Consider the following 57,671-nt stretch of genomic DNA (forward strand, 5'->3'; position numbering starts at 1 on the left):
TGACGAAATCTAGGTTTCAACGTATAACATAACCTTACTCTACGCTTTTTTCTTTCTGATTTATATTACTAAATTTAAACAATTGCTAACTTAAGACGTATAACAACAATTGCGGCTTCGTGTCCTGCGGACACAACCGCGCAAGCACAAAAGTCGGTAATTTTAGCTATCTTAGTTTCAAACCAATCCGCAACTGATTGTTATACAAACCCGTTAATGCAAAATCTTAAACAGTAATTCTTTTAAAATATTAGCATGGGTTTGGTTGGCTCCTACTCCTTTGCTCTTTACATCAGCATCACGTAGTAAAGCAATAATTTGTGATACTTTTCGCATCGGGTAATTACGGGCAGCGTTTACATAGTCGTCTACAAAATAAGGGTTTACCCCTAAGTTTTTAGCTACCGAAGCTTTCGATTTGTCTTTTAATCCATGGTACATTAATAACTGTGTAAAAAAGCTATTTAGTAAGGAAATGGTCATTACCAACGGATTGTTCTTTGGGTTCTGGGCAAAATAATTGATGATTCTGTTCGCTTTCACCACATCTCGCTGTCCTACAGCTTTACGCAACTCAAAATTGTTAAAGTCTTTAGAAATCCCTATGTTCTCTTCAATATGCTTATCGGTAATAATGGTTTCCGCAGGCAATACTGAGGTTAGTTTATCTAATTCGTTGCTAATCTTGCTCAGGTCAGTTCCTAAAAACTCCACCAACATTTGTGCAGCTTTCGGTTCTATGTTAAACTTTTTTCCGCCCAACACCTGACGTATCCAATCGGCTACTTGGTTATCATACAGCTTTTTACTTTCGTAAATAAGTCCACTTTTTGCTATGGCTTTGTACGCCTTTTTACGTTTATCGAGCTTTTTGTATTTGTAGTTAAACACCAATACGGTACTCGGTTGCGGATTGGCAGCATACGACTCTATTTTATCAATCGTACGGCTTAAATCTTGAGCTTCTTTAACAATAATCACCTGCTTTTCTGCCATCATCGGAAAACGTTTTGCCGACGATACAATTTCCTCTATCGACACATCTCGACCGTACATAACTACTTGATTGAACCCTTTTTCAGATTCATCTAACACATTATCTTCAATGTAATCTGAGATTTTATCGATGTAATACGGTTCTTCTCCCATTAAAAAATAAATGGGTTTAATGTTGCCTCCTTTTATATCGGATATGATAGATTTAATTTCGTTCATGTGTCTTTCTTCTACCTTCTTCTTGGTGTTGTTATTTTAAATGTTGTAGCGAGGAGTGGCTTTGTTTCTTCGAGAAAAAGATTGCTTCGCTTTCACTCGCAATGACGATTACTATAATGTCATAGCGAGGAGTGATATCGACGTGGCTATCTCACTCTCGACAAACAGATTGCTTCGCTTTCACTCGCAATGACGATTACTATAACGTCATAGCGAGGAGTGATATCGACGTGGCTATCTCATTCAACGGAGTAGCTCCGTGTTTAAGATCTCTCACATTCCGCGCTGCTTCAGTTCGAGATGACAATAATGTTTTGTCACAGTAAACAACGAAAAAATAACTTATAATTTTCTTACTTTTGGGTTATGCAAAAGCTCAACCTTCCTAGCTATACATTCAAGCTCAAAAGTAACGAAAATAAGACGCTTATTTTTGATAATTTGAGAAAAAAATATATGGTATTAACTCCTGAGGAATGGGTACGTCAGCATTTTGTTCAGTGGTTAATTCAAGAAAAAAACTATCCTGTTTCGCTTATTGCTATTGAAAAACAATTGGTTATCAACAACCTTAAAAAGCGTACCGATATTGTGATTTTTGCTTCAGACGGACATCCGAATATTATTGTAGAATGTAAGGCTCCGCATATAAAAATAACGCAAGATACCTTTGATCAAATTGCACGTTATAACTTAAAGCTCAATGCCGATTACCTCATCGTTACCAACGGACTACAACACTTTTTTTGTATGCTCGATAAAGAGAAGGAAACCTATGTGTTTTTAAGAGATATTCCTGAGTACCAATAAGCTTTATGAAAACAGATTTTACTACTGAACTGGTAACTATTATTAAGAGCGATACTTGGATGCTTAGTATTCTTGAAGCTGTTCGTAGCCTACACCTTCACGATTGTTGGATTGGTGCTGGTTTTGTTAGAAATAAAATTTGGGATTATAAACACAATAGTAAAAGAACTTCTTTAAACGATATTGATGTTATTTATTTTGATGAAAGCGACATTACTAAGATTCGTGAATTAGCTTTTAAAGAACAGCTCAAAACAATGAATCCCACTGTGAATTGGTCGGTAAAAAATCAAGCTAGGATGCATCTTCGAAATGGTCATTCACCTTATAAAAATTGTTACAAAGCTATTTCTTACTGGCCCGAAACAGCTACTGCCATTGCTGTTCATTTAAACACAAATAATCAAATAGAATTTATTGCTCCGCATGGCTTAGACGATTTATTTAACCTTGTGGTTAAACCTACTCCTAATTTTGATTTGACAACGTATCGTAACAGAATTACATACAAAGGATGGAAAGATGCTTGGGAGAAGTTAGTTATTGAAAAGTAAGGAATACTCTCCTCGTGAGATTTCTCACATTCGTTCGAAATGACAAGAACAAATATTATTTTGAAGGAGATAACGACTGAGAAATCTTAAACATAAAAATTACTCTCCTTATGGGATTCCTCCTCGTACCTCGTTCGGAATAACGGAAACGCGAAACGTCATAGCGAAGAATGATAATGACGTGGTTATCTTACTCTCTATAAAAAGATTGCTTCGTTCCTCTCGCAATGACGAAACACAGAATGACTTGTTCTTTTTTAACATGGATTTCATTTTTAAACTGTAAATTTGTCGTCTTGAAAACAGCTATCGTCATATTAAACTGGAATGGAAAAAAATTGCTTGAGCAGTTTTTACCTTCTGTCGTGAATTTTAGTTCTGAAGAAGCGGAAGTATATGTCGCTGACAATGCTTCTACGGATGATTCTATTGAATTTATTAAGCTGCATTTTCCTACTGTTAAGATTGTAAAAAATACCGAAAACGGTGGTTATGCAAAAGGTTACAACGACGCATTACAACATATTGATGCTGATGTATATTGTTTGGTAAATTCTGATATTGAAGTTACCAAGAATTGGTTAACTCCTATTATTGATACTTTTAAGAAAGAAGCTAACACTGCGATTATTCAACCAAAGATTTTAGATTTTAAAGATAAATCGAAGTTTGAATATGCTGGTGCTGGTGGTGGCTTTATTGATGCTTTTGGATACCCGTATTGTCGTGGTCGTTTGTTTAGCGATTTAGAAACTGATAACGGACAGTTTAACGATACTTCTGAAATTTTTTGGGCATCGGGAGCTTGCTTTTTTATTCGTTCAGAAGTTTTTCATCAACTCAACGGTTTTGATGAAGACTTTTTTGCACATCAAGAAGAAATTGATTTGTGCTGGCGTGCTAAAAACAGTGGACATACTATAAAGTACGTTGGAGCTTCAACTGTATATCATGTAGGTGGTGCTACATTGGATACTTTAAACCCTAGAAAAACGTTTTTAAATTTCAGGAATAGTTTACTCAACTTGGTTAAAAACTTACCTTCTACAAAATTGTTTCCAATCATTTTTTCTCGTTTGATCTTAGACGGTTTGGCAAGCCTTAAATTTTTATTAGAAGGAAAACCTAATCATTTGTTTGCTATTTTAAAAGCTCATTTTAGTTTTTATATGCATCTTCCTAAGTTCATAAAAAAGAGAAATGAATCTCCTAAAAAATCAAACTACTACGAACACAAGTCTATAGTTTGGCAGTATTACGCTAAAGGAAGGAAGGAATTTACTGAACTACGTTAATTCTTGTTCATCTTTATAGATATAATATAATAGGAAGAAGACTGCAATTCCGCCGAAAGTATGCCATAACCAGTGCGTTCCCATAGGTAGTAACTCTACTTTATTATCCATAGTTCTAAATAGTAACGCTATTCCAAACACCATTCCTCCATACATTATATACTTTACGTTTTTCCAATGTGTTTTGTAAGCATACCAAATTAACGGAGTTATTACTGCAAATGCTGTTACTGCATATCCAAACGATGTTCTATATCCTGAAGGTATTGATAAAAATCTTGGTAAAACGGATACTAAAAGTATAGCTACAATTATTGCTAATCGTTGCCACCATTTCTTTTTAACTTTTCCTATGAAATAAATAATAGCTCCTAAACATACAATCATAATAGGAACCCAATCTAACAACAACCAAAACTCATGACTTCGTGTTCCGTGAAACATGGTACCTCCTATCCAACTGATAAATATTACTGGAATGGCAAACAGAAAAAATGGGTATTGTTTAGGGTTTTGATAAACTCTTCTTCCGAAGTAAATCAATAACATTATAAAAACAAGGTTGCTAAATGTATTGAAAGGTTCAACAGGTAACCTACCTGCTATGGTTTCTTGATATATTGGTCCGCTGTCGTTAGGGAATCTATCCAGTAAAAACATATATCCTTTTTTCTATCTTTACTAAGATAAGAATTGTGTTTTTAAATGGAAAGTGATTTTTTTAAAATCTAAACTAAGCCTTACTATTACAAAATATCTAAACTTCCTTTTCCTTCACGAAGTACTTCTGGCTCATCTGTTGTTAAATCGATTACCGTAGACGCATGATTATCTCCGTACCCACCATCAATAACAACATCAACAATATTTTGCCATTTCTCGAAGATTAATTCAGGATCTGTAGTATACTCTAACACTTCGTCTTCATCATAAATAGAAGTAGATACTATTGGGTTACCTAAAGCGGCCACAATAGCCCTAGCAATATTATTATCAGGCACACGTATACCTACCGTTTTACGTTTTTTATATGCTTTTGGCAAGGTATTACTACCAGGCAATACAAAAGTATACGGTCCTGGTAATGCCCTTTTTAATATTTTATACGTAGCCGTATCTATCTGTTTTACATAGTCTGACAAATGACTTAAGTCATTACATACAAACGAAAAGTCTGCTTTTTCAGGTTTTATTCCCTTAATTTTTGCAACTTTTGCTAAAGCTTTGGCATTTGTAATATCACAACCTAACCCGTAAACCGTATCTGTTGGATAAATTATTACCCCTCCATTTTGTAAAATTTTTACAATTTTTTCTATCTCTTTAGGGTTCGGGTTGTCGTTATATAACTTTATAAATTGTGCCATGGCTTAGTAATTGTCAAAATCAAAATCGTCTAAACTTTCAAAATCATTAAACTCATCGTCAAACTCATCATCTAAATCTGTAGAAAGATCCTCTGCTTTAAACTCCTTTTCTGGAGCTTCTTCTGGAATTTGTCCGATTGATAATATCATTTTTGTTTCGGTAACAGCTTCATCAGACTGCTCTATTACCTCTACATAGAAGGTCCACATTTGTAAGAAATCATACACGTAAATTAATTTATCATTCATATTCGGCAAAGTTTCATTCAACATACAAGTTGCCATTGACACTCCTTCACCTGCTTCTGACATATTAAATAGTGGAATTTCTTCTCCTTGATTCCAATCTTCATCGGTACGGTAAAAAGAAGCCATTTCTTGTCCGTTAAAACCAAACGCTTTTGCAATATCAAAGTGTAGGTTTTCTAACGATGTTTTTTCATTTACCAATAGGGTTCTTATTACATCTTCTTTCGTATCTAAAATTACGCGTACTTTATACATTCTATCATTTTTATTCAATGCAAAAATACGTATTTTTGGGTGATAATTTTTAGTAACAATGCACAAGCAAGAATCTCTTATAATCTTAAACAACTACAATAAAAACACCTTAATGGAAACTTTAGAAATAGAGTTTGTTGATTTAGGAGATGATTTTATTACAGCAAAGATGCCTGTAACTCCTAAAGTACATCAGCCTTATGGAATATTACACGGCGGAGCAACAGCTGCCCTAGCTGAATCGGTAGGTAGTTGTGCTTCTGCTTTTTTCTTAAGAGATTCTTCTAAAATTGTAAAAGGAATTGAATTAAGCATCAATCATATCAAAAGTAAGCGAGAAGGACATGTTTTTGCTACTGCTAAAGCTATTCATAAAGGTAGAACTACACATTTATGGGAAGTCAGAATTGTTGATGAGGATGATAATTTGATTTCACTTTGTAAGATTACCAATATTGTTTTAGATAAACAGTAGCATGAAATTGCTAAAGAAAATCTTAAAAATTGTTGGAGTTACTCTCTTTGTGCTCTTTCTTATTTTGTATTATTTATTCTGGAATTTTTCTGCTCCAAAATCTGATACAAAAGTACTTGAAAAGTTTTCGGATAGTTCTCACACTCCTATACTCACCTATGAAAACTTTAAAGGATTTGAATATAGAAAACTTTCCATCATAAAAGACACGACTTTACCTACACTCGTTTTTGTTCATGGAACCATCGGATCTTCTACTGATTTCGTAAAATATATGAAAGACAGTGTATTGCTTAGTAAAGCAAATATGATTTCATACGACAGGATTGGTTATAATTATCAAGATAAAAACCCTGCTCAAGAAAGTATTGCTTTTGAACGTGATATGTTAAAGAGTATCTTACAAGATTATAACCCCAACAAAACAATACTAGTAGGCTACTCTTATGGCGGCCCTATTGCTTTGGCTATACAACAAAAAATTCGAAAAGTGATTTTATTGGCTCCAGCAGTGTATAGCGAAATAGAACCTATGCCATGGTCTTTAAATCTATATAAGTGGAAGCTTACTCGATGGTTGGTTCCACCTATTTGGCAAGAAGCTAGCAGAGAAAAGTTATCTCATAAACAAGATTTACAACATTTTGAAAACAACTGGAATTCTACTCCTAACAACATAGTAAGCATTCATGGAACCAATGATTGGATTGTTCCTTTTGAAAACTCTTTATTTTTAAAAGAACGGTTTCCTAAAAATCAGTTTGAGTTAATTAGCATTCCTGATGCTGGCCATGGATTTATTTGGAGTAAATTTGACACGATTAAACAACACTTAATACAACAACTAGATTGAGTATTTTTTCAAACATAAAAGAAACTTTAGACAAACAATTACCTTTTGTTACGTATAGAAAACCTAACTGTTCTACAATTAAGGGATGGTTTCAACAGAATAATAACTTAATTACCTCGAAAGATTATAGTGAAAGTGGATTTATTTTTGCTCCGTTTGATAGTAGAGAAAAAGCTATTCTAATTCCTGAAAATCAATCTACTTATTTTGAAGAGAAAGTAAATATTGATCATATTTCTTCTAATAATACAAATTACAGTTCTGATACAGCTTCCGAAGAAAATCACATTCAACTAGTTAAAAAAGGGATAGCTGCTATTAAAAACCAGAAGTTTAAAAAAGTGGTGCTTTCTAGAAAAGAAAAAGTTGAATTACTAGATTTCAACCTTATTGAAACTTTTCAAAAACTATTAAATAGTTATCCTACAGCTTTTGTATATGTTTGGTACCACCCAAAAGTTGGCTTATGGTTAGGAGCTACTCCTGAAACTTTGGTTAGCATCAAAGACACAAACTTTACGACTATGTCTTTGGCAGGAACACAAGTTTATAATGACACTACCAATGTTATTTGGCAAACTAAAGAAATAGAAGAACAACAATTTGTTACCGATTATATTACAGACAAGCTTATAAATTATTGCTCAGAAATTACCACCTCTAATACCGAAACTATTAGAGCAGGAAATTTACTTCATTTAAGAACCCTTATTAATGGTACATTAAAAACAGATAATGCTACTTTAATAAACAGTTTACATCCTACTCCTGCTGTTTGTGGAATGCCTTTAGAAGCATCCAAACAGTTTATATTGGATAATGAAAACTACCATAGAAGCTTTTATACAGGCTTTTTAGGAGAACTAAACATAAACGACAAAGAAAGTAATTTGTTTGTAAATCTTCGTTGTATGGAAGTTTCTAATAAAGTTGTATACATTTATGTTGGTGGTGGAATTACACGCGACAGTAATCCTGTAAAAGAATGGCAAGAAACGGTTGCAAAAACAACTACCATGAAAAAAGTTTTATAAGAAAAACAACTATCTGATAAAATACTTTAGCTCAAACACAACATAACCCATTGAAATTCAGTTTTTTTTATTATATTTAGGAGAACTCAAAAACTAGCTTTCCTATGAAACAAAAATTACTTAGGATTAGCCAGCGTGAAGATAAACTTAATAGTAGAGTAGGTAGAACTTTAACTTATAAGCAGCTGGTTGAATTCGCATCAAAACTACCAAACAAAATAAAATCACTTATGTAAAAAGTAAAAAACCACCAATTGCTGTGCAACAACTGGCGGTTTTTCTAGTGTAAATTGAATTTGAATTGATTTTTTTCATGCACAAACCAAACTCTAAACACAAATTATAATTTGTGTTTAGGGTTTATACAAACAGTTATCTTCTGTTTTTAAATATCATCAAAAGAAACATCAGTAAAACTTTCTGTAGAAGTAGCCTCTGTAGCTATACCTTCTTCTTTCTTATAGTCTTTTTGGTGACGCTCACTAATTACTTCAGAACCTTTTTCGTTTACTATAAAGTCTGTTGCTTTGTTCAACATTTCTGCAAAATCAGTAAAGTCTTCTTTATATAAGTAAATTTTATGTTTCTGATAATGGAAAGATCCATCATCGTGAGTGAATTTTTTACTCTCAGTTACTGTTAAATAATAATCATCTGCCTTTGTAGATCTAACGTCAAAAAAATACGTTCTTCTTCCTGCTCTTAAAACTTGTGAAAAAATTTCTTCTTGTTCTACTCTCTCGCTCATAATTCGCTTTAAATAATAGTTGTTTACTTAAAATTTCTCAACAAATCTAACAAAATATTTGACTTGGCAATACGAATTGCTATATTTCTTTTTCTAAAAGTTGTTGTTCATAAAGGTCTTTATAGTATCCTTTTTCCTTTATTAATTGATTATGAACACCTTGTTGAATTATCTTTCCGCTATCTAATACGATAATTTTATCGGCATTTTTTGCTGAAGATACCCTGTGGCTAATAATTATTGTGGTTTTATCGCTAGAAACTCGCTCTAAATTAGATAAAATTCGTTCTTCTGTCTCGGTATCAACAGCTGATAAACAATCATCAAAGATTAAAATTTTTGGATCTTTAATAATCGCTCTTGCTATAGAGGTTCGTTGCTTCTGACCTCCTGATAATGTTACTCCTCTCTCTCCTAAAATAGTTTTATAACCTTCTTTAAAATCTATAATATTCTCGTGAATTACAGCATTTTTGGCTGCTTCAATAATTTCTTCTTCAGTAGCATCTTCTTTACCAAATTTGATGTTATTTTCTATGGTATCTGAAAATAAAAATGGTTCTTGTGGCACAAATCCTATTTGGTTTCTTACATCGTATAAATTACAAGTTGTAATATCTTCCCCATCTATAAACACTGTTCCCTCAGTAGTATCGTACAATCGCGATATCAAATTAATAATAGTAGATTTTCCACTTCCTGTTTTACCCAATATTGCTAAAGTTTCTCCTTTATCAACCTTAAAACTCACATCTTTTAATGCTGTAATATTAGTATCTTCATAAGTTAAAGAAACATGTTTAAACTCTATCTCTCCTTCTATCTCCGTCGTTCCTTCATTTGTATTTTGTATTTCAGGAACATGCTGTAAAAACTCATTAATTCTTTCTTGAGAAGCTTCTGCTTGCTGAATCATAGAAGTAACCCAACCTACAACGGCAACTGGCCAGGTTAAAATATTTACATACATAACAAATGCTCCTATGGCTCCTACTTGTATCTCTCCATTGATATACAATGTTCCTCCAACATATAATACAATAATATTACTAATCCCGATTAACAAAATCATTAAAGGAAAAAATAGTGCTTGTACTTTATATAAATCAATATTCTTTTCTTTGTTAGCATCAGCTAAATCATCAAAGTTTTTGATTACTGCATTTTCAATAGCATACGATTTTACTACGTTAATACCTGAAAAAAACTCTTGATTAAATGTTGTTAACTTCGATAAATATTGTTGAACAATGGTACTTCTTTTATTTATCTGCTTACTCAACACAAAAATAGATACCGATAAAACTGGAAACGGTATCATGGTGTATAAAGTTAGTTTTGGAGAAATTGCATACATCTGGGTAAAACCAATTACGAAAGATACTAGCATGTTTAAAGAATACATGATAGAAGGACCAACATACATACGCACCTTAGACACATCTTCGCTAATACGGTTCATTAAATCCCCCGTTCTATTTTGCTTGTAAAAATTAAGAGATAATCGCTGATATTGCTGATAAATCTCATTCTTTAGGTCAAATTCAATCATTCGTGACATTACAATGATAGTTTGACGCATTAAAAAAGTAAAGAAACCACCCAATAAAGTTACTCCAATTATCAGTAAAATGTTGTTTAGTAAAATACTTTTCACTTCCGACAACTCTGTTATTTTTCCTAACTGATAGTCTTCTACCACATTAAGCGAATCACCAACAAAATCGGGGATTCTTAGTGTAAATATTTTTGCTAGAACTGTTATAAAAATCCCTAACAATAACCTCCACTTATACTTTATGAAATACTTATTTAAATGCTGTAATGCTTTCAACCTTACTTTTTTATAAAAATTTAACTTAAAAAAGGGCTCTTGTTAAAGATACCATAATTGAGCTCTCTTTTTTTGCTTTTGTTTTAACGATTTCTTACTTTTGTGCTCGAATTTTTGAGATTGCTTAAATTATCTCAAATTAAAAAACTAAAACAAATGACATCAGAAATCATTGATACTAAAGATCTTAAGAACGACCCTGTGTTTGGTCAATTATCTTTTGACAATCACGAGCAGATCGTTTTTTGCAACGACGAAGATACAGGTTTAAAAGCAATTATTGGTATTCACAACACAACTTTAGGACCTGCTTTAGGAGGTACAAGAATGTGGCAATATAAAAGTGAATGGGAAGCTTTAAATGATGTATTACGTTTGTCTCGTGGTATGACTTATAAGTCTGCTGTTACTGGTTTAAACCTTGGTGGTGGTAAAGCAGTTATTATTGGTGATGCTAAAACTCAAAAAAATGACGCGTTAATGCGTAAATTTGGTGAGTTTGTTAACTCTTTAAGCGGAAAATATATTACTGCTGAAGATGTTGGGATGGAAACTCGTGATATGGACGTTATTCGTGAAGTAACTCCACACGTTACTGGTGTTTCTGAAGCAATTGGCGGATCTGGAAATCCTTCTCCTGTAACTGCTTACGGAGTATATATGGGTATGAAAGCTGCTGCTAAATATAAATTCGGTACCGATAACTTAGACGGTAAAAAAGTATTAGTACAGGGTGTTGGTCACGTAGGCGAAACTTTAGTTAAGCATATTACTGACGAAGGTGCTCAAGTTATCTTAAACGATATTAACGAAGCTCGTTTAGAAGAATTAAGCAAGAAATATGGTGCTAAAGTAGTTTTAGGAAACGATATTTTTGGTTTAGACCTTGATATATATGCTCCTTGTGCTTTAGGTGCTACTCTTAACGATGAAAGCATTGCTCAATTAAAAGCTAAAGTAATTGCTGGTGCTGCCAACAACCAATTAGCTAACGAATTAAAGCATGGTATGATGTTAAAAGAAAGAGGAATAGCTTATGCTCCTGATTTCTTAATCAATGCAGGTGGTATTATCAATGTATATGCAGAAGTTGAAGGTTACGACAAAGCTGAAAGCTTAAAGAGAACAGAAAACATCTACAACACTACATTAGAAATTTTCAATTTATCAGAAAAAGAAAATATCACTACACATCAAGCTGCTTTCAATATTGCACAAGCAAGAATTGATGCTCGCAAAAAAGAGCAAAATAGCTAGATAAAAAATAAAAAAGTTTTACTTTTGCAGAGCGTTAGAAATAGTTTCTATCGCTCTTTTTTTTAAAGTTCTTTAGAATGATTAACAGAAGACATATTCGTGTTAAAGTAATGCAGTCGGTATATGCGATGCAACAATCGCACAGCGATGATTTAGTTAAGGAAGAAAAATTCTTAAAACACAGCATTCAAAAAATGTACGACCTGTACGTTTTAAATCTTCAATTATTAGTTGAAGTCCAAAAACTAGCTCAAAAAAGGATAGAGCTTTCAAAAAAGAAAATTCTTGCTACTAAAGAAGAACTTAATCCAAATACAAAATTTATTGACAACAAACTTTTAAACCAACTTAACGAAAGTGTAAGTTTAGAAGGGTATGTAGAGCTTAATAAATTAAACTATTGGGATCTTGACGATGAGTATGTAAAAATTTTGTTAGACGAATTACAAAAAAGTGACATCTACAAAAAGTACATGGATACAGTTGAAGATTCTTTTAATGTAGATCGTGCTTTTGTTATTGACTTTTTTAGAGAAATTGTAGCTCCTAACGAAAAAATAGCTGACTATTTTGAGGACAAAATGATTTCTTGGGTTGATGATATACCGTTTGTAAACACTTGGGTATTAAAAACTCTAAACAAACAAAAAGCCAATAAACCTTTTATTTTAGGTAGTTTATATAAAGATAGCGAAGATCAAGCCTTTGTATCCAACTTATTTAACAAAACTGTGTTAAATCAGCATAAGTACGAAGACGATATCAAAGAAAAAACACCTAACTGGGAAGCCGATAGAATAGCCGATATTGATATGATTATTATTAAAATGGCTATTACAGAATTTTTACACTTCCCTTCTATTCCTAGTAGAGTTTCTATTAACGAATATATTGAGTTAGCTAAAGACTATTCTACTAATAAAAGTGGTTACTTTATCAATGGTGTTTTAGACAAATTAGCTAAAGACTACCTTAGCTCAAATAAGATGGTAAAAATAGGTAGAGGATTATTATAAAAATTAGTATTTTTACAACAAACAAAAATATTTTACAATGAAGAAAATAGCAGTAGCATTAGCATTTGTTGTTTCAGCAGGAATGTTAGTTTCTTGTGGACAAAGTAATGCTTCATCAAAAGTAAAAAAAGAAAACGTTGAAAACGCAGAAAAAAGAGACAACACTATTAACCAAGGTGCTCCAGTAATTTCTTTTGACAAAGAAGAATTTGATTTCGGCACAGTTAAAGAAGGTGAGGTTGTTGAAACTACTTTCATCGTAACTAATACAGGTAAAAGCGATTTAATTATAACACATGCTCAACCATCATGTGGTTGTACCGTTCCTGAGTGGACAAAGGATCCAATTGCTCCGGGTGAAGCAGGTGAAATTAAAATCAGTTTCAATACTAGCGGAAGAACTAACAAACAATCAAAATCTGTTACGTTAACTACCAATACTGAGAAAGGTAGAGAAATAATTAAGATTTCTGGTATGGTAACTCCTAAAAACAAAGACGCATAATGTTTACTACCATTTTTTTACAAGCTAGTTCTCAAGAAAGCTTAATGAACATGCTTCCTTTTGTAGCTATGATTGCTGTTTTTTATTTTTTAATTATTCGCCCTCAAATGCGTCGTCAAAAAAAAGAAAAACAGTTTCAAACAGAAATTAAAAAAGGAGCTAAAATTGTTACCACAAGTGGTATTCATGGAAAAATAGTTGAAATTAATGATACTGACAATACGGTTTCTATCGAAACAGGCGCTGGTAAAATTAAGTTTGAGCGTTCAGCTATTTCTATGGAACTAAGCAAAAAATATAGTGCTGAAAGTAAAAACTAACAGTAATACACTTATATAAAAAAGTGAGCTAATTAGCTCACTTTTTTGTTTTTTATGTAGATTGCGTCAATATTTATTTATTTGAAAAAAAACTTCAACATACCTAAAACCTTTTTTGGCTTTTTAATTGCCTCCGTATTTTTTTGGCTACTTATAAACCTATCAAAAGAGTACAACGCAGAGGTAGAATATGACATTGAATATACTCAACTACCTCAACAAAAAACATTAATTGAAGCTCCTTTTAACAAACTAACTTTAAATGTAAAAAGCAGTGGCTATAATTTATTAATGTCAAGCATTAACCATAAACCAATCATACTACAATTAGATAAAGCAACTAAAGAAAAAGGAAATAACTATTATTTTTTATCCAAAAATCTTCTTCCTGAAATACAACATCAATTAAAATCCGGTATTGAGTTGAATAGTATTATAGTAGATACTATCCCTTTAAAAATAGGGTTGTTAAGCTCTAAAAAAGTTCCGTTAAAACCTAACGTAAACATTTCTTTTCAGTTAGGATATGGCCTTTCAAAACCCTTAACCCTTACCCCAGATAGTATTTTAATTTCTGGTAATGAAACTGATGTAAAAAAAGTAGAGTTTCTAAATCTTGATAGTGCTACTTTAGAAAACATATCTAAAAACACAAATATTACTTCTTCTATTATATTTCCTGAAGGTGTTCAAATCAAAACAAACTATAAGTCAGCAAACATTGAATTATTAGTAGACAAATTCACTGAAGGTGAAATAGAAGTGCCTGTACTTGTTAAAAATGCTCCAAAAGGAATTAATATTTTCCCTAAAAAAGTAAAAATAATTTATAAAGTGGGCCTAAAAAATTTCAACGAAATTACTCCTGATTTATTTAAAATAGAATGTGATTATTTAGAAACTGAAAATAAAGAGCTAAACTACTTAACTCCTAAACTTAAGAGTTCTCCTAATTTAGCTACGGTGCTAAGAATAGTACCTGATAAAATTGACTTTTTAATTTACGAATGATATGGTAGTAGGTTTAACAGGTGGAATTGGTAGCGGAAAATCTACCATTTTAAAAATGTTTTCTGAGTTTAAAAACATCGCTATTTACATGGCTGATGATGAAGCTAAGAAGCTTATGCATACTTCACCCGAAATCAAAACTCGATTAGTTTCTGAATTTGGAAAAGACACCTATATCAATAATGAATTAAACAGACCTTATTTGGCTTCTATTGTTTTTAAAAACAAAGAAAAATTAGCCTTACTAAACTCTATTGTTCATCCCGTTGTAAATGAGCATCTACAAAATTTTATCAAGCAAAATTCTGATAAAGCTTATATTTTATATGAAAATGCAATACTTTTTGAAAACGAAAGCGACGCTTTTTGCGATAAAATTATTACTGTTACTGCTCCTGAAGAAGTTAGAATTAACCGAGTTGTAAAAAGAGACAACTCTACTATTGAAGAAGTAAAAAACAGAATGAAAAACCAATGGAGTGTTATTAAAAAAACACTTCAATCAAACTATATTATTGATAATAAAACACTTAAACATTCTAAAGAACAAGTGTTAAAAATCCATAATTCTTTAACAAAAAGAACTGTATAATTTACGCTTTGCTAACTTTAAATGTTAAAATTTCCTTAATTTTACAATAACTTTGTTAATCTAAGTTAAAACATTATATCTCTAACTTTTATTAATTTATTTTTGAATAATGGGTAAGAAAATCTTTATTCTCATTGTTGTTTTAATGAGTATTTCTTTAATAGGAATTATCTCTATTCAAGTGTATTGGATAAAAGATGCTATAAAGAACAAACAACAGCAATTTAAAAATAATGTAACAATTGCTTTAGCTCGTACCTCTGAAAATATTAAAGAGAGAGAATACCAAGAGTTTGAGCAAAATTATAAAGATTATTTCGATAGTAACAAATTTAGAACTGATGCCGAAATAAAAACATTTCTTTTTCAACAGGTTGATACTGTTAGTAAGAAGAAATTTTCTTTTGGTAGTACCATTTTAGAAGAAAGCACTAAAATTCCAGGAGAATTTGTTGATAATGATTCTATTATTATCAAACGTTACTCTGGTAAAGAAGACATCTTCTTTTCTCAGGTAATAAAATCAGAAAACAAAGATTTTAAACCCTATTTAAACGAAAGCCGTTATTCTGTTTTTAGAAACTATCCTAATTGGAATGATAAAGAGATAGCTTATGCTTTTCGTCAAAGTAAAAATATTTTTATTCCTATTCATCAACGAATAAGTAATAAAGAGTTAAGCAACAGATTAAAAGAGGAGTTCGCTAAAATGAACATTACTCAAGATTTTAAGTATGTTGTTTATGAAGATGGATTAGCAACACAATTAAGATCAGGATATTTTAACATACAACCAGAAGATATTAATTATCCTCTGTTAGAAGATGAAGAAGGAAATAGTAAATATAAATTATACGTAAAGTTTCCTGACAAGCGAAAAAACTTGTTATCAGGAATGATAAAGGTATTAATACTATCTCTATTTTTTATAGGTATAATTATTGCAGCTTTTTCAACATCGTTATACCAATTAATACGTCAAAAGAAGATTTCTGAAATAAAAACAGATTTCATCAACAATATGACACACGAGTTTAAAACACCTATTGCAACCATCAATCTTGCTTTAGATGCTATTAAAAACCCAAAAATCATATCTGACGAAGAAAAAGTAAAACGATACGTGCAAATGATTCGCGATGAAAACAAACGTATGCACGGGCAAGTTGAAAATGTATTACGAATTTCAAGACTTGAAAAAAACCAACTTGAAATTAACAAAGACGCAGTTGACATGCATGATATTATTGAAGAAGCTATTGAGCACATTCAATTATTGATTGATGATAAAAAAGGAAGTGTTTCTACACATTTTCAAGCTATTTCAACAGAGGTTTTAGGAAACCAATTCCACTTAACCAATGTTATTGTCAACATGTTAGAAAACGCTATAAAATACTCAGAAAACGCACCAAAAATTGATGTGTTTACTGAGAGTACAAATAAATACTTTATCATTAAAATAAAAGATGAGGGTATTGGAATGAGCAAAAATGCTCAAAAATACGTGTTTGATAAATTTTATAGAGAACACAAAGGAAACATACACAACGTAAAAGGTCATGGTTTGGGGCTAGCCTATGTAAAAGAAATCATAGACAGCCACCAAGGTACCGTTCACGTTGAGAGTGAAAAAGGCAAAGGAAGCACGTTTACAGTTAAATTACCATTAATATAAAAGATTAAGGAATGGGGAGTAAAAAAATATTATTAGTAGAAGACGATCCAAATTTTGGAACAGTTCTTAAAGATTATTTAGCGCTTAACGATTATAATGTTACACATGCTAAAGATGGAATCGATGGTTTAATCATGTTTAAAAATGCAGAATACGATTTGTGTATTTTAGATGTTATGATGCCTCGTAAAGATGGTTTTTCTTTAGCTGAAGACATTCGTGCTACAAACAAAGAAATTCCAATTATATTTTTAACTGCTAAAACATTAAAAGAAGATGTTTTAAAAGGATACCAAGTTGGAGCTGATGATTATTTAAATAAACCTTTCGATTCAGAAGTTTTATTACACAAAATCAAAGCTATTTTACAACGTAAAGAAACTGAAAAAACAAATGATAGTGATGAGTTCGAATTCAAAATTGGCGGATTTGACTTTAACTCTAAGTTACGTCACTTATCTTACAAAGGTGGAGAACCTCAAAAATTATCACCTAAAGAGAGTAAATTATTACGCATGTTAGCCATTCATAAAAATGACTTAATGCCACGTGAATTAGCGTTGACAAAAATTTGGCGAGATGATAACTATTTTACTTCTCGTAGTATGGATGTATACATTGCAAAACTTCGTAAGTATTTGAAGAATGATGAAAATGTAGAAATTTTAAATATACATGGTGAAGGATTTAGATTGATTGACAACAAATAATATCATTTTAAATAAATAAAAAAAGCTTAGGATTTACCTAAGCTTTTTTCTTATCTAATCTATTTATTTTTCTATCTAGGCTCTAATGATTCTTCAATAGTACTGTACTTTCCTTTATAACTTCCTGTCGCTACACTACCGTTAATTCTTTTCACTTTAAAGTCTAATGAAATGTTAGTTTCATTAATTGAATTTATAGTTAAAGTAACTTCATCTCCAGTTTCATACTCCATTAACAATTGCTCATTATTGTATTCTCCTAAAAATTCTCCATTAGTCATAAACTCATACCATAAACTGTTTGTTGTATAAGTTTTTGAAGTTAAACTTTCATCACGAACAGCAATTGAAAAGAAATCTACCTCAGTTAAAGCTACACCTGAGTTTCGAGCAGCTTCTATATCTTGTTCAGTAATATTCATTAAATGTAAAAATACAGAAGGTGTATCTCCTTTAATAAATTTTTCTACCATAATTGATTCAATCGGATAATTTTTTCCTTCAATTATAAATTGATTTGGTGTTTCTTGAACATCATCAGATGAACAACTTACATAAAAAACAGTTGTTAAGATAATTGCTAATAAGTAGTTTATTTTTTTCATAATAATATAATTTGACATGCAAAACTACCTTTATTTTAAACCATCTAGTTAAGTTTACTTCTGAACAACCTTTAATTCTTTCTAAAAAGCCATGTTTTACTTTTGAATCATTTTCTGTTACTTTTTTTATACATTGTAACAATAATTTGAATGAGTCGTCAAATACATATAATCAACAAAAATCAAAAAAGCTTGGAAACAATTTTATCTATACAAAACCTCGATAAAAAATACGGAAAAGTTCATGCGGTAAACAACCTCTCTTTTGATATTCAAAAAGGAAATGTTTACGGAATATTAGGTCCTAACGGAAGTGGAAAATCAACCACTTTAGGTATAATTTTAAATGTAGTTAACAAAACCTCAGGAAATTTTAGCTGGTTTGACGGTAAATTATCTACTCATGAAGCTTTAAAAAAGGTAGGTGCCATTATTGAACGCCCTAATTTTTATCCTTACATGACAGCTGTTCAAAACTTACAACTTATCTGTAAAATAAAAGGCGTTTCGTATGATAAAATTGAAGAAAAACTAAAAATTGTAAATCTTTACGAACGTAGAAACAGTAAGTTTAGAACATATTCTTTAGGAATGAAGCAGCGCTTAGCAATTGCTTCTGCCCTATTAAACGATCCTGAAATATTAATTTTAGACGAACCTACAAACGGATTAGATCCACAAGGAATTCACGAAATCCGTCAAATTATCAAAGAAATTGCCCAAAATGGTACAACTATTTTACTTGCTTCGCATTTACTAGATGAAGTAGAAAAAGTATGCTCTCATGTGGTGGTTATAAGAAATGGAGTAAAACTATACAGCGGTAGAGTTGATGAAATGACCGCTTCGAATGGATTTTTCGAGCTACAAGCTGATGACCAAAACAAGCTTAAACAACTTTTAGAAAGTCACTCTTCAATAGGTACTATTAACAGTGAAAATGGAGTTTTAATTGCGAATTTATCTTCTGAATTGTCTGCTTCTGAAATTAATAAATTTCTATTTGACAACGGAATTTCACTTTCGCATTTAGTAAAACGCAAACCTAGTTTAGAGCAACAATTCTTAGACCTTACCAACAACCAATAAACTTACAACATGCTACGACTTTTAACTATAGAATTACATAAATTAAAATATAACAGAGCTAGTAAAGTTCTTTCAATTATTTATTTCGCCCTATTAACATCTATTGCTTTAATCGCTGCAATAAAATTTGATATAGGTCCAATTAAATTCCACTTAGCAGAACAAGGTATTTTCAACTTCCCATACATCTGGCATTTTAACACATACATAGCTGCTATTTTTAAATTTTTCTTACTGTTAGTTATTGTTTCTATGATGGCTAATGAGTACAGCTATAAAACTTTAAAACAAAACTTAATTGATGGTTTAAGCAAAAAAGAATTTATTCTTTCTAAGTTTTACACTGTTATTGCTTTCGCTTTTGTTTCTACACTTTTTGTATTTATTGTTTCATTGATTCTTGGCGCTGTTTATTCAGATTTTAATGAAATTTCTATTATTTTTTCAGATTTAGATTACCTATTTGCTTTTTTCATAAAACTATTAGGTTTTTTCTCTTTTGGTTTATTCTTAGGTATATTAATTAAACGATCAGCTTTTGCAGTAGCAGCCATGATTGTTTGGCTAATCGTTGAAAGTTTAATTAAAGGATACTTGTATTGGACTTTTAGAAATATAAAAACAGGAACTGATGAAGCGGTAAACGGTATCATGCAATTTTTCCCTTTAGAATCAATGGCTAATTTAATTAAAGAACCTTTTACTAGGTTAGGAGCGGTAAAATCGGTTGCTAGTCAAATAGGAGAAAACTTTACCAAAGACTACTCTGTTAGCTTATTCAACATAACAATTGTATTAATTTGGACAGCTATTTTTATTTATTCATCATATGCCTTGTTAAAAAAACGAGATTTATAGAGGGTTTTATGTAATTTAGTTGTTTTATCTATACTAAAATCTATTTAAATGGTAAAACAACTACTTTTTATCTTTCTTTGTATAACCTCACTTTCTATTTATAGTCAAAAAGAAGCCAATGTTTGGTATTTCGGAAACAATGCTGGTATTGATTTTAATGGAACTCCAATCGCCTTGACAGATGGCTCTTTAAATACCGAAGAAGGTTGTTCTACTATTTCAGATGAAGATGGGAATCTTTTATTTTATTCTGATGGAATTAAAGTATGGACAAAGAACCATGAATTAATGAGGTACTCTAATGGTCAGCTTGCTAATAATTTACAAGGAAACCCATCAAGTTCTCAATCTGGTTTAATTGTACCTGCACCAGAGAATAAAAATATCTACTACATCTTCACAGTAGGAACCGATTATATTCCTAATAATTCAGGATACCCTAGAAATCCTGGTTTTAATTTTTACACCGTTGATGTAACAAAAGGAAATGGAGGAGAAATTATAGCAGGTCCTATTAACCTTTCTAATAACAGAGATAGAGAGTGGTCTGAAAAAGTTACCGCTGTTCAAGGAAAAGACTGTACTGAAATTTGGGTTTTATCTATCGTTGAAAATTCTTTTTATGCCTATAAAGTTGATAAAAATGGAGTAGATTATTTAAATCCCATAATTTCTAGATCTTCTTATACACCTGATGATAAAAGAGGGTACATAAAAGTTTCCCCTGATGGCTCAAAAATAGCTTTAGCTGATTTTACAGCAGGACAAGGTATAGGAAGTGGCCGACTAGTATTATATGATTTTGATAATATTACAGGTAGAATTACTTCTTCAGGTGATCTATTAACTACTCCTTCTATCGATGGTGTACCTTATGGTGTTGAATTTTCTCCACAGTCAACTAAACTCTATGCTTCTTTATTTATTCCTCCTTTTACCTTTAATATTCTTCAATTCGACTTACTTGATAGAGATGTAGCGCTAACAAAAGCTCAAATATGGAGAGGATCTGGATATAGAGGTGCTTTACAATTAGCTTCTGATGGAAAAATATATAGTTCCATTCCTGATAAGTCATATTTAGGTGCTATTGAAAATCCGGATGAAAATGCTAATAATGTAGTATATAAACCTGTTGCAATTAATTTAGGTAGAGGAACAACCACACAAGGGTTACCTCCATTTATACAATCTTTTTTTGCTCCTATTAAGTTACTCAACGCTAACTCTAATGTAGTGTTAAGTAACACAAATCAAGTATTTTGTATAGGAGACAGCTACGAAATAGTTCCTGAAATTAATAATCCTAACGATATTTACACATGGTCAAAGGACGGGATAGTAATAGCGAACACAAGAACACTAACTGTAGATAACACTAATTTTGGAAGCGGTTTATACGAAGTTAAAATAGAGTCTAATTCGTATTGCAAAAAAACATATACAGGTAAAGTTCAAGTTACATTCGAACCTAAACCCCTAATCAATACAATTCCACCTTATATCCAATGTGATTTTGATAATAATCATCATGACGGATACACAGCCTTTAACCTTGAACTTTTAGAAGCTTCTTTAGTTGACAACTCTTCTAATGTTTCAATAGATTTTTTTGAAACTTCAGATATTAACTTCTCAAGACCTTTAAATAAGAGTAATTACATCAATTCGGTAGCCACTTATCACTCATTAACTATTAAAGTAACTAACAATACTACTAAGTGTTATCAAACTCAAATTATCGAATTACAAGTAAACCCAACAGGATTAGACATTTATTCTGATGAACATATTAGTGAATTAGACCAAAACGCATCAAACCCTGATGCCAAATTTAGTATCGGTACAGGTAATGGCTTTTTTGATTTCTCAATCAAAACTCAAAAAATAATTAATAATTCTGGAGGTTCATTATCTGAAGTTACTCACGATTTTCAATATTACAGAACTACAGAAGATGCAACCTTACAAATAAACCAAATTCTTCCTCCTTATGAAGATGATTTATTTACTAATAATTCTAATGTCTATGTAAGGATTTCTAACAAAGGGGCAACATCTTGCGAAACTGTTGGTAATTTTAAAATACTTATAGAAAAACTACCTATTCCACAAGGAAACCTTAATGGGGAAATTTTATGTGTAGATAACCCTAGATTAAGTCCTCAACCTCATACTATAGCTTTAAATGCTGATACTGGTATTATCTCAGATTCTTATAAATGGTACTTTAACGGTCAATTAATTCCTAATAAAACGTCAGCTGTATACAACGCAAATTCAGCTGGTGAGTATAGAGTTGAAGCATATAGGGTACACCCTGATATTACTACTCCTCTAATGGGATATAATACATTTTTTGTTAAAGAATCTAACCAAGCGTTGATTGTAAATATTAAATCAGTAGACGATCAAGATAATCCAGACAGTAATAAGATTGAAATTACTGTTGATGGATTAGGAGACTATGAATACGCTTTAAATAGTACAAATGTCAGTGATTTTAGTAAGGGTAATGAGAACCTTACATACACTTTTACTAATATTCCTCCTGGACTAAACTCAATTTCTATTAGAGACAGAAATGGATGTGGAGTTACTACATCTAACAAAATTTCAACTATTTATTTTCAACGTCATTTTACCCCTAATGGAGATGGATATTTTGACACTTGGAAAGTATTAGGAGTTGATAATGACTATTACGATATTGTTAAAGTCCAAATTTTTAATCGTTTTGGAAAATTGGTTAGCGAAATCACTGATAAAAATCATCCTGGTTGGGACGGTGTATACAATGGCACTACCCTACCTACTAATGATTATTGGTACAATGCAGAATTGATAGATAAAAGTGGAAAAACTCGAAAAAAAACAGGACATTTTTCATTGATTAGAAAGTAAAAGCTCCTAAATAAATTAGAATAAATACGGATGGTTTTTCACACAAACTATCCGTATTTTTGTTGAATGAACTTTGAATTACACTCAGAATTTAAACCTACAGGAGATCAACCACAGGCGATTAAACAATTAGCTAACGGAATTTTAGCCGACGAAAGATATCAAACACTTTTAGGTGTTACGGGGTCTGGTAAAACTTTTTCAGTAGCCAATGTTGTTGCTGAAGTCAATCGTCCAACATTAGTATTGGCTCATAACAAAACCTTAGCTGCCCAATTGTATTCTGAGTTCAAGCAGTTCTTTCCAAACAATGCTGTAGAGTATTTCGTTTCATATTATGATTACTACCAACCAGAAGCTTATATTCCTGTAACAGGAACCTATATTGAAAAAGACTTATCTATCAATGATGAAATAGAACGCTTACGAATTAGCACCTCTTCTTCCCTACTTTCAGGGCGTCGAGATGTGTTAGTAGTAGCCTCGGTATCTTGTTTGTATGGTATTGGAAATCCGACTGAATTCAAAAAGAATGTCATCACTATTGAAGTTCATCAACAAATTTCTCGTACCAAATTTTTACATAGGTTAGTAACAAGTTTATATGCACGTACTGAAGTTGAAGTAAAAAGTGGAACGTTTAAAGTAAAAGGTGATGTGGTTACTATTTATCCTTCCTATGGTGAAAACGGTTATCGAGTTCACTTTTTTGGAGATGAAATAGAAGAAATTGAAACCTTCGATATTGAAACCAACGAAGTTCTTACGCGATTAGACAAGCTGAATATTTATCCAGCTAACTTATTTGTAACCTCACCTGACATACTACAAAACGCCATTCATCAAATTCAGGAGGATATGGTAAAACAGGTAGATTATTTTAAAGAAATAGGAAAACATTTAGAAGCAAAACGTTTACAAGAGCGTACCGAATTCGACTTAGAAATGATTCGTGAGTTAGGTTATTGCTCTGGAATCGAAAATTATTCTCGTTACTTAGACGGAAGAGAAGCGGGTACCCGACCTTTCTGCTTGTTAGATTATTTTCCTGATGACTACTTGATGGTGATTGATGAAAGTCATGTTACCGTACCCCAAGTACACGCGATGTACGGTGGTGATAGAAGTCGTAAAGAAAACTTAGTAGAATACGGATTCCGACTACCTGCTGCAATGGATAACCGTCCATTAAAGTTTGAAGAGTTCGAAGCTTTACAAAACCAAGTAATCTACGTTTCTGCAACACCAGCAGATTATGAATTACAAAAAACCGAAGGTTTATTTGTAGAACAAGTTATTCGACCAACAGGACTGTTAGATCCTGAAATTGAAATCCGTCCGAGTTTAAATCAAATTGATGATTTAATTGAAGAAATTCAGATTCGTGTAGAAAAAGATGAGCGTACTTTGGTAACTACCTTAACCAAGCGTATGGCTGAGGAATTAGCTAAATACTTAACTAGAATTCAAGTACGTTGCCGTTATATACACTCTGATGTAGACACCTTAGAACGTGTAGAAATTATGCAAGATCTACGTAAAGGTTTATTTGATGTGTTAATTGGAGTAAATCTACTTCGTGAAGGATTAGACTTACCAGAAGTTTCCTTAGTTGCTATTTTAGATGCTGATAAAGAAGGTTTTTTACGTTCACACCGTTCGTTAACACAAACTGTGGGGCGTGCTGCTCGTAACGTAAACGGAAAAGCGATTATGTATGCGGATAAAATTACCAACAGTATGCAACTCACTATTGACGAGACCAATCGTAGACGTGAAAAACAAATCAATTACAATACAGCTCATGGGATCACTCCAAAGCAAATCAATAAAAAGATTGACAACACGCTATCTAAAAATGCTATTACCTCATATCATTATGATAATGTGGCACAAAAAGCTGCTGAACAAGAATTAGAATACCTACCTAAACAAGAAATAGAAAAACGTATTCGTACCAAACGCAAGCAAATGGAAGAAGCTGCTAAAGCACTAGACTTTTTAGTAGCAGCACAACTCCGTGATGAGATTGAGGTTTTGAAAGAAAATTTGTAAGTGAACTTAGATAAATTCTAACCCAAAAAAACAGATTTGATTCTAAATAAAAATTAATTCTCACTTCCCCAAGGAGCAGTTGGTGTATCAATTTCTGTAGTTAAATCAAACTTTACAGAAAATAATCTATCTGTTCCTATTCTACGTAAATTATATGTAAAACTTGTTTCATCAATCGTAACCCACCAAACATTATTAGAAGCATACGAAATTAAATCGGCTGTATATCTATCCGCTGGAAAAAACTGAATATTAGGTAATCCCATGTTGGGGTTAACCCCTCCGTATTGCGTAATTTTATCTTCAGTACCATCTTTATGTCGATGATCGTGTTTTAGCTTAATTAATTTATCGGAGCTCATAGTAAAAACCCAAGTACGAGATTTATCTTCACCTACAAAAAAAGGTATTCTAATCGTATTCTCTTCACAAGAGCGAACATGCATTACTAATTTTTCTCCTGTAAAACCATCTCCCTCTTTTCCTCCTGCTGTTATTGTTCCTTCAAAAGCTTTTCCGCAATGAGTTTTTAGTTTATTCCAAAATAATTCAGAATTCGTTTTTTCTTGTGCTATTAACTGTAAAGGAAGTAAAATAAGGATTAATAATTTTCTCATTGTATGCTATTTATGTTTTAGCAAGATAAAACAAAAAACCTCACTTTTCAGTGAGGTTTTTTAATATATTACTAAGAATTAATTAAAAAGTTTTAAGCGCTTAAAACTTCTTGTACTTTATCAGCTGCTTCTTGGAACTCAGTAGCTGAGATAATTTCCATTCCGCTGTTGTCTATTAATTCTTTTGCTTCTTTAGCATTTGTTCCTTGTAAACGAGCAATAATAGGCACATTAATTTTGTCACCCATGTTTTTGTAAGCATCTACAATACCTTGTGCCACACGGTCACAACGAACGATACCTCCAAAAATGTTTACTAAGATAGCTTTTACGTTAGGATCTTTTAAAATGATTCCGAAAGCAGTTTCAACACGTTGTGCATCAGCAGTACCACCAACATCTAAGAAGTTAGCTGGCTCACCTCCTGCTTGCTTAATTAAATCCATAGTTCCCATTGCTAAACCAGCTCCGTTTACCATACATCCAACGTTACCATCTAAATCTACATAGTTTAATCCTGCAGCGTTTGCTTCAACTTCGATTGGATTTTCTTCACGTAAATCACGCATTTCTGCATAATCTTTGTGACGGTATAAAGCATTGTCATCTAAAGTAACCTTAGCATCAACAGCCATGATTTTATCATCAGATGTTTTTAATACTGGGTTAATTTCAAACATCGAAGAATCAGACTTGATGTATGCAGTATATAAAGCAGTAACAAACTTTACCATTTCTTTTAAAGCCCCACCGCTTAAACCTAAGTTAAAAGCAATTTTACGAGCTTGGAAAGGTAATAATCCTGTTCCTGGATCAATTTCTTCTGTAAAAATTAAGTGTGGAGTTTCTTCTGCCACAGTTTCAATATCCATACCTCCTTCAGTAGAGTACATAATCATGTTTCTACCTGTAGCACGGTTTAATAAAACTGACATATAAAATTCATCTGGCTCACTATCACCAGGATAATATACATCCTCAGCAATTAACACTTGGTTAACTAACTTACCTTCTGCTGAAGTTTGAGGAGTTACTAACATCATTCCTAAAATGTCATCAGCAATACTTTTTACCTCATCTAAGTTTTTAGCTAACTTAACACCACCACCTTTTCCACGACCACCTGCGTGTACTTGAGCTTTGATTACATGCCAACCAGTACCTGTTTCTTCTGTTAATTTCTTCGCTGCTTCAACAGCTTCTTCTGGAGTATTTGCAACAATTCCACGTTGAATACGAACGCCAAAACTGCTTAATATTTCTTTACCTTGATATTCGTGTAAGTTCATTAGATATGAATTTTTAAAGTCGAACAAAAATACAAATTCAATTTATAATACCTTATAATTTGTACTTTAATTTATGATTAAAATCAATTTTATTTAATTTCCATTTTTACATTTTTTTAACATTTAAGCATGTAACATTCTTTTTTTTAACAGGTCTTTACTGTAATTAACATGATTTTGTGATTTATTTACCCTAATCATAATAATTTAGCTAAACAACTAATTCTATATCTCAATCAACTATGCTTAAAGTTTTAGCATTTATTACAACCTGTTTCTTCTTTATAGGAGTTACAAATGCCCAAACCATTAACCAAAACAGAAAAAAACTAGACGTTATACGCGTAGATTCACCTCCCAAAATTGACGGAAAATTAGATGATGCTGCTTGGAAAAATGTTTCTGCTGCTAAAGATTTTGTTATGATGCGTCCTGATAATGGGAAACCTGAACCCGATACGCATAAAACAGAAGTTAAATTGGTGTACGATGACAACGCTATTTACATCAGTGCGAAAATGTATGATCCTGAGCCTTCTAAAATACCAGCTGAATTTACAAACAGAGACAATATTGGTAACAGCGATTTCTTCTTAATAACCATTAATCCTAATGACGACGGACAAAACCCTTTTGAATTTTTAGTTACCAGTTCTGGTGCACAAGCAGATTCGAAAGTATCTAACGGAAACGAAGATTTTAATTGGAGTGCCGTTTGGGAAAGCGATATAAGTATTAACGATGATTCTTGGGTGGTTGAGATGAAAATTCCATATAGAGCTTTACGTTTTGCCAATGTTCCTGTACAATCTTGGGGAATTAACTATCACAGAAAAGTATTAAACTTAAATGCTCAATTTACTTGGAACCATATTGATAATCAACAAGGAAACTGGACGCAATATGATGGTTTGTATGAAAACTTCACCAATATAAAACCTCCTACTCGATTGAACTTTTATCCCTACGCATCAGCAACTGTAACTACTTCAGACGGCAACACTGACTTTGACTGGAGTGTGGGTATGGACGTAAAATATGGGATTACTGAAAATTTCACACTTGACGCTACTTTAATTCCTGATTTTAGTCAAGTAGGTTTTGACAATGTCACCTTAAATCTAGGTCCTTTCGAACAACAATTCACAGAACAACGTCAATTTTTTACTGAAGGAACGGAACTATTTAGTAAGGGAAATTTATTTTATTCAAGAAGAATTGGTTCTAGACCTATCGATCAATTTTCTAATGAACGTAAAAATGATGATGAATTCATCAACGGTAAAAAAGTGAATGATAAAGTAATTGATGTTCCAGAAAAAGTTCAAATGCTTAATGCTATTAAAATATCTGGTAGAACCAAAGGTGGTTTAGGTGTTGGTTTTTTTAATGCTATAACTGAAAAAACAGAAGCTACCGTTGAAAGAACTGAGCAAACTATTAACGGATTAGATACCATTAGTAATATTAGTACTTATAAAACTACAGTAAACCCGTTCTCTAACTATAATATAATGGTATTAGACCAACAATTTAACCAAAACTCATCAATAACCTTAATTAATACCAACGTAACTCGTGATGGTCGATTTAGAGATGCCAATGTAACTGGATTATTATGGCACGTAGAAGACAAAAAAAGTAGATACAATATAGATGGTAGTTTTAAAATGAGTAACATTTCTGATGATGAAAAAAACCCTAATACAGGATATACTTTTGATACTAGTATAGGAAAACAATCAGGAAACTGGCGTGGAGAAATTGGATATAATTTCGAAAATAAAGACTACAACCCTAATGACATGGGAATTCTTTTCAGCAATAATGAACAAACCATTTATGGGTTTGTTGGTTACCGTTTGTTAAAACCAAAAGGAATATTCAATAATTATGGTGTTAACTTATATTACAACATCAACTTTTTACACAATCCAGGAACTTATACAGGTACCAATGGGGGACTTTCTTTTTGGGCAGACACTAAAAATAGATTTAGCTTTGGAGGAAATTTAAACTATCGTACCGAAGAAAAGGATTTCTTTGAACCTAGAGTAGGAAGTACTAGCGGAATTTACTTTAAAAGACCTGAACAATTAAATATAAATCACTGGGGATCTAGTGACTACAGAAAAAAGCTAGCTCTTGATTATGATTTCTGGTACACGTTTCATAGAGAAACCATAAGCGATATTAACCAAATAAGTTATGGTTTCGGAATAAGACCTAGATACCGGTTCAATAATCAATTTTCTTTAATTTATGGTTTAAACTACAACAAGTATGAAAACCAATTTGGGTATGTAAATAACGATGACGATGCTATTTATTTTGGACAACGTGATTGGACTTCATACAACAACTCTTTAACTGGTAAATATACATTCAACACAAAATCGGCAGTATCATTATCATTTAGACACAATTGGAGTAAAGTTCCATATCAAAATCAATTTTATAGTTTAGATCAAACTAACGGAGAACTAAATCAAAGTAGCTATCAAGGAGATCATGATAAAAACTTTAATAGTTGGAATTTAGACGTAAATTACCAATGGCAATTTGCACCTGGTAGCCAATTAATTGCTTTTTACAGAAATTCTATCTTTGGCTCAAACGGTCATGCAAAACACGGTTTCTTTAAAAATTTAGATCGCCTTTTTGATGAGAAACATCAGCATACATTTTCTGTTCGATTGGTATATTTTATCGATTACAACAACATTAAAAACATATTTTAAAAGGGGAATTATTTATTGTTTGAAATCGGATAGGCTTTTAAAGTCTATCTGATTTCTTTTTTATACATTCGTTACTTTGAAAATTACCTAATGATTGTTGCTAAAAATATTCATAGACACTACGGAGATGTTGAAATCTTAAAAGGAGTAAATCTTCATATAAAAAAAGGAGAAATTGTTGCTATTGTTGGTCCGTCAGGAGCTGGAAAAACTACCTTGCTTCAAATTTTAGGCACCCTAGATAAACCTTTGAAAGATAAAAACTATGAATTACTTGTTAATGGAGTTTCAATCAAAGATTTAAAAGATAAAGAAGTCTCTTCTTTCAGAAACAAACACATCGGATTTATCTTTCAGTTTCATCAGTTATTGCCTGAGTTTACAGCTTTAGAAAATGTTTGTATCCCTGCATTTATAGGAGGAAAAGGAAAAGTAGAAACCGAAAAAAGAGCCAAAGAATTACTAGCCTTTTTAGGGTTATCACATAGAGAAAATCACAAGCCTAATGAGCTTTCTGGTGGTGAGCAACAACGCGTAGCTGTTGCTAGAGCATTGATAAATGAGCCTTCTGTTATTTTTGCAGATGAACCATCAGGAAACCTTGATTCTACCTCAGCAAAAAACTTACACGAATTATTTTTTAAGCTACGTGATGAGTTTGGACAAACCTTTGTGTTAGTTACACATAACAAAGAATTAGCACAAATGGCCGATAGAACACTTACAATGAAAGACGGTATTATAGTTGAATAATGTAACGTTTTTAAGTTTCTATATACCTATAGTATAAAATACATCTAAAACTATGCAAGAAACTTTTTACGAGCTTATCAACTATTTAAAAAATCCTATTTTAGAAAAAGATGCCAATCAAGATACTTTATATCGGTTTCAAAAATTCTTACATCTTTTAATAATAAGTATAGTAACCGCAATGGTTAGTTTGGCTTTAATAGGTCTTGTTGACAAACTTGAATTAGTTAATTTAGCTGAAGATCATAAAGCAGAAGAACTATTTAAGTCTCTTCCTAAAATTGTAGTTTTTTTCTTAGCTGTTATTCTTGCTCCTTTGCTCGAAGAAACTTTTTTTAGAGCTCCTCTTACAGCTTTTAAAAAAGGAAAACAATTTAAAATTGCTTTTTATGTTTTCGCTGTTCTATTTGGTTTTGTACATATTAGTAATTATCAAATTTCTACAAACGTATTATTACTTTCTCCTATTTTAGTGTTACCTCAAACGTTATTAGGATTCTATTTAGGCTTTATTCGTGTTCGCTTTGGCTTACTTTGGGCAATGGCACTACATGCTGTTTATAATGGAGTTTTTATAGGAGCTAGTTTTTTAGGAGATTTAATGTAAGATGAACAAAAAAGAACTAAAAGAATTTTTAGACGAAAAGGTTATACAATATAATAATCCAGATTTTATTGATAGTGATCCCATTCAAATTCCACATCAATTTTCGGTAAAAGAAGATATTGAAATTGCTGGTTTTTTAGCTGCAACTATTGCTTGGGGAAACCGTAAAATGATTATTAACAACTCCCATAAAATGATGGATTTAATGGGAAATTCTCCGTACGATTTTGTCCTCAATCATTCTGAAGAAGATTTAGCTGATTTTGACGGATTTGTACACCGAACGTTTAATGCTGATGATTTTAAGCTCTTTGTTCAATCGTTAAAAAACATCTACCAAAATCATGGCGGATTAGAAGCTGTGTTACAACCAAAAGATAATGCCGATAATTATCAGCATGCTATTCATAACTTTAAACAAGTATTTTTTGAAATTCCACACCAATCAAGAACTTTAAAGCATGTTTCTGACCCTTTAAAAGGTTCTGCATCCAAAAGAATTAACATGTTTTTACGTTGGATGGTTCGTGATAATACAACTGGAGTCGATTTAGGTATTTGGAAAACACATTCTCCAGCGCATTTACACTGTCCGCTAGATGTACATACAGGAAATATTGCTCGAAAATTAAAAATTCTTACTAGAAAACAAAACGATTGGAAAGCCATTCAAGAACTTGATGTAACTCTAAGAAAGTTTGATAAAAAAGATCCTGTTAAGTATGATTTTGCCTTATTTGGCCTAGGTGTTTTTGAAAAATTTTAGTTTTACTAAAAAAAGTAGTTATTTAGTAGGTATGAAAAATAGTTTTGATAAAATGATGTCTTTAGATATTTATGTATCAAATTTAGACAAAGAAGAATACGTTAAAATTGCTGATAACCTTAATCCTTCATCTAAAAAAAGTATAAACCTTTTAAGTTGGGGAATTCAAGACTTATTTATTGAAAAAGAACTATACAGTGACTTAAAACTTATAAAAACATTTTCAAAAAGCTTCAACTGGAAAAATAACATTACATCTATAATAAAAGAAAACGATTATGAATCTTTAGTTCTTACCGATATACAAAAGAAAATAATTTGGGTAAGTGATGGTTTTACCAAAATGACGGGCTACGAAAAAGAATTTGCATTAAACAAAACCCCACACTTTTTACAAGGAGAAAAAACAAAGGAAACTACTAGAAAAAGAATTCAAACAAAACTTTTAAAAGGAAAACCATTTAAAGATGTAATCATTAATTACAGAAAAGATAAATCTACCTATAAATGTGAACTATACATAATTCCGCTACATAATAAAGACAACTCGGAAATCACACATTTTTTAGCTTTAGAAAAAGAAGTGGTTTAAGCTTTAAGCAAATGCAAACATTTATTCACTACTTTTTACATTTTGGTTTCCCTGTAATTATAGCCTATCTATTTTTTAAAAATAACTGGAAAAAAATTGCGCTATTACTACTTGCTACCATGTTGGTAGATGTAGATCACTTATTAGCAAGTCCTATATTTGATCCTAACCGATGTAGTTTTGGTTTTCACATATTCCATTCCTACTATGCAATAGGACTGTATGTTATCTTACTATTTTTAAAAAGACCTTATAACATTATCGGTTTAGGGTTGCTACTACACATGCTAACCGATTTTATCGATTGTTTATTTATGTATAACGCCTGTAGCTCTTGCTTAGAAAATTCCCCAGCAAAAAATTTATTAGAATCAATAAGCAAATTACTTTTTTAACAGTAAATCACAGTACCAAAAACTTCTATCATAGTTTTTAGTGGTGCTTTCCTCTTTTTTCTTAGTTTTCTTTGAATCTTGATAACAATTGTCATCATCACTTTTATGCAAAGTATACGATTTCAACACCTTCTCTCCTATTTCAAACTCCACAGGTTTCTTAAAAATAGGTCCGTCATAACAAAAGGTATGAAACTCACCATTTTCTCCGCAAACATCTACTCCTTCAGGAAGCTCATTGATAAAGTCTTCATCAATAACTCTCCCTACAAACTCTTCTCCTAATAATTTTGCATTCACACAAACAGTGATTGTTTTAAAACCTAAGGCTAAAAACTCACGAAGTAACTCTTTTGTATCTTGTTTCCATAACGGATACACACCTGTAATTCCTACTTCTTGCAGTTTCGAATCACGATACGCTCTTAAATCCTCTAAAAAAACATCTCCAAAAATACCATTTACAAGCCCTGAATCTTTTAACTCAGCCGTTTTCTCCTTCATTCTCTGGTTATACAAATCCATAGTAACCTCAGCAGGAAAATATATTTTTTCTAAAGGAATACCAATACCTTCAGCCTGAGCATCTAACAAGTCTTCATGCAACCCATGCATTGAAACACGTTGGTAATCTTGATTTACATTCGTTATCAATTTTTGCACATCGTATTCTTTTTGTTGCAATATTTTGTACAATGCTAATGAAGAGTCTTTTCCTGAACTCCAGTTAAAATAGGCTTTTTTCATATGACAAATATGCATAAAAAAACCTGCATTTCGCAGGTTTGATTTTATTTCTTCTTTTGGTTTAAAGGAACTGGTCTTTCTTGTTTTACTACCGGTTTTCCGTGTAAATCAAAATCACCTGCATCAAAAATTTCTATATCAATAAACTCTCCTAGTTTAATATAATATTCACGTGCATCAACAATTACGTCATTATCTACATCTGGTGAATCAAACTCGGTACGTCCGTAATAATACTCTCCATCTTTTCTATCGAATAAACATTTGAACGTCTTTCCTATTTTCTCTTGATTCAATTCCCAAGAAATTTGAGACTGCACTTCCATAATTTCATTTACACGTCTGAATTTTACATCAGCAGGAACATCATCTTCTAAAACATACGCTCCTGTATTTTCTTCGTGTGAATATTCAAAAGCACCTAAGCGCTCAAAACGCATTTCTTCTACCCAATCTTTTAACTCTTGAAACTGCTCTTCTGTTTCTCCTGGATATCCAACAATCAATGTTGTACGAATTGCCATATTTGGCACTGCTTCTCGGAATTTATGAATCAATGAAGTCGTTTTTTCATGCGTTGTACCACGTTTCATCGATTTTAAAATCTCTGTATTGATGTGCTGTAATGGTATGTCTAAATAATTACAAACTTTTGGTTCGTTCTTCATTACTTCTAATACATCCATTGGAAAGCCAGTTGGAAAGGCATAGTGTAAACGAATCCATTCAATTCCATCAACTTTTACCAACTCTTTTAGTAAATCTGCTAAGGCACGTTTTTTATAAATATCTAATCCGTAATAGGTTAAATCTTGAGCGATTAGCATGATTTCCTTAATCCCTTTTTCAGCCAACTTCGTAGCTTCTGTAACCAGATCTTCTATAGGAGTAGAAACATGTTTACCACGCATTAACGGAATGGCACAAAACGAACACGGACGATCACATCCTTCTGCTATTTTTAAATACGCATAATGATCTGGGGTCGTTGTTAAACGTTCACCAATTAACTCATGCTTATAATCTGCTTCCAACACCTTTAACAAGTTTGGTAAATCGTGTGTACCAAAATACTGATCTACATTAGTAATTTCAGCTTCTAAATCTGGCTTGTAACGTTCACTTAAACAACCCGTAACAAACACTTTATCTACTTCACCTTCTTCTTTCTTTTGTGCATAGTGTAAAATAGTTTCCACACTTTCTTCTTTAGCTTTACCAATAAAACCGCAGGTGTTGATTACTACGATATTCCCTTCATCATTTTCATCTTCATGAACCACCTCTTTACCATTGGCTTTTAACTGCCCCATTAACACTTCACTATCGTAAACGTTTTTTGAGCAACCTAAAGTAACTACGTTGATTTTGTTTTGTTTTGTTGTTTTAGTACGCATATTGTAAAAAAAATTCGGAGTGCAAATATACGCTTTAATTCAGGTTTTTAGGTAGTTTAAACCCTTAAAATTAGTTTGATTCTTAACATACTTTATTGAACTTAATTATCTTACAGTTAATCGTTGAAACGAAAGATATCTTAACTATTTGTAGCATAATACTCCCCATTTGTTGTAGCCATCCTAAAACACCTCATAAACTTATTAACACTTATTAATCAACATGTTAAAAAGTTAAATTCTAAATATCACAAAAAATAGCGAACTTGTAGATTATAAATCTAATATTTTATAAAAAAGACTATGGGAATTAAACCAGGACCAAAAAGAATAGCAAAATCAACAGGTAAACCTGACAGACGCCAAAGAGACAACAAAAGTACCCAAGGAAACACACCTTCCTTAAAACCTCACAAACATAAAAAAGGAGACTAATAAAAATTATGAGAAATAGAATATGGACAGAATTAACTCAATCAAAGCATAATATCGAATTTGCTTCATTATATTCTGACCGACAAAGGTTTATTTTAAGGATTTTTAACATGGGAATTCTAGCTTTTTCATCTGCTGGAATTATGGGGTGGAAAATATGGGAAAGCCTTCCGCTTATTGCCTGCTTCGTAATTGCTTGTATTTCATTATTGAGATTACTACAACCTCATTTGATTATGAATGAAAAGCAATTAAAAAACCTTGATGATATTCACAGGTTTTATGCCGATTATTATAACAAAATTGAAAAATTGTGGTATGATTTTGAATCAGATAGAATGAACGAAGAACAAGCAACAAATACCTTTTTTAGACTTAAAAAACTAGAAACTGATATTAATCCAATAGTAGCTGAAACTATTAGAAGCAAACCTAAAGGAATTGTAAAGAAATGTAAAAAGAATTCAGACGAATATTTTAATCAAGTATTTAACATATAATATTATGGCAAAACAATCAAATAACAGACCACAAGGGAGACCTACAAATAATCCGAATAGCAATCCTAAACCTAAGAGTAACAACAGTATGCCACGTTATCAGGCACCACCTCCACCGCCTCCTAAAAAAAATGATTAAAAATACGCAAACATAAAAAACTTCCAATTTGGGAGTTATATTTTTATACTAAGATTCCTACCTACACAGGAATGACACTTATCTATTTAAAAAAAGAATCTACAAATTCGTGTTTATTAAACACTTGTAAGTCATCTATTCCTTCACCAACACCAATATATTTTACTGGGATTTGGAATTGGTCAGAAATACCAATTACTACTCCTCCTTTTGCTGTTCCGTCTAATTTAGTTACTGCTAATGAAGTTACTTCCGTTGCTTTGGTAAATTGTTTTGCTTGTTCAAAAGCATTTTGACCTGTAGAACCGTCTAACACTAACAATACATCGTGTGGTGCATCTGGTACTACTTTTTGCATTACACGCTTAATCTTGGTTAACTCATTCATTAAGTTTACCTTATTGTGCAAACGCCCCGCAGTATCAATAATAATTACATCTGCTCCTTGATTTACTCCTGATTGTACAGTATCGTACGCTACAGATGCTGGATCAGATCCCATTTCTTGACGTACAATTGGCACATCTGTTCTGTCTGCCCAAACTTGTAATTGATCAATTGCAGCAGCTCTAAACGTATCAGCTGCTCCTAAAACTACCTTTAAACCTTTCTTTTTAAATTGTGAAGCTAACTTACCAATAGTTGTTGTTTTTCCAACTCCATTTACTCCAACCACCATTAACACATAGGGTTTCGTATTTACTGGAATTATGAAATCGGTTTCATCACCAGTATTGGTTTCTGATAATAAACCTGCAATTTCTTCTCGTAGAATTTGATTTAACTCATCGGTACCCAAATACTTATCACGAGATACTCTTTCTTCAATTCTATCAATAATTTTCAGGGTAGTTTCTACTCCTACATCAGACGATACGAGCACTTCTTCTAAATTATCTAGCACATCATCATCTACCTTTGCTTTACCTGCAACTGCTTTTGATAATTTAGAGAAAAAACTTGATTTGGTTTTTTCTAATCCTTTGTCTAAGGTTTCTTTTTTCTCTTTTGAGAAGATTTTCTTAAAAAAACTCATTGTTAAATTTTATAATCGCTACTATAGGTTAAAAACTATACCATTTAATTTATACGGTCAAATTGTCATTATATTGTTGCCTTTCCAATAAAATCTTAAACTATGCTAAAGATTTGAGACTGTCAAATATAAAAAAAGCTACTCTCTAATGAAAGTAGCTTTTCTTTAAACTGTATACAAGAATTACTTTTTTGCAAAAAAGTCGTTTACTTGTGTTGGATCCATAATAGCTTCAACAAAAGTGTAAGCTCCTGATTTTGGAGACTTCACCATTTTGATAGCTTTGGTTAATCTTTTCGAACCTGTTTGTAACGTTGCTACTGATTTCTTTGCCATTTTAATTAAAGTTTACGCCGTAGCTAATTATTTAATTTCTTTATGAACTGTCATCTTCTTTAAGATTGGATTAAATTTCTTTAATTCCATTCTATCAGGAGTATTCTTTTTGTTCTTTGTTGTAATATAACGAGAAGTTCCTGGTTGTCCAGAAGCTTTGTGCTCAGTACACTCTAAAATTACTTGAACTCTGTTTCCTTTTTTTGCCATCTCTCTAAAATTTTATCTAAGTAAGGAATTATTTAGTTAAGAAACCGTTAGCTCTTGCTTCTTTAATAACCGCAGAGATTCCTTTTTTATTAATATTTTTTAATGCAGAAGCAGATACTTTTAAAGTAATCCATTTATCTTCTTCTGGAATATAAAAACGCTTAGTCATTAAATTAGCGTTAAATCTTCTTTTAGTTCTATTTAAAGCGTGAGATACATTGTTACCTACCATCGCTTTTTTTCCTGTTAATTCACAAACTCTAGACATCTTCTTGACAGTTTTTAGTGTTATTTCTAAACGAGGTGCAAATTTATGCATTTTAATTCATTGCACAAAAATATTCTCGATTAAATTTTAAATTATTTTAATCCATTCAAAACTTAGGTTCAGCATCTAACCTATTTGGAAGCGTAACGGGCGCAAAAATACTAATTATTTTAATATGTTTGCTTGTAAAAGTTCTAAAGATTTAGTTACCGTTCTATTGATTACTTTTTCTCTAGGTTGCCCAAAGTTAAACTCTTGTACTTCTACTCTATTTTTACTAGCAATAGCAATATATACCAAACCAACACTCTTGTCATTATGATCGGTCGTTGGCCCAGCATTTCCTGTTACAGCTATTGCATAATCTGTTTGCAGTTTTTCTAAACATCCTTTTGCCATTGCTGAAGCTACTTCTTTACTTACCACAGTAAATTTCTCAATCGTTTCTTTTGAAACTCCTAATAATTGTTGCTTTAAGGTAGCTGTATATGTTACAAAACCTCCCATAAAATAATTGGAAGCTCCTGGTACAGAAACTATAGTTGATGCTATTTTACCTCCTGTTAAACTTTCGGCGGTTGCTACTGTTTTTCCGTGTTGTTGTAGCAGTTTCCCTACTTCTTTTTCTAGTGAAGTCTCATTATCATCTCCAACTATAATCTCAGGGATTAAAACATATAATGCAGCAACTTGCTTCTCCATCTCTTTTGCTAACAACTCTTCATTATTCCCTTTCGCTGACAAACGCAAACGAACACTTCCGAAAGATGGCAAATAAGCCAATTTTATAAAATCAGGTAAATTGTCTTCCCAGTCAGAAATTCTTTCAGCAATAATTGTTTCTCCTGTACCAACAGTCATAATTGTTCTATGTGAAATAAATGGTAATTTAAAAGTAGACTGCAACTTAGGCAGTACACTATACTTCATTAACCCTTTCATTTCATAAGGAACTCCTGGAAGTGATACAAAAACCGTATTGTTTTCGTAAAACCACATTCCAGGTGCCGTTCCTAAACGATTCATTAATAATGTTGCTTTTGATGGAAGCTGTGCTTGGTACTTCTGAATTTCGTTGAACGGGTGATTAACTTTTTTGAATATATTTTTAATATTATCGACCACCTCTGGGTATTCAATAATCTTATCGTCTTGAAAATATTCAGCAATTGTTTTTTTTGTGATATCGTCTCTGGTAGGACCTAATCCTCCAGTTATTATCACAATATCTGCTCTACTTTCAGCTTCTTTTAACGCATTTAATATGTGTTGTTTTTCATCCTGAATTGAAGAGATTTGATAAACCGAAATTCCAATTTTATTAAGTTCTTGACCAATCCATTGAGAATTGGTGTCTACAATTTGTCCGATAAGAATTTCATCTCCTATCGTAATGATTTCTGCATTCATTTATATATCTAAAAAAGAATCCCGCCGAAGCGGGATATATTTTATTTTACTTTTATTTGAAAAGCTTGTTTTCCTTCAATCGTTCCTGTTAAAATGTCATTCTCTACCACTTTACCAACACCTGCTGGTGTGCCTGTAAAAATGATATCTCCTTTTTTTAGGGTAAAATATTGTGATACATAACTAATCAATTCGTCAATTTTCCACAACATATTAGAGGTATTTCCATCTTGCACCACCTCATCATTCTTTTGTAACTGAAAAGAAATATTCTCTAAATCGAATTCTTCTTTTGGATAAAATTCGCCAACAATTGCGCTACCATCAAAAGCCTTTGCCTTTTCCCATGGTAACCCTTTTTCTTTGCATTGTGCTTGTACATCTCGTGCAGTAAAATCAATTCCTAGCCCAACAGTATCATAGTACTTATGTGCAAATTTTGGAGAAATATGTTTTCCTACTTTATTAATTTTCACCAATACTTCCACTTCATAATGCACATCATTTGAAAAAGGTGGAATGAAAAATGGCATTTTCTTAGGAAGAATAGCCGAATCTGGCTTTAAGAAAACCACTGGGTTTTCTGGTCTTTCATTTGCTAATTCTTCTATATGTTTTGCGTAATTACGCCCTATACAAATTATTTTCAATGTTGATTTGTTTTTACGTTTGACTTAGAAATTTCTCACTTTCGTTCGAAATGACAACCTACAACTGATAACTGATAACTGATTTTTAAGGTATCCAAGTTTTAGGGAAATTTGGCTTACGTTTTTCTAAAAACGCATCACGTCCTTCTTTAGCTTCATCTGTCATATAAGCTAAACGAGTTACTTCTCCTGCAAAGACTTGTTGTCCTACCATTCCGTCGTCCGTTAAATTCATTGCGAACTTTAACATTTTAATAGAAGTTGGTGATTTTGCTAAGATTTCTTGTGCCCAATCAAAAGCTGTTTGCTCTAACTCGTCATGAGGAATTACTGCATTTACCATTCCCATTTCATAAGCTTCTTGTGCTGAGTAATTTCTTCCTAAGAAAAAGATTTCACGAGCTTTTTTTTGCCCAACCATTTTCGCTAAATATGCCGATCCATAACCTGCATCAAATGAAGTTACATCAGCATCGGTTTGTTTAAAAATAGCGTGCTCTTTACTCGCTAAGGTTAAATCGCAAGTTACGTGTAAACTATGTCCGCCACCTACAGCCCAACCAGGAACTACACAAATTACTGCTTTTGGCATAAAACGGATTAAACGTTGCACTTCTAATATATTTAATCGGTGGTAACCATCATCTCCAACATATCCTTGATGTCCACGTGCGTTTTGATCTCCTCCAGAGCAAAAACTCCAAACTCCATCTTTAGTTGATGGTCCTTCTGCTGATAATAATACAACTCCGATATTGGTATCTTCGTGAGCATCATGAAAAGCATCTAATAACTCAGACGTAGTTTTAGGACGAAATGCATTACGCACATTTGGTCTGTTAAACGCTATTCTTGCTACATTATGTGATTTTTTATAGGTAATATCTTCGTATTCTTTGGCAACTTTCCAATCTGGTTGTATCATAATTTTAAAATATTGTCGTTATTTAGATGTACAAAAATAACATAATAACTTTATTTTTCTTTTCTATATTTGAACGATATAATTTACCCCTAGTATGAAACAACTATATTTATTATTTACCGTATTAATTAGCACTAATCTTTTTTCTCAAAAAATCATTTCTCAAAAAGTTAACTCTGAAGAATTAAGTGGAAGTAGAAATGTTAAAATTTATATTCCTCAAGGTTATGATGTAGACGAGACTACTAATTATCCATTAGCAATTGTATTAGGAGACGAGTATCTTTTTGATTTATATGTAGGAAATGCAAAACTGTATGCTAATGTAGATAAAGCTCCTAGACAAATTGTTGTTGGGATTGATATGAAAAACACTTATGGTAAAGATATATCAATAATACCTGCTAACAATGCCTTAACAACTTCTGGGGCACATTTTTTCAACTTTATAAAACATGAGTTAATTCCTTTTATGGAAGGTAATTTTAGAACTTCTCCTTTTATGACAATTGTAGGTGAAGGTAAAGCGGCTAACTTTTTAACTCATTATTTAAAAGATGAGCAACCTATTTTTAACTCGCTTATTTGTATTACTCCAGAGTTTCCTCAATTTGCACCAGCTATTTTAGAATCTTATTCTTTAAGCAGATTAGGTTCTATAGATAATACTTACTTTTTATACACTAGTAACAATAAAAAATATATAGACTCTAAGCAATACAATTTATTTAGTGAAATTAAAACACTATTAACTTCTTACGAAGCTAAAAACTTGCATATTAATTTTGATGAATTCCCTAATGCTCCTAACCATTTAGCTGTTATTGCCGAAACTATTCCAAGAGCATTCAATCAAATGTTTGCTTTGTATTCAAAAATCACTAAAGAGGAATTTGAAGCAAACGTTAAAGACTTAGCTCCGCTAGATGCTATTAAATATGTAGAGAAGAAATACTTAGATATTCAATATTTATATGGATCTAATTTAAATGTTCGTTTGGATGATATTTTTGTTATTGAAGACATAGTAATTGACAGACAAGACGGTGATTATCTTAGAGTTTTAGGTGACTTTGTTATGATAAAATATCCAGACTCACACATGGGAGATTTTTACATTGGTAAGTATTATGAGCTAGGAAAAGAATATGAAAAAGCTGATTTTTATTACAAAGCTGCTTATGGAAAAATGGATCCTTCAAATCCTAATGCAGATGCTTTTTACGAAAACATTAAACGTGTAAACGATTTAATGAAAACAGAAAAGAAAGAAAATCCTACTGAAGAAATAAACGAAAATCAGAATGAAGAGCAACAAGAAGAAGGTCAAGAATAGGTTATTTTAACACTATTCTATCCTCTTCTAATTCAATCATTTTATTTTTATACAAACTACCAATAGCTCTCTTGAATGCTTTTTTACTCATTTGTAAGTGAAATTTAATTGATTCAGGAGAGCTTTTATCTGTCAATAACAAAAAACCTTTCTCTTCTAACTTTCGTAAAACTTTATCTACATCAGAATCAATTACATTCTTAAAACCTTGCGGACGTAACGATACATCTATCTTTTCGTCTTCACGTATCTTTTTTACGTAACCAACAGTACGCATTCCTTCTTCTACATCACTAAAAACCTCATTGTTATATAACAACCCTTCATACGATTCATTAATTAAAACCGTATAACCTAAAGCTGTTTGAACTCCAATAACTAAATCTACCTTATCTCCTTCTTTTAATTCCATCTTATAAGTTTTTAAAATAGTTCTTTAAAACTACGTCATTTATTTCTTTTGGAGTAAATATCTCCATTATTTTTGGTTGCTCTGTTTCAACATAAAACTCATTTAACTCTTCATTCAACTCTTTTAAAGCTGCCACCTGAACATATTCAAAACCATACATTCTTGCCAAATGTTCTGCTGTTAAGTTGTGAGGCGTTTCAAAATAATCTGCCGCATTCGTCTTTAGTGGTCCAGGAATAAACCTAAAAATACCACCTCCTGCATTGTTTAATATTATAATTCTAAAATTCTTCGGAATATTGGTATTCCACAAAGCATTACTATCGTAAAAGAAGCTTAAATCTCCAGTAATAAACGTTGTTGGTTTCTCATCAGTAAACGCTGCGCCTACAGCAGTACTTGTACTACCATCTATACCACTTGTTCCTCTATTACAAAACACTCTTAAGGTAGAATTCACATCGAATAATTGAGAATATCGAATCGTAGAACTGTTACTAATTTGCAACTGAGATTCATTAGGAAGTTTTTCTAAAATCGCTTCAAATACTTTTAAATCTGAATACTCACAGTTTTGCAAATATGCTTCGTGTTTCTCAACTCTTAAACTCTTTTCTTTTAACCATTTTTGCTGATAATCACTTCCAATACCTTCACTCTTCACTGATAACGCTGTTAAAAATTCAACAGGATTTGTTTGAACAAACTCCGACAAACAATGATAGGTATCCATCGCTTTTAACTCATCGACATGCCAATGGTGATTTGGTGGCGACTTTCGTAAAAGTTGTTTAATTTTCTTAGAAATTACCATTCCTCCTAAAGTTACTAATACTTCAGGTTTAAATTCCTCAAACTCTTCAGAAGACAAAGGAAAAATCAACTTATCAATACTATTGATAAACTTCGGATGATATATATTAGAAGTCGTTTCAGTTAAAACTATTACAGAATCATCTTCTGCATACTTCAATAAAACCTTTTGTAATTCAACATCAGGAAAACTACTTCCTACTAAAATCATTTTTTTAGTTGAAACATTCCAAATAGAAGCTAATTTTTCTAAATCAAAAGATTGTTTTGTTTCACTCGAAATGACATTTGAAAAATTAAAAGATTGTAATTCTTCTACCGTTTCATATAAAGGCTCATCAAACGGAACATTGACATGTACTGGTCCCTTCTTGTTAATCGCAGTTTGTATTGCTTTTGTCAACAAGTCAGAGTTATTTTTTAACTGATTCTCTTCTTCAATCAAATTCGCTGAGAACAAAATATGATTTTCAAACACATTTTCTTGACGGATCGTTTGTCCGTCTCCAATATCAATTAAATGTTTTGGTCTATCCGCAGAAATTACTATTAACGGAATTTGACTATAATATGCCTCTGCGATTGCAGGATAATAGTTTAATAAAGCTGAACCTGAAGAACATGTAATTACTACAGGTTTTTGAGTTTGTTGCGCTATTCCTAACGCAAAAAAAGCAGCACAACGCTCATCAACAACACTTAATGCGTTTGTTTTTGGATGATTTGAAAATCCGACAGTAAGTGGTGCGTTACGAGAACCTGGAGAAATAACCACAGTATCAACATCAAATTCATGACATGCAGTAATAACAAGTTGTGCGAGTTCTTTTTTTGGGTACATATCTTTTAAAAAATGAGATTCCCGCTTTCGCGGGAATGACAAAATACTAAAACCAACTTTGTTGATTAGTTTCCTTTCTTATAATCTGCTAAAAATTTAGCTAAACCAATATCTGTTAATGGGTGCTTTAATAATCCTTCAATTGCGCTTAAAGGTCCAGTCATAACATCGGCTCCTATTTTAGCACAATCAATTACGTGCATTGTGTGACGTACTGATGCTGCCAATATTTGTGTATCAAACAAATAGTTATCATAAATCTGACGAATTTCTGAAATTAAATTTAATCCATCTGTAGAAATATCATCTAAACGACCAATAAATGGAGACACGTAAGTTGCTCCTGCCTTTGCTGCTAATAATGCTTGACCTGCTGAAAACACAAGAGTTACATTTGTTTTAATTCCTTTATCAGAAAAATATTTACACGCTTTAATACCATCAGCAATCATTGGTAATTTTACCACAATTTGAGGATGTAATGCAGCTAACGCTTCACCTTCTTTTATCATACTATCAAAATCAGTAGCAATTACCTCAGCAGAAACATCTCCTTCTACTATTTCGCAAATTGCTTTGTAGTGATTGATAATGTTATCTTCTCCTGTTATTCCTTCTTTAGCCATTAATGACGGATTTGTTGTTACTCCGTCTAAAATACCTAAAGCCTGTGCTTCTCTAATTTGATCTAAGTTAGCTGTATCAATAAAAAATTTCATCTGTATATTTATTATGTAGTTGTGTTCTAATTTTTGAATTCTACGAGAGTACAACTCTCTTTAAAACAACGCATAAAACAATATTTTATGCCGTAATTTTCTTTAATTACTAATCTTCTGCGAATTTACAATTTATAATGATTCATTAGTAATTTTTCATAAACTTTATCAGGTAAGATTCTTTTTAATACAATTGAAAATTTCTCCATAAATCCACCAACTTTATAGTGAATTTTAGGATTCTTATTTTCAATGATTTTATAAATTGCTTCTGCCATAAGTATTGGGTCTGCTCCCGAATCAACATGAGCATCCATTAAAGCTAAATTTTCAGCATATTTTTCTTTGTAAGCAGAATTTTCAAAAACAGGTGTATGGTATCTTCCCGCAGCAATATTCGTGGCAAAATCTCCTGGAGCTACGTTTACAACCTTAATTCCGAAGCTTTTTACCTCCATACTCAACGCTTCTGTTACTAACTCTAACGCTCCTTTACTTGCAGAATAAATCCCTCTAAAAGGTAACCCCATGTACCCTGCGATTGATGTTGTATTAATAATCGTTCCTGATTGTTGCTTTCGCATATAAGGTAATACTTCTTTAACTACATCAATTACTCCAAAGAAGTTTGTATTAAAATTATCTTTTATTTCTTCTGTTGGAGTATCTTCAATAGGACCTGTAATTCCTTTTCCTGCATTGTTTATTAACACATCAATCTTTCCTTCAGCAGTAATTACTTCTTCTACAGCTTTCTTTATCGATTCTTGATTAGTTACATCTAATGCTACCATTTGAAACGGAGTAGTTATTTTTTGAGGATTTCTACTTGTTCCGTAAATTTTAAATCCTCTATCATGTAAATAAGTAGCAATTGATTTTCCTATTCCTGAAGAAGCTCCTGTTATGAAAACTATTTTTGACATTCTTGTAATTTTAAGCAAATATCTTAAAGTTGCCTCCAATAAAAAAACTTTAAAACTTATCTTAGCGTTTTATCCCATCAAGAACAAACACTATGCATAATTCTTTATCAGTTTTTATGACATCTTTGGCAATATTAATTGCTGGATGTTCTTCTTCTACTGCTCAAAAAAGCACATCGTTATTTTCTAAAAGTGAAACATTTACACGCCAAGATTCTTTGCGTGGTTCTATTACTCCAGAAAGATCGTGGTGGGACTTAACATATTACCACCTTAATGTAGCTGTGAATCCTGATAAAAAATTTATTAAAGGAAAAAACACTGTACAATATAAAGTTTTAAAACCTCATCAAGTTTTACAAATAGACTTGCAACCTCCTTTAAAAATTACCAAAGCGATTCAAAATAATGAAGAGCTAAAAGTTGTTTCTGAAGGTAATGCACATTTTATTCAACTGAAATCTCCGCAAAAAGAAGGAGCTATAAATTCTGTTGATGTGTATTACGAAGGAAATCCTAAAGAAGCGATTAGAGCTCCTTGGGATGGTGGTTTTTCTTGGAAAAAAGATAGTAATGGAAATCATTTTGTTGCTACTTCATGTCAAGGATTAGGAGCTAGTGTTTGGTGGCCAAACAAAGACCATATGTACGACGAAGTGGATAGTATGGCGATTAGTGTTCGTATACCTAAAAACTTAATGGATGTTTCTAATGGGCGTTTACGAAATATTGAACAACATAATGATAACACAACCACCTACCATTGGTTTGTTGATAATCCGATTAACAATTACGGAGTAAATGTAAATATTGGAGATTATGTGCATTTTTCTGAGAAATACCAAGGTGAAGATGGAGAGTTAGACATGAATTATTATGTGTTACGTGACAATCTTAAAAAAGCCAAAAAGCAGTTTAAAGATGCTCCTAAGATGATGAAAGCTTTTGAACATTGGTTTGGTAAATATCCCTTTTATGAAGATGGTTTTAAACTAGTAGAAGTTCCGTACTTAGGAATGGAACATCAAAGTTCAGTTACTTACGGAAATCAATATAAAAATGGGTATTTAGGTAGAGATTTATCTGGAACTGGTTGGGGATTAAAATTTGACTTTATTATTATTCACGAAGCTGGTCATGAATGGTTTGCTAACAATATTACCAATGTAGACATTGCTGATATGTGGATTCATGAAAGTTTTACAGCTTACTCTGAAAACTTGTTCTTAGATTACTATTACGGAAAAAAAGCGTCTGCTGAATATGTTATTGGAACACGAAGTTCTATTCAAAATGACAAACCAATTATTGGACATTACAATGTTAATAATGAAGGTTCTGGAGATATGTATTACAAAGGAGCTAATATGTTACACACCATTCGTCAATTGGTAAACGATGATGAAAAATGGCGTCAAATTTTACGTGGTTTAAATGCTGATTTTTACCATAAAACAGTAACTACCCAAGAAATTGAACAATACATGATTGATAAATCAGGTATTGATTTAAGTAAAGTATTCGATCAATATTTACGTACGGTGAAGATTCCTGAGTTAGAGTATACAATTGAAAACAATACCTTAAAATATCGCTGGAATAATGTTGTTAAAGGTTTTAATATGCCTGTAAAGGTAATTATTGATGGAAAGGTTGAATTGATAAACCCTACTGAGAATTGGCAAACAAAAACTATGAAAGCAAGTTCTATTAAAATTGACAAGAACTATTACATAAACTCTAAATCCGTTTAAAACTTCATATTCTATCAAATTTTGAACTTACAGTAGCCAAAAAACTTACTAAAAACTAAACATAAAAAAAACTCGAACCTTTTAAAATTCGAGTTTTTTTTTATGATTGCTAAATTATCTTAGTAATCTAATCTTTTTAAGTAGTCTAGTTTTTCTTGCCAAAGATCTAATTGGTCTTTGAAATCTTGAATTCCCTTACGAACATTTTGCACTAAAGGATTATCTTCTGTAGCATTAGAAATAAAGCTTAAGTTATTTTCTAACTGTTGCATTTCGCGTACAGTTTCATCTATTTTCTTTCTAATAAAGAACTGTTCGCTATCTAGCTTTCTGTAATCTTCTTGTGCTAAATACGTATCAACAACACCTTTAAACTTCATCATTTCAATATCAATTCTACCCATATCTAGCTTGTCTAGATGTGCGTCCATTGCTTTATTAAACTTTTCATCTAAATGACGAGCATTTCTAGGTAAAGCTCCTAAATCTCTCCACTCTCCTAACACTCTTTCAACATCTTCTTCTGTTTTGATGTCTTCAGATTTTACCTGTTCAATATATTCTTTTTTAGCTTCTACGGTAGCTAATTGTTCTTTGTTTTGTTCATTTTTTAAGGCGTGTAATCTATCAAAATAGTGATTACAAGCATTTTTAAAACGTTTCCAAATATCATCAGAAAATTTTCTAGGTACATGTCCTATTTTTTTCCAATCTGATTGAATACGCTTCATTGTATTGGTTGTTTCATTCCAGTCCTCACTGTTTTTTAAACTTTCAGCTAGTTCAACCAATTCCATTTTTCTTTTTAAGTTGTCATTCTGCGCACTTTTTTCATTTTTATAAAAAGCGTTTTTTGCAGTATTAAACTTTTTAGTCGCAGCTTTAAAATCCTGCCAAACAGCTTCACTCTTGCTGTAAGGAAGTTTTCCTATATCGAAGTATTTTTTACGTAGTTTTTCTATTTCTACTATACTCTTTTGCCAATCGTTATGAGTTTTGTTCTTAGAAGTATCGTAAGCCTTAATTTCAGCTGCTACTGCCAATTTAGCATCGATCATTTCTTGGTACTTTGATTTTAGTTCTCTAAAGTACTGATGACGCTTATCGTGTATTTTTTTGGTAGCTTCACTAAATTTACCCCAAACCTCTTCTCTATTTTCTTTTGCAACAGGCCCTACTTCTTCCTTCCATAAACGGTGTAACTCTTGTAACTCTTTAAAAGCTACATTTACATCCTCAATATCATTTAAAGCCTCTGCTCTTTCAATTAACCCTAACTTTTCTTCTAAATTATGTTTAAAATCAAGCTCTCTAAAATCTTTATTTAAATGCAATAAATCGTAAAAACGCTCTACGTGATGGTGATAGGTTCTCCAAGTATCATTATATTTTGTTTTAGGAACTGGACCAATGCTCTTCCAACGATTTTGAATTTCTTGAAAATCGTTATACATCGTTTTAGGATCAGCGTTTTCGATTAAACTCTTTAACTCTTCAATTAAATTATTTCTTCTTTCTAAATTCTCTTTTAGTTGCTTTTCTAATTGAGAATAATACGCATCTCTTTTGGTTTTATATTCACCAAGTAATTTGTTGTATTCTGTTTTTACAGGGCTAGAAAATTGAAAATCAATAGAATTACCACCTTCTGCTAAAAAAGCTTCTTTTTTCTTAGCAAGTAAAGCTCCAAACTTTGAGTTGAATGCTATTTTTAAAGCATCTACATTTGATTTTAATTGTTGAACTGGATAATCTTTTAATAATTTTTTTAATTCATCAACCAATTTTTCTAATTCCATCGAATCATAATCAAGCATTGGAATTTCGTGCTTTTCGTCTGCTTTTTCAGATTCATTAGCTACCTCATTTTCTACTTCATTAACTGCATTTTCAGTTTCCTTACTCGCGTTGTTTTGTTCTTCTGTAACTGGGTTTTCTACTTTCTCTTCGTTATTTTCTAACATATCTACAATGTTTAAGTTCCTTTGATTTAGATTATAAAGATACGGATTCTAATATAATAGCAAATTTTATTTTCATTTTTAAAGAATTAGTCTTCATTCCATATTTCCCAAGCTTTTTCAGCTTGAAGTTCTAACATTTCTAATCCGTTTTTTATGGTTGCTCCTTTTTCTTTTCCTTTTTTCAAAAAAGTAGTTTCTGTTGGATTGTATATTAAATCGTATAATAAATGTTTACTTGAAATAAATTCATAGGGAATATCAGGACAATTTTCTATATTCGGATGTGTTCCTAATGGTGTACAATTTACAATTAGGTGATATGAACTCATCATTTCTTCAGTAATATCACTATAAGAAATTTGCTTTTTCCCTTCTGGTGTTCTAGAAACTTGTTTGTATTTAATTTCTAAAGTTTCAAACACAAAAGCTACAGCTTTGGACGCTCCTCCTGTACCTAAAATCAATGCTTTTTTATGATTTTTTTTCAATAAAGGTTTTAATGACTTTTTAAACCCATATACATCAGTGTTATACCCTTTCAACCTCCCTTTTTTGGAGATTTTTATAGTATTTACTGCTCCAACCTTCAATGCTTTTTTATCAATTCTATCTAAAAAATTAAAGACTTCTAACTTATAAGGGATAGTTACATTCATCCCTTTTAATCTTTTTTTATTCTCTTTTATCTTTTGAGGAAGTTCATGTATTGATTGAATATCAAAATTGATATACTTATGATCTTCTAAGTCTAACTTTTCAAATTTTTTAGTAAAATATCCACGAGAAAATGAGTAGGAAATATTTTTCCCTACTAAAGCATATAAGTGCTTATTTTCTTTTTCTGTCATAAAAATCAATAATTAAGATTAATGCGATTCCAATAATAATGAATCCTATTGAAACCCATGTTTCTTGATTGTTAAAATTAGGAATAAACCTTTGGTAGTTTTCGATGATCTTATTCCCGTTCTGATCTAGTAAAAAAGAAGCTCCTTCGGTTTTGTATATTGTTTTTTTCCAAGGCCAAACAACTCCTAGAGATCCGGTAATAAACCCTATAATAATTGCTGTTACAATCTGATGCCATCTTTTTAACACATACCCTAACACATGTGAAATAGAAACTAATCCGAATGCTGAACCCGCAGTAAAAACTGCTATTATTTTTAAGTATCTTACTTTAACCTCATCTTGTAACACCTCGAAATTACCCGAAATTAAATTCGTTATTACGTGTCCTAAAACATTTACACTATCGACTAGTAATAACACATAATTCCCTAACAGTATTAAAATAAAAGATCCTGATAACCCTGGCAATGTCATTCCAGAAACACCGATAATTCCGCACACAAACACAAACCATAAATTATCATTCTCTGTTGCTGGCGTCATAAAGCTAATAGAGATGCCTACTGCAACTCCAATTAGTAAACCTATTATTGTTTTAGGTTTCCAATCTCCAAAGTCTTTTGAAATGTAATAAATAGAACCTATAATCATTCCGAAGAACCATGACCAGACATATAACTCGTAATTTTTCAGAAAATAATCTAACACCAAAGAAACGCTAAAGTAACTAAACATACTTCCTGCCATTACCCATACTAAAAACTGTAGGTTGGTATAATTTGAAAAACTTTTAAATCTACCATTAAAAAGTAGTTTAAAAGCCTTACCATTTATTCTCTGAAATGTATAAATAAGTTCTTCATAAAACCCCATAACAAAGGCTACCATGCCACCAGAAACCCCAGGCACTTTATTAGCACCTCCCATGATTAGGCCTTTTAAAAAAAGATGGATTTTTTGTAGTAGCGTACGCTCTTTATACATATTGTTTGATTAGAACGCTAAGTTACTTATTTTCTATTGCTTTTTTACCGCTAATTTTTCTAGCATTAAAATTAGTCCAAACCCTAATAATGCTAGCACTACTGAATACATTAACTGAGGATTTCCGTCGTAAGAAAAAGGTGAAATTGATAATTCATTAAACGGAACTTGTTCTCCATGTGAATTGGTACGATACGTTAACACTTTTTTCCATGGCCAAATTTTATTTAATGAACCAATAATAAAACCTGTTAACACTACCAATGTATAGTTTTTATAGTTTGCAAATAGATACTTTAAAACTCTTGAAAAAGATAACAACCCAATAATTGCTCCTAAAGCTACAACTGCTATCGTTGCTAAATCGCGGTTATTTACTGCTGCTAAAACAGGCTTATATGCTCCTAAAAGCACCAAAATAAAGGATCCTGAAATACCTGGTAAAATCATCGCACAAATTGCAATTGCCCCTGCTAAGAACATAAACGGCATAGAAGAATGTTCAGAAACTAACGGATTTAATGTAGTGATATAATAAGCTACAATTGCCCCTACAATTAGTAAAACTCCTGATACCATATTCCATTGTGTCACTTGTTTTGCTATGTAAATAACGCTTGCTAATACCAATCCGAAGAAAAAAGACCACACTAAAATCGGATGATTCGTTAACAACCAAGATATTATTTTTGCCAATGAAACTATACTGATAAAAATCCCTACCAAAAGAGAAGCTAAAAAATTACCATTAGCTTGTTTCCAAGCTGCTTTTATTCCTTCTTTTCTTAGTGTTTTTAATAGCTTTAAGTTAATATTACTGATAGACCCCAGCAGTTCTTCATAAATTCCAGAAATAAATGCAATTGTACCTCCTGAAACTCCAGGAACAACATCAGCAGCTCCCATAGCCATTCCCTTCAACAAGATTACCATGTAATCCTTTATAGTTCTCGTCATAAAATTATTTGGTTATTTTTTTTCTTTAGACTTAAAGTTAATCAACCCTTTTTTCTTTTTTGGTTGAATACTGTCTTTTAGAGTATCTTTTTTTTCTCTTTTTTTATTTAGCCCTAATTTTCTTCCTAGGTGGCGCAAGTTATTAAAATTAACTTGATAAGAAATACCTACTCCTTGTGTATATCCTTCTTCTTCTGTAGAATATTGCACTTCATTTTGACGGTTAAAAACGGTACCTCTTAAATTTCCTTCTTCATTTAACAACACCTCAACTTTTACCTCACCTACAACACTTGTTTGGGTATTTGTCCCTACCGGAACACCAACCTTACCATTTACTAAAACCCTATCACTCAACCTAGTAGACACTGAAACATCTACTTGATCATCTGAATTAAGATTATCTACCTCACTTCTATCTCCTTGTGTATATCCTACTCCTAATTGAAACTTGCTTCCGTCACTATTTAACATATTTGTTAATATACTAGAAGCTATACCTGATGCTGTTCCTGTGATTCCAGAACTTGCACTATTTCCAATTGCATCAGCGTTATAGAATGTTCCAAAAGCTAACAAGAATGAGAAATGTTGCATTTTAGTATTTAAATCATTTTCATTCAGAATAAACTCCAATTCTGATGTTACTGTTGAATTCGCATTAGGTATCTTAATATCAAATTCTTGTGTTGAACTAAATAAACCTCCTGTAATTTTTGTGTATAAATCGATAGGAATTTTACGGTTAGAATTAATATTATCTAACAATTGTGCTGGATTTGCCTTAGTTCGGTATACTGCGGTAATATCTAATTCTGCATCGTAAGGGTCTCCATTCCATGAAATAGTTCCTCCCTTTTGCACGATAAACGGTTTGGTAATTCCTGCGTATTTAAAATTATAAAAACCATTATCTACAGTGAAGTCTCCAAACATATTAAACTTACCTCGGGTATCTATATCTATAAATAAATTACCTTCTCCACTACCTTTTAGCTCGCTTCCTGAAACTTTGTCTATTACTACTTGTGCAACAGCATCTTTAGTTACAGCTAGATTAAACCTTAAATCAAGACCTTTTATATCTCCAATAACCTTTTCTTTTACTCCTTCTTCTTCTCCTGTTTTAAATCGAATTAACTTATAGTTATCTATTGTTTTAACATCGCTTAACGGAATTACAAATAAGGTACCTTTGTTTGTTTTTCCGTTAACCTCAATATCTAAATAGCTTGTAAGCCCTCTAATTTTTGCTTCTCCATTTAAAAAACCTGTTCCATAATACTGAGATTCTTCTGTTTCTTGTGTGTCTAACACCAATAAATTTTGAGTATTAATATTAAAGTTTAAAGCCCAATCTTTAAAGTTTTGATGAGCAATACTTCCTGTTAAATCTCCTTGTGTTAAGTATTTTGTATCTTCAAGAATAATATCTTTAAAGATAAATTCTTGTCCATCTAACACTACATTAGAGTTTCCTTTTAAATCAAAATCTACGTTTAAATAAGAAAATCCTAATCCAGCATTTTCAAAATTAAGCTCTCCTTGTAAATCTGGACTACCTAAATAACCTCTTGCTGTAAAATCTCCTGTTACTTTTCCTCTTAATTTAGATAAAACATCTTCTCCTAAAGGGCTAAAAGCAGCTATATCATATTCTTTTAGATATATTTCTAAGTCTATTGTAGGTCTTTCTCCTGAAAAATCTACTCCTCCCGTTGCTGAAATACTTTTAGCGTTTTCATTTTCTAAAGTAAGATCAACTTTATAGTTTTCATAAGAGTTGTTTCCAGTAACATTTAAAGCTAGATTTCCTTGTGAGTAATCATTAATAAAAAAGTCTTCTATATATAGATTTCCTTTAGGTGCTATCGTTCCTTGTTCTTGCTTGTACTCTAGCTTTCCGTTTAACTTTCCATCTAACTTCAAACTATCTATAGGTTGTAAAAAACTTCCCAATTTTACTTTATTAAAATTGGCGCGTATATCTTTATAAGTACTATCTTTTACAATTCCTTTAAAATCTATTCGTTGTTCTCCAGACTTAAACATAAACGGACTTATGTTGAAATCGTCTTTTCTCAAGTCAAAAGCTACTTTATTGTTTTTATCATCGTTAGGATTCACAATCCAATCAAACCCTCTGTAGTGTAGGGTTGATTTTTGAATTCCTACAACCGATTTTTGAAGTTCATTAATTGTGTAAAAGAAATCTAAATTGAAACTCTCAGCATAATCTTTACCTCCTTTAAAAACAGATTTAAAAAACAACGTATCATTTTGAGTACGGTTTAATAGATTCAGTTTTTCAATATTATAATACTTCGTATTAATCTTATTAGCTGTTAGATGGGTGTTATATAATGGATTTTTATTATCTAATCTTAAAACAACCCCTTCTATTATATTTTTATAAACGTTTATTTCAGGTGATTCAAAAGTAAGTTTTAAGGAGTTTTTATCAGAATTGATTCGTCCTTTTAATCGCGTATTACTACCTATTGAAATGTTAGGTAAAAAGATATCGATAATTTGATTGTAAATAGTAAAATCGAAATCTAAGAATTGATTTGGAGCAACTTCATGCGGACGATAGTTTGTATACACACTACCCAAAGCATTTTGAGCTATTGGTAATAATTCTTCAAATGAAAATTTTCCTTTCAACTCTCCTTTAACAATATCTTCGGAATTTACTTCTATTGTTTTAATACTATCTTTTACCGATGAGTTTACTTCAAAACTCTTAAAAGGATAACTCTGTTTTTGGTTTGTATACACCAAGTTTTTAAACGTTGCCTTACCTACAATGTCATCAAAAGTGTTTCCTGAAATATTTAAATTAATGTCTCCCTTTAACACAGCAGTACTGTCTCTAGTAAATAGGTTTGTTTTTTTCAAATCAACTCTATCAACATTAGCTATAAAATCGAACTTATTTATTTCCGATGAAAAATCTGCTAACCCTTCAAACTTCAATTTAAAGTTATCATCTTCAGCAGTTAGCAAACCATCAAATTTTTTATTTTGAAATTGCCCGTTAACCAGTAAGTTCTTGTATTCATAATCATTAAAATACAAGCTAGTTACTTTTCCTATGATAATAGTATTTACATTCTCTACATTAAACCCGCTTCCGTTTACATCTGCTTTTAATGATACCGTTCCTAATACAGGATCGTTAGCAAAAACCCCTAAATCAAAGTTCTTAAACTCAATTTCACCAGTATACTCTGCTTCGTCTATATTATCTATGTTAGTTAATTGAAGATCAGAAATAGCAGTTCCTATTTCTGACTTTATCGACAGAGTCGCATCCATTTGATCTGGTGTTACTTTAACCAAACCATTCATTGTAAAATTACCTAATCGCTGAAATTCAGTAGGTAATGTTTTTCCTAGTAGATTCGGAAGTACATTTCTTAACTGATAATAATTGGCTGTAAGATTTTCTAAATCTGCATCAAAAACAAAACCTCTATCTGTGTTAAAAGCATTAACAAAACCCATATCTCCAACAATTCGCATACCTCCTTTAGAATGTATTCGGACATTGTTTGCACTAAAATTATTAAGAACTCCACTAATACCCCCACTTATATACAGAAAATCATTCCCTCCTATTTCATTATAGAGCTTATTTAAGTCTTTAACTGATACCGTACTTTCTTGAAACTTTGCTTTAATTTTTACTTTATCATTAAAGTTCACGAAGTCTTTTCTGTCATAGGTGAATTTTATGGCTGCTTGTAACTTGGTATTATTATCTGTTTCAAGTACTGTTTCAGCAAAATCCATAGATGATTTTGTGTAAGTAAAATTCGTTGATAGATTAGATATATTTATTCCTCTATTCTCAGTAAAATGTAGATTTCTAATTTTTGTAGAAACATCAGGTCCTACAATAGAAAAATCTTGTAACTCTCCCCCTCCATTGTACGCTGCAAATTGAAGTAATTCGCTTTTATTCTCATCCATTAATTTAAAAGTCAAATCTTCCAATGAGATTTTTTCACTTTTTAAAATAAAAGGAGTTGCTAAACTATCTCTAGGTTTTCCATCTTCGAAACTTTCAACAAAAACAGACATGTTATCATTTTTCTCTCCTTTATAGGTTTTCATATAAAAATGAACTCCTGTTAAAGAGGCTTCACCTAAATCTACTTTATTATCTAATACTCGTTTTACATTTTCTAATGAAGTACTTAAGTTTTTAACAAAAATAAGGGTGTCTTTATGGTGGTCTCTTATCTCAATCTCTTTTAATTGAACCTTCCCTAACCAAGATAAATCTATTCGTTTTACAACAATATTGGTATTAAACTCTTTGTTTACCCAATTTGTAGCTTGCTTTGCTAATTGGCTTTGCACAAAAGGAAGCGATAACAAAATAAAAAGCAAGAGTAGAAAAAGCAACGTGTACTTTAGTATTCTACCTATGATGTTACCTACTCTTTTAATGATTTCCCTTTTTTACAATCCTAATAAACAAAAGTAATCAGCAAACTGCAAAAATGTTGCCTTATTTTAAAGAAATATTGATTTTAACGAAAATCTAACGTAATATCAATATTTTTGTAGTCTAAATCCGAAATGATTTGAGTAACGAAACTATTTATATTTTAGGAATTGAAAGCTCTTGTGACGACACAAGTGCCTCAGTAATTTGCAACGGAAAAGTACTAAGTAATGTTGTTGCTAACCAAGAAGTACATGCCAAATATGGTGGTGTAGTTCCTGAATTAGCTTCAAGAGCGCATCAACAAAACATAGTTCCTGTTGTACAACAAGCCATTGAGCAAGCAGGTATTACAAAACATGACTTAAATGCTATTGCTTTTACTCGCGGACCTGGACTCATGGGCTCTTTACTTGTTGGAACTTCTTTTGCTAAATCTCTAGCTTTAGGATTAAACATTCCTTTAATAGATGTAAATCATATGCAGGCACATATTTTAGCGCATTTTATTAATGAAGAAGATAGTAATATTCCTCCTTTTCCTTTTGTTTG

57 protein-coding genes (1 of these 57 running past the window's edge) are annotated in these 57,671 nt (G+C 31.8%); 30 read left to right on the forward strand and 27 right to left on the reverse strand.

Annotation, left to right across the window (positions count from 1 at the left end; all coding sequences use genetic code 11):
* Nucleotides 1–213 precede the first annotated feature (213 nt).
* Complete coding sequence (holA, locus tag C8N26_RS11385) at nt 214–1,215, reverse strand: DNA polymerase III subunit delta (RefSeq protein WP_120187397.1); 1,002 nt, start codon at nt 1,213–1,215, stop codon at nt 214–216.
* A gap of 366 nt (nt 1,216–1,581) precedes the next feature.
* Between holA and C8N26_RS11390 the strand changes: the two genes are divergently transcribed.
* The 3 genes from C8N26_RS11390 to C8N26_RS11400 all read left to right on the forward strand — a co-directional run bounded on the left by C8N26_RS11390 (nt 1,582) and on the right by C8N26_RS11400 (nt 3,874).
* On the forward strand, nt 1,582–2,025 hold the full coding sequence (locus C8N26_RS11390) for a type I restriction enzyme HsdR N-terminal domain-containing protein (protein ID WP_120187398.1): 444 nt from the start codon (nt 1,582–1,584) through the stop codon (nt 2,023–2,025).
* 5 nt (nt 2,026–2,030) lie between these two features.
* The gene (locus tag C8N26_RS11395; RefSeq protein WP_120187399.1) at nt 2,031–2,579 is read left to right on the forward strand and encodes a nucleotidyltransferase family protein; all 549 of its coding nucleotides are present in this window, start codon (nt 2,031–2,033) and stop codon (nt 2,577–2,579) included.
* Between the two features lie 296 nt (nt 2,580–2,875).
* The gene (locus tag C8N26_RS11400) at nt 2,876–3,874 is read left to right on the forward strand and encodes a glycosyltransferase family 2 protein (RefSeq protein WP_170141650.1); all 999 of its coding nucleotides are present in this window, start codon (nt 2,876–2,878) and stop codon (nt 3,872–3,874) included.
* Here C8N26_RS11400 and C8N26_RS11405 read toward each other — a convergent pair.
* The 3 genes from C8N26_RS11405 to C8N26_RS11415 form a co-directional block, all read right to left on the reverse strand.
* A complete protein-coding gene (locus C8N26_RS11405) occupies nt 3,866–4,534 on the reverse strand; it encodes a hypothetical protein (protein WP_120187401.1) in 669 nt (222 codons plus the stop codon). The two genes, C8N26_RS11400 and C8N26_RS11405, sit on opposite strands and share 9 nt — an antisense overlap.
* A gap of 86 nt (nt 4,535–4,620) precedes the next feature.
* Nucleotides 4,621–5,241: an L-threonylcarbamoyladenylate synthase gene (locus C8N26_RS11410; RefSeq protein WP_120187402.1), complete on the reverse strand. Its 621-nt coding sequence runs from the start codon at nt 5,239–5,241 to the stop codon at nt 4,621–4,623.
* A 3-nt stretch (nt 5,242–5,244) separates the two neighbouring features.
* Nucleotides 5,245–5,745, reverse strand: coding sequence for an IS1096 element passenger TnpR family protein (locus C8N26_RS11415; RefSeq protein WP_120187403.1), 501 nt, complete (start codon nt 5,743–5,745; stop codon nt 5,245–5,247).
* Between the two features lie 58 nt (nt 5,746–5,803).
* Between C8N26_RS11415 and C8N26_RS11420 the strand changes: the two genes are divergently transcribed.
* The 3 genes from C8N26_RS11420 to C8N26_RS11430 are packed head-to-tail and all read left to right on the forward strand — an operon-like array spanning nt 5,804 to nt 8,107.
* Complete coding sequence (locus C8N26_RS11420; protein WP_120187404.1) at nt 5,804–6,220, forward strand: PaaI family thioesterase; 417 nt, start codon at nt 5,804–5,806, stop codon at nt 6,218–6,220.
* A 1-nt stretch (nt 6,221) separates the two neighbouring features.
* Nucleotides 6,222–7,073, forward strand: a complete 852-nt coding sequence (locus C8N26_RS11425) for an alpha/beta fold hydrolase (RefSeq protein ID WP_120187405.1) — start codon at nt 6,222–6,224, stop codon at nt 7,071–7,073.
* Complete coding sequence (locus tag C8N26_RS11430) at nt 7,070–8,107, forward strand: chorismate-binding protein (RefSeq protein WP_120187406.1); 1,038 nt, start codon at nt 7,070–7,072, stop codon at nt 8,105–8,107. Before C8N26_RS11425 ends, C8N26_RS11430 begins: the two co-directional genes overlap by 4 nt.
* 385 nt (nt 8,108–8,492) lie before the next feature.
* Here C8N26_RS11430 and C8N26_RS11435 read toward each other — a convergent pair whose 3' ends face one another.
* Together C8N26_RS11435 and C8N26_RS11440 are read right to left on the reverse strand one after the other, a co-directional pair.
* A complete protein-coding gene (locus C8N26_RS11435) occupies nt 8,493–8,855 on the reverse strand; it encodes a PUR family DNA/RNA-binding protein (protein WP_028893042.1) in 363 nt (120 codons plus the stop codon).
* A gap of 79 nt (nt 8,856–8,934) precedes the next feature.
* Nucleotides 8,935–10,689, reverse strand: coding sequence for an ABC transporter ATP-binding protein (locus C8N26_RS11440; protein ID WP_120187407.1), 1,755 nt, complete (start codon nt 10,687–10,689; stop codon nt 8,935–8,937).
* Between the two features lie 156 nt (nt 10,690–10,845).
* Here C8N26_RS11440 and C8N26_RS11445 point away from each other — a divergent pair, with 156 nt between their 5' ends.
* The 8 genes from C8N26_RS11445 (at nt 10,846) to C8N26_RS11480 (ending at nt 17,778) form a co-directional block, all read left to right on the forward strand.
* Nucleotides 10,846–11,946 (forward strand): Glu/Leu/Phe/Val family dehydrogenase, encoded by a 1,101-nt coding sequence (locus C8N26_RS11445; RefSeq protein WP_028893040.1) that lies wholly within the window; start codon nt 10,846–10,848, stop codon nt 11,944–11,946.
* 77 nt (nt 11,947–12,023) lie between these two features.
* Nucleotides 12,024–12,962: a transcription antitermination factor NusB gene (nusB, locus tag C8N26_RS11450; RefSeq protein ID WP_120187408.1), complete on the forward strand. Its 939-nt coding sequence runs from the start codon at nt 12,024–12,026 to the stop codon at nt 12,960–12,962.
* A 37-nt stretch (nt 12,963–12,999) separates the two neighbouring features.
* The gene (locus C8N26_RS11455; RefSeq protein ID WP_120187409.1) at nt 13,000–13,467 is read left to right on the forward strand and encodes a DUF1573 domain-containing protein; all 468 of its coding nucleotides are present in this window, start codon (nt 13,000–13,002) and stop codon (nt 13,465–13,467) included.
* Nucleotides 13,467–13,787: a preprotein translocase subunit YajC gene (yajC, locus tag C8N26_RS11460; RefSeq protein WP_028893037.1), complete on the forward strand. Its 321-nt coding sequence runs from the start codon at nt 13,467–13,469 to the stop codon at nt 13,785–13,787. Before C8N26_RS11455 ends, yajC begins: the two co-directional genes overlap by 1 nt.
* Before the next feature lie 81 nt (nt 13,788–13,868).
* The gene (locus C8N26_RS11465; protein ID WP_120187410.1) at nt 13,869–14,798 is read left to right on the forward strand and encodes a YbbR-like domain-containing protein; all 930 of its coding nucleotides are present in this window, start codon (nt 13,869–13,871) and stop codon (nt 14,796–14,798) included.
* 1 nt (nt 14,799) lies between these two features.
* Nucleotides 14,800–15,390: a dephospho-CoA kinase gene (coaE, locus tag C8N26_RS11470; RefSeq protein WP_120187411.1), complete on the forward strand. Its 591-nt coding sequence runs from the start codon at nt 14,800–14,802 to the stop codon at nt 15,388–15,390.
* A gap of 109 nt (nt 15,391–15,499) precedes the next feature.
* On the forward strand, nt 15,500–17,068 hold the full coding sequence (locus tag C8N26_RS11475; protein ID WP_028893034.1) for a sensor histidine kinase: 1,569 nt from the start codon (nt 15,500–15,502) through the stop codon (nt 17,066–17,068).
* An 11-nt stretch (nt 17,069–17,079) separates the two neighbouring features.
* Nucleotides 17,080–17,778 carry a response regulator transcription factor gene (locus tag C8N26_RS11480; protein ID WP_028893033.1) on the forward strand — a complete coding sequence of 233 codons (699 nt, stop codon included), beginning with the start codon at nt 17,080–17,082 and terminating at the stop codon, nt 17,776–17,778.
* Between the two features lie 71 nt (nt 17,779–17,849).
* Here the strand turns inward: C8N26_RS11480 and C8N26_RS11485 are convergent, their stop codons facing one another.
* A complete protein-coding gene (locus C8N26_RS11485) occupies nt 17,850–18,383 on the reverse strand; it encodes a hypothetical protein (protein WP_120187412.1) in 534 nt (177 codons plus the stop codon).
* Between the two features lie 192 nt (nt 18,384–18,575).
* Between C8N26_RS11485 and C8N26_RS11490 the strand changes: the two genes are divergently transcribed.
* The 4 genes from C8N26_RS11490 (at nt 18,576) to uvrB (ending at nt 25,289) form a co-directional block, all read left to right on the forward strand.
* On the forward strand, nt 18,576–19,472 hold the full coding sequence (locus C8N26_RS11490; protein ID WP_120187518.1) for an ABC transporter ATP-binding protein: 897 nt from the start codon (nt 18,576–18,578) through the stop codon (nt 19,470–19,472).
* Nucleotides 19,473–19,481: 9 nt separating this feature from the next.
* Nucleotides 19,482–20,330, forward strand: coding sequence for an ABC transporter permease (locus C8N26_RS11495; RefSeq protein ID WP_120187413.1), 849 nt, complete (start codon nt 19,482–19,484; stop codon nt 20,328–20,330).
* A 48-nt stretch (nt 20,331–20,378) separates the two neighbouring features.
* On the forward strand, nt 20,379–23,234 hold the full coding sequence (locus C8N26_RS11500) for a T9SS type B sorting domain-containing protein (protein WP_120187414.1): 2,856 nt from the start codon (nt 20,379–20,381) through the stop codon (nt 23,232–23,234).
* Between the two features lie 66 nt (nt 23,235–23,300).
* Nucleotides 23,301–25,289 carry an excinuclease ABC subunit UvrB gene (uvrB, locus tag C8N26_RS11505; RefSeq protein WP_120187415.1) on the forward strand — a complete coding sequence of 663 codons (1,989 nt, stop codon included), beginning with the start codon at nt 23,301–23,303 and terminating at the stop codon, nt 25,287–25,289.
* A 53-nt stretch (nt 25,290–25,342) separates the two neighbouring features.
* Here uvrB and C8N26_RS11510 read toward each other — a convergent pair whose 3' ends face one another.
* Both C8N26_RS11510 and sucC read right to left on the reverse strand, forming a co-directional pair.
* The gene (locus C8N26_RS11510) at nt 25,343–25,906 is read right to left on the reverse strand and encodes a hypothetical protein (protein WP_120187416.1); all 564 of its coding nucleotides are present in this window, start codon (nt 25,904–25,906) and stop codon (nt 25,343–25,345) included.
* Nucleotides 25,907–25,998: 92 nt separating this feature from the next.
* On the reverse strand, nt 25,999–27,195 hold the full coding sequence (sucC, locus tag C8N26_RS11515; RefSeq protein WP_028893025.1) for an ADP-forming succinate--CoA ligase subunit beta: 1,197 nt from the start codon (nt 27,193–27,195) through the stop codon (nt 25,999–26,001).
* Between the two features lie 242 nt (nt 27,196–27,437).
* Here sucC and C8N26_RS11520 point away from each other — a divergent pair, with 242 nt between their 5' ends.
* The 6 genes from C8N26_RS11520 (at nt 27,438) to C8N26_RS11545 (ending at nt 33,049) form a co-directional block, all read left to right on the forward strand.
* The gene (locus tag C8N26_RS11520) at nt 27,438–29,936 is read left to right on the forward strand and encodes a DUF5916 domain-containing protein (protein ID WP_120187417.1); all 2,499 of its coding nucleotides are present in this window, start codon (nt 27,438–27,440) and stop codon (nt 29,934–29,936) included.
* A 90-nt stretch (nt 29,937–30,026) separates the two neighbouring features.
* Nucleotides 30,027–30,689, forward strand: a complete 663-nt coding sequence (locus C8N26_RS11525) for an ABC transporter ATP-binding protein (protein WP_028893023.1) — start codon at nt 30,027–30,029, stop codon at nt 30,687–30,689.
* A 52-nt stretch (nt 30,690–30,741) separates the two neighbouring features.
* Nucleotides 30,742–31,296: a CPBP family intramembrane glutamic endopeptidase gene (locus C8N26_RS11530; RefSeq protein WP_120187418.1), complete on the forward strand. Its 555-nt coding sequence runs from the start codon at nt 30,742–30,744 to the stop codon at nt 31,294–31,296.
* Between the two features lies 1 nt (nt 31,297).
* The gene (locus tag C8N26_RS11535) at nt 31,298–32,062 is read left to right on the forward strand and encodes a TIGR02757 family protein (protein WP_120187419.1); all 765 of its coding nucleotides are present in this window, start codon (nt 31,298–31,300) and stop codon (nt 32,060–32,062) included.
* Nucleotides 32,063–32,093: 31 nt separating this feature from the next.
* Nucleotides 32,094–32,654: a PAS domain-containing protein gene (locus C8N26_RS11540; protein ID WP_245962562.1), complete on the forward strand. Its 561-nt coding sequence runs from the start codon at nt 32,094–32,096 to the stop codon at nt 32,652–32,654.
* A gap of 11 nt (nt 32,655–32,665) precedes the next feature.
* Nucleotides 32,666–33,049 (forward strand): DUF6122 family protein, encoded by a 384-nt coding sequence (locus C8N26_RS11545; RefSeq protein WP_120187420.1) that lies wholly within the window; start codon nt 32,666–32,668, stop codon nt 33,047–33,049.
* On the opposite strand, the gene C8N26_RS11550 is transcribed toward C8N26_RS11545, so the two are convergent.
* Together C8N26_RS11550 and rimO are read right to left on the reverse strand one after the other, a co-directional pair.
* Nucleotides 33,038–33,796, reverse strand: coding sequence for a Dph6-related ATP pyrophosphatase (locus C8N26_RS11550; RefSeq protein ID WP_120187421.1), 759 nt, complete (start codon nt 33,794–33,796; stop codon nt 33,038–33,040). The genes C8N26_RS11545 and C8N26_RS11550 overlap by 12 nt on opposite strands.
* Before the next feature lie 44 nt (nt 33,797–33,840).
* Nucleotides 33,841–35,193, reverse strand: a complete 1,353-nt coding sequence (rimO, locus tag C8N26_RS11555; protein ID WP_120187422.1) for a 30S ribosomal protein S12 methylthiotransferase RimO — start codon at nt 35,191–35,193, stop codon at nt 33,841–33,843.
* 303 nt (nt 35,194–35,496) lie between these two features.
* Between rimO and C8N26_RS13675 the strand changes: the two genes are divergently transcribed.
* Genes C8N26_RS13675 through C8N26_RS13680 form a run of 3 tightly spaced genes read left to right on the forward strand, consistent with a single transcriptional unit; the run spans nt 35,497 to nt 36,267 of the window.
* Nucleotides 35,497–35,628, forward strand: coding sequence for a hypothetical protein (locus C8N26_RS13675; RefSeq protein WP_262607218.1), 132 nt, complete (start codon nt 35,497–35,499; stop codon nt 35,626–35,628).
* Nucleotides 35,629–35,636: 8 nt separating this feature from the next.
* Nucleotides 35,637–36,128, forward strand: a complete 492-nt coding sequence (locus C8N26_RS11560) for a hypothetical protein (RefSeq protein WP_147418504.1) — start codon at nt 35,637–35,639, stop codon at nt 36,126–36,128.
* Between the two features lie 4 nt (nt 36,129–36,132).
* The gene (locus C8N26_RS13680; protein ID WP_262607219.1) at nt 36,133–36,267 is read left to right on the forward strand and encodes a hypothetical protein; all 135 of its coding nucleotides are present in this window, start codon (nt 36,133–36,135) and stop codon (nt 36,265–36,267) included.
* A gap of 82 nt (nt 36,268–36,349) precedes the next feature.
* Here C8N26_RS13680 and ftsY read toward each other — a convergent pair whose 3' ends face one another.
* The 7 genes from ftsY to C8N26_RS11595 form a co-directional block, all read right to left on the reverse strand.
* Complete coding sequence (ftsY, locus tag C8N26_RS11565; RefSeq protein ID WP_120187424.1) at nt 36,350–37,303, reverse strand: signal recognition particle-docking protein FtsY; 954 nt, start codon at nt 37,301–37,303, stop codon at nt 36,350–36,352.
* 183 nt (nt 37,304–37,486) lie between these two features.
* The gene (locus tag C8N26_RS11570) at nt 37,487–37,639 is read right to left on the reverse strand and encodes a DUF4295 domain-containing protein (protein WP_081728324.1); all 153 of its coding nucleotides are present in this window, start codon (nt 37,637–37,639) and stop codon (nt 37,487–37,489) included.
* Nucleotides 37,640–37,666: 27 nt separating this feature from the next.
* Nucleotides 37,667–37,849, reverse strand: a complete 183-nt coding sequence (gene rpmG / locus C8N26_RS11575) for a 50S ribosomal protein L33 (protein WP_013070733.1) — start codon at nt 37,847–37,849, stop codon at nt 37,667–37,669.
* Nucleotides 37,850–37,877: 28 nt separating this feature from the next.
* Complete coding sequence (gene rpmB, locus C8N26_RS11580) at nt 37,878–38,117, reverse strand: 50S ribosomal protein L28 (RefSeq protein ID WP_028893013.1); 240 nt, start codon at nt 38,115–38,117, stop codon at nt 37,878–37,880.
* A 165-nt stretch (nt 38,118–38,282) separates the two neighbouring features.
* On the reverse strand, nt 38,283–39,527 hold the full coding sequence (locus tag C8N26_RS11585; protein WP_120187425.1) for a competence/damage-inducible protein A: 1,245 nt from the start codon (nt 39,525–39,527) through the stop codon (nt 38,283–38,285).
* Between the two features lie 41 nt (nt 39,528–39,568).
* Nucleotides 39,569–40,177: a fumarylacetoacetate hydrolase family protein gene (locus C8N26_RS11590; protein ID WP_120187426.1), complete on the reverse strand. Its 609-nt coding sequence runs from the start codon at nt 40,175–40,177 to the stop codon at nt 39,569–39,571.
* 85 nt (nt 40,178–40,262) lie between these two features.
* On the reverse strand, nt 40,263–41,102 hold the full coding sequence (locus tag C8N26_RS11595; RefSeq protein WP_047790629.1) for a 1,4-dihydroxy-2-naphthoyl-CoA synthase: 840 nt from the start codon (nt 41,100–41,102) through the stop codon (nt 40,263–40,265).
* Between the two features lie 94 nt (nt 41,103–41,196).
* Here C8N26_RS11595 and C8N26_RS11600 point away from each other — a divergent pair, with 94 nt between their 5' ends.
* Nucleotides 41,197–42,438, forward strand: coding sequence for an alpha/beta hydrolase-fold protein (locus C8N26_RS11600; RefSeq protein WP_120187427.1), 1,242 nt, complete (start codon nt 41,197–41,199; stop codon nt 42,436–42,438).
* Between the two features lies 1 nt (nt 42,439).
* Here C8N26_RS11600 and C8N26_RS11605 read toward each other — a convergent pair whose 3' ends face one another.
* The 4 genes from C8N26_RS11605 to C8N26_RS11620 form a co-directional block, all read right to left on the reverse strand.
* On the reverse strand, nt 42,440–42,850 hold the full coding sequence (locus C8N26_RS11605; RefSeq protein ID WP_120187428.1) for a S1 RNA-binding domain-containing protein: 411 nt from the start codon (nt 42,848–42,850) through the stop codon (nt 42,440–42,442).
* 1 nt (nt 42,851) lies between these two features.
* Nucleotides 42,852–44,504, reverse strand: coding sequence for a 2-succinyl-5-enolpyruvyl-6-hydroxy-3-cyclohexene-1-carboxylic-acid synthase (menD, locus tag C8N26_RS11610; protein ID WP_120187429.1), 1,653 nt, complete (start codon nt 44,502–44,504; stop codon nt 42,852–42,854).
* A 65-nt stretch (nt 44,505–44,569) separates the two neighbouring features.
* On the reverse strand, nt 44,570–45,223 hold the full coding sequence (fsa, locus tag C8N26_RS11615; protein WP_120187430.1) for a fructose-6-phosphate aldolase: 654 nt from the start codon (nt 45,221–45,223) through the stop codon (nt 44,570–44,572).
* Between the two features lie 125 nt (nt 45,224–45,348).
* Complete coding sequence (locus tag C8N26_RS11620) at nt 45,349–46,149, reverse strand: SDR family oxidoreductase (RefSeq protein WP_120187431.1); 801 nt, start codon at nt 46,147–46,149, stop codon at nt 45,349–45,351.
* 92 nt (nt 46,150–46,241) lie between these two features.
* On the opposite strand from C8N26_RS11620, the gene C8N26_RS11625 reads away from it, so the two are divergent.
* Nucleotides 46,242–47,903 carry a M1 family metallopeptidase gene (locus C8N26_RS11625; protein WP_245962563.1) on the forward strand — a complete coding sequence of 554 codons (1,662 nt, stop codon included), beginning with the start codon at nt 46,242–46,244 and terminating at the stop codon, nt 47,901–47,903.
* A 119-nt stretch (nt 47,904–48,022) separates the two neighbouring features.
* On the opposite strand, the gene C8N26_RS11630 is transcribed toward C8N26_RS11625, so the two are convergent.
* From C8N26_RS11630 to C8N26_RS11650, 5 genes are all read right to left on the reverse strand, one after another.
* Nucleotides 48,023–49,867, reverse strand: coding sequence for a DUF349 domain-containing protein (locus tag C8N26_RS11630; protein ID WP_120187432.1), 1,845 nt, complete (start codon nt 49,865–49,867; stop codon nt 48,023–48,025).
* Between the two features lie 86 nt (nt 49,868–49,953).
* Entirely contained in the window at nt 49,954–50,715 is a 762-nt protein-coding gene (locus tag C8N26_RS11635) for a shikimate dehydrogenase family protein (protein ID WP_120187433.1), read from the reverse strand.
* A complete protein-coding gene (locus C8N26_RS11640) occupies nt 50,696–51,703 on the reverse strand; it encodes a DUF368 domain-containing protein (RefSeq protein WP_120187434.1) in 1,008 nt (335 codons plus the stop codon). Before C8N26_RS11640 ends, C8N26_RS11635 begins: the two co-directional genes overlap by 20 nt.
* A gap of 33 nt (nt 51,704–51,736) precedes the next feature.
* Nucleotides 51,737–52,660, reverse strand: a complete 924-nt coding sequence (locus C8N26_RS11645) for a DUF368 domain-containing protein (protein WP_120187435.1) — start codon at nt 52,658–52,660, stop codon at nt 51,737–51,739.
* Between the two features lie 12 nt (nt 52,661–52,672).
* Entirely contained in the window at nt 52,673–57,031 is a 4,359-nt protein-coding gene (locus C8N26_RS11650; RefSeq protein ID WP_245962564.1) for a translocation/assembly module TamB domain-containing protein, read from the reverse strand.
* 227 nt (nt 57,032–57,258) lie between these two features.
* On the opposite strand from C8N26_RS11650, the gene tsaD reads away from it, so the two are divergent.
* Nucleotides 57,259–57,671, forward strand: partial view of a tRNA (adenosine(37)-N6)-threonylcarbamoyltransferase complex transferase subunit TsaD gene (tsaD, locus tag C8N26_RS11655; protein ID WP_120187437.1) — the beginning only. Its footprint extends 616 nt past the window's final position; the window shows 413 of its 1,029 coding nt (coding positions 1–413); its start codon is at nt 57,259–57,261; the stop codon falls past the right edge of the window.

This window comes from Tenacibaculum lutimaris (assembly GCF_003610735.1).
Taxonomy (GTDB): Bacteria; Bacteroidota; Bacteroidia; order Flavobacteriales; family Flavobacteriaceae; genus Polaribacter; species Polaribacter lutimaris.

What these genes read in the sequence shown, in the direction of transcription:
- holA (WP_120187397.1), bottom strand. Translation starts at nt 1,215, where the DNA reads ATGAACGAAATTAAATCTATCATATCCGATATAAAAGGAGGCAACATT.
- C8N26_RS11390 (WP_120187398.1), top strand. Translation starts at nt 1,582, where the DNA reads ATGCAAAAGCTCAACCTTCCTAGCTATACATTCAAGCTCAAAAGTAAC.
- C8N26_RS11395 (WP_120187399.1), top strand. Translation starts at nt 2,031, where the DNA reads ATGAAAACAGATTTTACTACTGAACTGGTAACTATTATTAAGAGCGAT.
- C8N26_RS11405 (WP_120187401.1), bottom strand. Translation starts at nt 4,534, where the DNA reads ATGTTTTTACTGGATAGATTCCCTAACGACAGCGGACCAATATATCAA.
- C8N26_RS11410 (WP_120187402.1), bottom strand. Translation starts at nt 5,241, where the DNA reads ATGGCACAATTTATAAAGTTATATAACGACAACCCGAACCCTAAAGAG.
- C8N26_RS11415 (WP_120187403.1), bottom strand. Translation starts at nt 5,745, where the DNA reads ATGTATAAAGTACGCGTAATTTTAGATACGAAAGAAGATGTAATAAGA.
- C8N26_RS11420 (WP_120187404.1), top strand. Translation starts at nt 5,804, where the DNA reads ATGCACAAGCAAGAATCTCTTATAATCTTAAACAACTACAATAAAAAC.
- C8N26_RS11425 (WP_120187405.1), top strand. Translation starts at nt 6,222, where the DNA reads ATGAAATTGCTAAAGAAAATCTTAAAAATTGTTGGAGTTACTCTCTTT.
- C8N26_RS11435 (WP_028893042.1), bottom strand. Translation starts at nt 8,855, where the DNA reads ATGAGCGAGAGAGTAGAACAAGAAGAAATTTTTTCACAAGTTTTAAGA.
- C8N26_RS11445 (WP_028893040.1), top strand. Translation starts at nt 10,846, where the DNA reads ATGACATCAGAAATCATTGATACTAAAGATCTTAAGAACGACCCTGTG.
- nusB (WP_120187408.1), top strand. Translation starts at nt 12,024, where the DNA reads ATGATTAACAGAAGACATATTCGTGTTAAAGTAATGCAGTCGGTATAT.
- C8N26_RS11455 (WP_120187409.1), top strand. Translation starts at nt 13,000, where the DNA reads ATGAAGAAAATAGCAGTAGCATTAGCATTTGTTGTTTCAGCAGGAATG.
- yajC (WP_028893037.1), top strand. Translation starts at nt 13,467, where the DNA reads ATGTTTACTACCATTTTTTTACAAGCTAGTTCTCAAGAAAGCTTAATG.
- coaE (WP_120187411.1), top strand. Translation starts at nt 14,800, where the DNA reads ATGGTAGTAGGTTTAACAGGTGGAATTGGTAGCGGAAAATCTACCATT.
- C8N26_RS11475 (WP_028893034.1), top strand. Translation starts at nt 15,500, where the DNA reads ATGGGTAAGAAAATCTTTATTCTCATTGTTGTTTTAATGAGTATTTCT.
- C8N26_RS11480 (WP_028893033.1), top strand. Translation starts at nt 17,080, where the DNA reads ATGGGGAGTAAAAAAATATTATTAGTAGAAGACGATCCAAATTTTGGA.
- C8N26_RS11485 (WP_120187412.1), bottom strand. Translation starts at nt 18,383, where the DNA reads ATGAAAAAAATAAACTACTTATTAGCAATTATCTTAACAACTGTTTTT.
- C8N26_RS11495 (WP_120187413.1), top strand. Translation starts at nt 19,482, where the DNA reads ATGCTACGACTTTTAACTATAGAATTACATAAATTAAAATATAACAGA.
- C8N26_RS11500 (WP_120187414.1), top strand. Translation starts at nt 20,379, where the DNA reads ATGGTAAAACAACTACTTTTTATCTTTCTTTGTATAACCTCACTTTCT.
- uvrB (WP_120187415.1), top strand. Translation starts at nt 23,301, where the DNA reads ATGAACTTTGAATTACACTCAGAATTTAAACCTACAGGAGATCAACCA.
- C8N26_RS11510 (WP_120187416.1), bottom strand. Translation starts at nt 25,906, where the DNA reads ATGAGAAAATTATTAATCCTTATTTTACTTCCTTTACAGTTAATAGCA.
- sucC (WP_028893025.1), bottom strand. Translation starts at nt 27,195, where the DNA reads ATGAACTTACACGAATATCAAGGTAAAGAAATATTAAGCAGTTTTGGC.
- C8N26_RS11520 (WP_120187417.1), top strand. Translation starts at nt 27,438, where the DNA reads ATGCTTAAAGTTTTAGCATTTATTACAACCTGTTTCTTCTTTATAGGA.
- C8N26_RS11525 (WP_028893023.1), top strand. Translation starts at nt 30,027, where the DNA reads ATGATTGTTGCTAAAAATATTCATAGACACTACGGAGATGTTGAAATC.
- C8N26_RS11530 (WP_120187418.1), top strand. Translation starts at nt 30,742, where the DNA reads ATGCAAGAAACTTTTTACGAGCTTATCAACTATTTAAAAAATCCTATT.
- C8N26_RS11535 (WP_120187419.1), top strand. Translation starts at nt 31,298, where the DNA reads ATGAACAAAAAAGAACTAAAAGAATTTTTAGACGAAAAGGTTATACAA.
- C8N26_RS11540 (WP_245962562.1), top strand. Translation starts at nt 32,094, where the DNA reads ATGAAAAATAGTTTTGATAAAATGATGTCTTTAGATATTTATGTATCA.
- C8N26_RS11545 (WP_120187420.1), top strand. Translation starts at nt 32,666, where the DNA reads ATGCAAACATTTATTCACTACTTTTTACATTTTGGTTTCCCTGTAATT.
- C8N26_RS11550 (WP_120187421.1), bottom strand. Translation starts at nt 33,796, where the DNA reads ATGAAAAAAGCCTATTTTAACTGGAGTTCAGGAAAAGACTCTTCATTA.
- rimO (WP_120187422.1), bottom strand. Translation starts at nt 35,193, where the DNA reads ATGCGTACTAAAACAACAAAACAAAACAAAATCAACGTAGTTACTTTA.
- C8N26_RS13675 (WP_262607218.1), top strand. Translation starts at nt 35,497, where the DNA reads ATGGGAATTAAACCAGGACCAAAAAGAATAGCAAAATCAACAGGTAAA.
- C8N26_RS11560 (WP_147418504.1), top strand. Translation starts at nt 35,637, where the DNA reads ATGAGAAATAGAATATGGACAGAATTAACTCAATCAAAGCATAATATC.
- C8N26_RS13680 (WP_262607219.1), top strand. Translation starts at nt 36,133, where the DNA reads ATGGCAAAACAATCAAATAACAGACCACAAGGGAGACCTACAAATAAT.
- ftsY (WP_120187424.1), bottom strand. Translation starts at nt 37,303, where the DNA reads ATGAGTTTTTTTAAGAAAATCTTCTCAAAAGAGAAAAAAGAAACCTTA.
- C8N26_RS11570 (WP_081728324.1), bottom strand. Translation starts at nt 37,639, where the DNA reads ATGGCAAAGAAATCAGTAGCAACGTTACAAACAGGTTCGAAAAGATTA.
- rpmG (WP_013070733.1), bottom strand. Translation starts at nt 37,849, where the DNA reads ATGGCAAAAAAAGGAAACAGAGTTCAAGTAATTTTAGAGTGTACTGAG.
- rpmB (WP_028893013.1), bottom strand. Translation starts at nt 38,117, where the DNA reads ATGTCTAGAGTTTGTGAATTAACAGGAAAAAAAGCGATGGTAGGTAAC.
- C8N26_RS11585 (WP_120187425.1), bottom strand. Translation starts at nt 39,527, where the DNA reads ATGAATGCAGAAATCATTACGATAGGAGATGAAATTCTTATCGGACAA.
- C8N26_RS11595 (WP_047790629.1), bottom strand. Translation starts at nt 41,102, where the DNA reads ATGATACAACCAGATTGGAAAGTTGCCAAAGAATACGAAGATATTACC.
- C8N26_RS11600 (WP_120187427.1), top strand. Translation starts at nt 41,197, where the DNA reads ATGAAACAACTATATTTATTATTTACCGTATTAATTAGCACTAATCTT.
- C8N26_RS11605 (WP_120187428.1), bottom strand. Translation starts at nt 42,850, where the DNA reads ATGGAATTAAAAGAAGGAGATAAGGTAGATTTAGTTATTGGAGTTCAA.
- menD (WP_120187429.1), bottom strand. Translation starts at nt 44,504, where the DNA reads ATGTACCCAAAAAAAGAACTCGCACAACTTGTTATTACTGCATGTCAT.
- fsa (WP_120187430.1), bottom strand. Translation starts at nt 45,223, where the DNA reads ATGAAATTTTTTATTGATACAGCTAACTTAGATCAAATTAGAGAAGCA.
- C8N26_RS11620 (WP_120187431.1), bottom strand. Translation starts at nt 46,149, where the DNA reads ATGTCAAAAATAGTTTTCATAACAGGAGCTTCTTCAGGAATAGGAAAA.
- C8N26_RS11625 (WP_245962563.1), top strand. Translation starts at nt 46,242, where the DNA reads ATGCATAATTCTTTATCAGTTTTTATGACATCTTTGGCAATATTAATT.
- C8N26_RS11630 (WP_120187432.1), bottom strand. Translation starts at nt 49,867, where the DNA reads ATGTTAGAAAATAACGAAGAGAAAGTAGAAAACCCAGTTACAGAAGAA.
- C8N26_RS11635 (WP_120187433.1), bottom strand. Translation starts at nt 50,715, where the DNA reads ATGACAGAAAAAGAAAATAAGCACTTATATGCTTTAGTAGGGAAAAAT.
- C8N26_RS11640 (WP_120187434.1), bottom strand. Translation starts at nt 51,703, where the DNA reads ATGTATAAAGAGCGTACGCTACTACAAAAAATCCATCTTTTTTTAAAA.
- C8N26_RS11645 (WP_120187435.1), bottom strand. Translation starts at nt 52,660, where the DNA reads ATGACGAGAACTATAAAGGATTACATGGTAATCTTGTTGAAGGGAATG.